Source organism: Saccharothrix sp. (assembly GCF_031180885.1).
GTDB lineage: Bacteria > Actinomycetota > Actinomycetes > Mycobacteriales > Pseudonocardiaceae > Actinosynnema.
Map to the genome: position 1 here is coordinate 1 of NZ_JAPSLK010000049.1, position 57428 is coordinate 57428.

Consider the following 57428-nt stretch of genomic DNA (forward strand, 5'->3'; position numbering starts at 1 on the left):
CGCCAGGACGACCAGCAGCGCGGCCGCGCCGGACCGGAGCCTCCCGCCCACGCCGGCCGGCCCCGCCCCGTCACGCGCCGGTCGCTCGATGCGCCCACCGTACCCCCACCTCGCCGACCGCGGCGCGCGGTAACCGGTGCCCGGTCGGCGAGCCGTGTACCGTTGGGGGCAACCGCGGAAGCCGCTGCCAGACCGGTCGGCACGCCGCTTCCCCGCCTTTTCCGGCCGTCCGGCCCGCCCGAGGTCCGGACGTGCTTCGCGCCGACCCCGGTCCGACCGAGCACCGCTCGCCACCGGGTCGCTCTCCCAGTCAGGTAGTGCCTTTCATGAGTTCATCCACACTCGCCGCACCGAAACCGTTGTTGGCCGAACCCCGTACCCGCACCGAGATGTTCGTCATCCGGGCGTTTCTGGTGATCCCGTTCGCCGCGCTCATCGCCGCCGTCCCGCTGACCTGGGGATGGGGGCTGAGCTGGGTGGACCTCACGCTCGCGGCGGTGTTCTACACCGTGTCCACCCTGGGGGTGACGATCGGCTACCACCGGTACTTCACCCACGGCGCGTTCAAGGCCAAGCGCGCGCTGCGGGTGGCCCTGGCCGTCGCCGGCGGCCTGGCGGCGCAGGGCCCGGTGATCGGCTGGGTGGCCGACCACCGCCGCCACCACGCCTTCTCCGACCGCGAGGGCGACCCCCACTCGCCGTGGCTGTTCGGCACCTCACCGATCGCGCTGGCACGCGGGTTCTGGCACGCGCACATGGGGTGGCTGTTCGGCCGCGACACCACCAACGTCGACCGGTTCGCGCCCGACCTGCTGGCCGACAAGGACATCCGCCTGGTCGACCGCCTGTTCCCGTTGTGGGTCGCGCTGAGCGTGGCCCTCCCGACCGTGCTGGGCGGTGTCATCACGCAGTCGTGGTGGGGCGCGCTCACAGCCTTCCTCTGGGCCGGCCTGGCCCGCATCTCCTTCCAACACCACGTCACCTGGTCGGTCAACTCGATCTGCCACATGATCGGCGACCGCCCGTTCACCGCCCGCGACCGCTCCGCCAACTTCTGGCCGCTGGCGATCCTGTCCATGGGCGAGTCCTGGCACAACTCCCACCACGCCGACCCCACCTGCGCCCGCCACGGCGTCGACCGCGCCCAACTCGACGTGTCCGCCCGCGTCATCTGGGCGTTCGAAAAACTCGGCTGGGCCTGGCAGATCCGCTGGCCCCGCCCCCACCGCCTGGCCGCGCTGCGCGTGGACACCCGATGAGAACCGACCGGTTGGTGCTGCGCGCCTGGCGCACCGACGATGCCGAGGCGGCGCTGGGCATCTACGGCCACGCCGACGTCGCGAGGTGGCTGAGCCCCGCCATGGACCGCGTCCCGGACCTGCCCGCCATGCGCCTGCTGCTCCAGCAGTGGATCGCCGAGGACGCCCGCTTCGCCGAGCCCGGCGGTCGCTGGGCGGTGGAGCGCGCCGCCGACCACGAGGTGATCGGCGGCGCCGTCCTGCTGCCCCTGCCACCGGGCAACGAGGACTGGGAGATCGGCTGGCAACTGCACCCGGACGAGTGGGGACAGGACTACGCGGGCGAGTGCACGTTCGCACTCGCCTCCTGGGCGTTCGCCCACGGTCTGGACGAGGTCTTCACCGTCGTGCGCCCCGACAACACCCGCACCGCCGCCGCGGTGCGCCGCAACGGCATGCACTGGGTGGGCGAGACCCGCAAGTACTTCGACCTGGACCTCCAGGTGTTCCGCCTGCGCGCGGCCGACCTCGACCGCACCGCCCACGAAGGCCACCGCCCACCGAACTACACCTGACCATCCCGCCGGCCCGCGGGCCGGCGCCGCGGTGTCGGGAGCGGCTCCTGGAACAGCGGCTGGTCGTCGCCGCGCGGCGAGGTGGTCCGCGCCGGTCGATGGACGTCGGGGTGGCTGAACAAGCTGTCGCGGGCGTGCTTCACCGGATGGTTTCCGGCAGGTGGTCCAACACGTGCACAACGCGCACCGCGACCTGCCGCGCCGCCTTGCCGTCCAGGTCGGACAGTTCCTGAAGCGTCCTCCGCACGAGGTCGACCCGTGCTTGGTAACGTGAAAGATATTGCACTGTCAGGGTTTCCGTCCTTCTCCGCGTCCTCGCGGCTCAACGCGAACGATGTCGGAGCCGTCTCACGACGCGGGGTGTTCGGGCGACCGCACGGTGGTCTGGCCCGATGAGCACGACGCTCCATCCCGGATCCCCGGTTGACGCCGTTCCGACGCCTTTCGCCCATCGCCGGCATGGCGGTCGTCAGGGGAGGTCACGCCCGGTTTCCCGTTCGCGCGGGCGGGTAGCCCACCCTCGGCAGTGCTCTTCTTGACGGGAGTCGGGATGACGCGAGCGCGGATGACCGCACCTTCCCCGGTGCGCGTGGCGACCCTCGCCGTGAGCGCGGTGTTCCTGGTGGTCGGCGCAGCGGGTTTCGTCCCGTGGGTGGTGACCGACTACGGCGAGCTGCGGTTCGCCGGCATGCACTCGCACGCCCTCCTCCTGGGCGTGTTCGAGGTGTCGATCCTGCACAACCTCGTCCACCTCGCTTTCGGTGTCACCGGTGTGCTCCTGGGCAGGACGGTGCGCAGCGCGACCCTGTTCCTGGTCACCGGCGGCGTGATCTACCTGCTGCTGTGGGTGTACGGGTTGTGGATCGACGAGGACAGCGTCGCGAACGCCCTGCCCGTCAACGAGGCCGACAACTGGCTGCACCTCGTGTTCGGCGTCGGCATGATCGCGCTCGGGTTGAGGCTGGGCAAACCGGCCAAGCCCGCGCGATCTCGTGCCTGACGCCCGCCCACGCCCGACCGGACGATCTCACACCCTCCGCCCTGCCCGTACCCCGAAGACGCTCGGCCGGTGAGGACAACCACCCTGAACGCCACCGCCACGCCCCACGCGGGCGCGTTTCCGCGCACGCTGACCACCGTGTCTCCTCTGCGCGGCACCATCCGGGTTTGACAGGCTCGGTGGACGGGCACTTCCAGGTAGGTCGACCGGCCGTTGGGCAGGTCGGCGACAACAGCTCGGCCACGGTGGCACGTCCGCAGCCGACCAGGGCGTCGCGACCGGCGGAGGGCCTTGGGGACAATCCCGCTCGGGTGTCGGGTTCAGGAGGCGGACATGCTGGTACTCGTGATCATCCTGCTGGTGCTGTGGCTCATCCTCTCGATCGTCGGCTTCGCTCTCGAAGGACTGATGTGGCTGGGGATCATCGGCGTCATCCTCTTCGTGGGAACGGCCGCGGTGGGAGCGATTCGACGCCGGGCCATCCGACGCTAGCCGGCGGCTCGCCCCGCGCCAACCGTCTCCCGATCACCCGCACCGGTCGGAGCAGCCCGGCCGGCCGCCCCCTCGGCACGCGCACCCGTCGCTGGCGACCGACCGGCAGACCGGTGCTCGTCGGCCGGCGGGACCGGCGGAGCCGGCCGCGGGACCTCGGGGTGGCTGAACAACCCGTCCACGGTCACCGGATGCTCTCCGGCAGGTGGTCCAACACGTGCACCACGCGCACCGCGACGTCCTGCGCGGTCTTGGCGTCCAGATCGGACAACTCCTGCAACGTGGTCCGCACGAGATCGACTCGTGCTTCGTACCGTGAAACATACTGCGGTGACATGGGTTTCCGTCCTTCTCCACGCCCTCGGGGCTCAACGCGAACGATGTCGGAGCCGTCTCGCGACGCGGGATGTTCGGGGCGAACTCGACCGAGTCGACCCGATAACGACAAGGCTACACCCCTTCGGACCACTCAACGGCGCTGGGCGCGTCGGTCATGGGCAACCGCGCAGGGCGCGGTCGGCCTCGTGGAGGCACGTTGCCGGGTTGGGGAGGCCGATGCCGCCGCTCTGACCAGGTCGTGGGCCGGTGACCGGCGACCAAGTCGAGCACCTTGCGGCGAAACCCGGTTGGGTACCGCTTGGGCATCGTGGGCTGTCCTCCGGGCTACTGAGATGAGTGATCACCCAGTAACCAGGCTCCGCCGTCGGGAGGGCGTTGCCTTGGCTGGTCCTCGGGCTGGGAGGTCGCGACATCCGAGTCCGCGAAGGGTGAGCCCTCCCGTCGTCGGGAGCGTCACGGCGCAGTGCCGGTGGGCCGGGGCGCGGAGACTCCGGCCCACCGGGGCACCCTACGGGGCTGGATAGTGCGCGATGTACACCGGCACACCGCCCTTGGTCATGTCGGCCGCGTCGCCAACGCCGTTGACGACGTGGTCGATCGTGCCTGCGTTGAGGTTGACGGTCATGATGTGGTGCAGCTTGACGCCGGGGGTCTGGGGAACCTCGAAGCCGTTCTCGGTGTGGATCTGCGGATTGTTCTGGTTGAAGACGTAGACCCCGCCGCCGTGGAGGCTGTGGCTCTTCACGTGGTCGCCGACCTTGTAGCCGGCCCAGCCCTCCACGTCGCCGTTCATCCAGTCGGCCTGGGTCGGCGGGTCGTACGGCAGCTCGTTCTGGTACAGGATCGTGGTGCCGTGGTCGCCGTTCCAGACGGTGTTGTACTGCTGGAAGTGCTCGACGAACAGGCCGGTCGCGGTCACGTGGTCGCCGTTGACGACGACGCCGTTGCGGCCGATGTTGGTGTTCCAGCGCTCGGTGTTGGTGAAGCCCTCGACACCGTGGTCGGCGCGCCACACCCACGTGTGGTCGATGAGCACGTTGTCGCTGTTGACCTCAAGCGCGATGTCGGTGCTGCCGGCGTGCGGTCCGCCCACGCGGAAGTACACATCGGACAGGGTCGTCGGGTTGTCCGCCGAGCTCCGGCGCGGCCCGTGCTTCCCGCCCACTCTCAGCAGGACCGGCGACTTCTCGGGGCCCGCGTCGATGGTCACGCCGGCGACGACGACGCCGGGGACGTCGGCGACGGTGAGCGGGGTCGAGCCGTGGACGGCGGTGAGCGTGGCGTGCCCGAGGCCGAGGACGACCGTGTCCGGGCGCTTGATCTCGATGCTCCGCGCGATGTCGTACACGCCGGGTGTGAGCAGCAGGTGCTTGCCGCGCGCGAGCTGCTTGTTGATGACCTGCGCCGAATCCGAGGGCTTCGCGACGAAGAAGTCGGTGATCGGCAGCGTGCGGCCGGGTGTCATGCCGTTGGCCCATGAGATGCCGCGGGTGTCCTTGCGGGCGGCGGGTACGCGGATCTTGTACCTGCCCTGCGCGTCGGCGTACAGGTAGGGCTTCTCCCGGCTGACGGGAGTGGCGTCGAGGGTCGTGTAGGGCGGACTCGGGAACCCGGCGTCGTCCGGTGCGCCGACGACGCCCGAGAAGACCTGGTTCCACACGCCGTTCGACCAGCCGGCGACCTCGCTGTCGCGGGTCAGCCACTGCTGCTGCGATCCGTTCGTGACGGACGGCAGCCTGGAGTCGGCGATGAAGCCCCCGCTGGCGTACTGCGGGCCGGCGGTGCAGTAGTCCATCAGCGACAGGTTGCCGCCGCTGATGTCGAGGCGGCGCAGGGACACCGCCTGGGAGACGGCCCAGAAGTTCGCCGACGACCTGCAGCCGTCCTGGCCGGTTGCGGTGACGTTGATCGACAGGTTGGACAGGGTGCGCCAGAAGTTGACCAGGGCGAGGCAGTTGGCGGTGCCGCCGGCGGCCAGGCAGCGGTTGTAGACCTCGACCTTGCCGTTGATGACGACGTCGGTGGGCGAGGCGCCCAGGCCGGCGATCTCGGTGTAGTAGCCGACCTTGATCTGGAGCGGCTGCTCCGCGGTGCCGTACGTGCCGGGCTTGAACAGGTAGGCGTGGCGCGCGGTGCCCATCTCGTCGTCGACCCGCGCGGCGTGCGCCGCGTCGAGGGTCGCCTGGATCGCGCCGACCGGCATGCCCGGGTCGAAGACGGTGACGTTCGGCCCGAGATCGGGGATCCCGGGGGCCGGCGATGCGGCGGTGGTGGCGGGCGTTCCCGCCGTCATGACGGCGGTCGCCAGCACGAGACCGAACGTGAACGCCCGGCGGACGCGGGCACGCCTGATGAGACTCCCGTCGCCGGGAGGCTGGTTCTTCATGTGGTTGTCCCTTTCCGCCGCGTGCGCAGCGCTGCATGGGCAGGAGACATCGGGGTGGATGAGGTCTTTGGACGCGCGGCCGGCAACCCGTCGGACGGTGAGAGCGCTCTCGGGTGCCGATGTTTCTAGCGCGTCAACCGCCGGATCACAAGTGCCCGATCCAAGGCGGTGGCGGGCCGGTCCGCGCGGACGTGCGTCCACAAAGGACCGTCTGTTCGGGCCGGAGGGCGTTGGCCCCGTCACGTACCGGTAACGACTGTTGACCTGATCGACACATGGGCATATTGTCTCCGTCAATCGATTAACGTCAATCGTTTAACGGGGAGTCATGGCAGCCACTCTGAAGGACGTCGCTCGTCGCGCCGAGGTGTCGGTCGCGGCTGCGTCGCTGGTGTTGTCCGGCAAGGGCGCGGGCCGGATCGCCGAGGCGACGGCCGAGCGCGTCCGGACGGCGGCGGCGGAGTTGGGCTACCGCGGTAACCGCGCCGCCCGCAGCCTGCGTACGCAGTCGGCTCCGCTGCTGGGGCTGTTGAGCCTGGGCGTGGCCACTCAGCCCTACGCCGGAACGATGCTCGAAGCCGCCCAGTTCGCCGCGCGGGAGCACGACTACGACTTGCTGTTCATCGAGGTCGGCACCCCGGAAGCGATCGCCGAGAACCTGCGCCTGCTGGAGGAGCACCAGGTCGCGGGCATCCTGGTGGCTTCCTACTTCCACCGCGAGTTGGCCCTGCCCTCGCAGCTGCCCGCGCCCACCGTTCTCGTCGACGCGGTGTGCCCGGACCGCGACATCGACTGGGTGGTGCCCGACGAGTACGGCGGCGAGAGCGAGGTCCTGGAGGAGCTCGCCGGTGCGGGCCACCACCACGTCGGGTGGATCTGCGAGAGCCGGCGGTACCCCGCGACCACGTTGCGAACCAAGGCGTTCGAGGACGCCGCCGCGCGCCACGGTTGGGACGACGACCCGCACCGCGTCGTCCTGACCGAGGGCACCAACGCCGCGGACGGCTACGCGGCCATGCTGCGGCTGCTCGAGCAATTCCCGAAGGTGACGGCGGTCGCCACCATGACCGACCGCATGGCCATGGGGGTCTACATGGCCTGTTTCGAGCGGGGCATCCGCGTGCCCCGGGACATGTCGATCGTCGGATTCGACGACCAGGTCCTGGTGTCGGAGGCGCTCCGTCCCGGACTGACCACCGTGGCGCTGCCGCATCGCCAGATGGGCACGTGGGCGGTGGGCCGGCTCATCGAGCGCATCGAGTCGGCGGAGGACCTGGCGGTCAGCCAGGTTCGCATCAACGGCGGCCTCGTCGTCAGGGGCTCGGTCGCCGCTCCGCGCGCCGGTCGGGTCAGGACCAGCGCGCGGAGGTGAGCAATACCCATGCAACGGCGCAGCCGTTGCCTCGCTTGGAGGGCATCATGTCGATACTAGCCCGGAACCTTCGCGTGGCCGCCTTGGGCGTCGCCGGTGCGCTGGTGCTGGCCGCGTGCGGCGGTGGGACGAGCGCGGGGCCGAACGGCTCCGCCGCGGACACGCCCGGTGGCAAGACCAAGGTCACCATGTGGACGCACAACGCCGGCAACGAGGTCGAGCTCAAGCTTGTGCAGCAGGTCACCGACGACTACAACGCATCGCAGGACAAGTACGAGATCACCGTCCAGGCGTTCCCCCAGGCCTCCTACAACGACGCCGTCGTGTCGGCCGCGGCGTCCAAGAGCCTGCCGTGTCTGCTCGACGTCGACGCCCCGATCACGCCGAGCTGGGCGTACGCCGAATACCTCCAGCCGCTGACCGTGGCCGCCGAGCTGACCGACCCGCTGCTGCCGGGGGTCAAGGGGATCTACGAGGACAAGCTGTACTCGGTCGGCTTCTACGACGCCGCTCTCGGCATCCTGGCGCGCAAGTCGGTCCTGGAGGACAACGGCATCCGGATCCCCTCCGTCGACCAGCCGTGGACCTCGGAGGAGTTCGACGCGGCCCTCGCCAGGATCAAGGCTTCCGGCAAGTACGACTACCCCCTTTCCCTGGCCACCGGCTGGCTCGGCGAGTGGTACCCCTACGCCTACTCTCCGCTCCTGCAGTCCTTCGGCGGCGACCTCGTCGACCGCTCCGATTTCTCCACCGCCGAGGGCGTTTTGAACGGCCCGCGGGCGGTCAAGTGGGGCGAGTGGTTCCAGGGCCTGTTCAAGAACGAGTTGGCCAACCCCAAGGAGTCCGTCGACGGCACGGACTTCGTGCAGGGCAAGGCCGCGATGCAGTGGGCGGGCTCGTGGAGCGTCGGGGACGCGATCAAGAAGTACGGCGACGACACCCTCGTCCTGCCGCCGCCCAACCTGGGCAAGCAGCCCTACATCGGCGCGGGCTCCTGGCAGTGGGGGATGTCCGCGACCTGCCGGACCCCCGAGGCGGTCAACGGCTGGATCAGCTTCGCGTTGCAGGACAAGTACCTGTCGGCGTTCAGCGAGCAGCTCGGCAACCTGCCCGCCTCCGCCGGCGCGCAGGCGCTGGGCACGAAGTTCAAGGAAGGCACCAAGGAGAGCGCCTACCTCCAGTTCGCCCGCAAGTACGCGCTGATCCGCCCGCCGACACCCGCCTACCCGTTCATCGCCAAGACCTTCGAGAAGGCCGCGCAGGACATCATCGCCGGCGCCAACGTGCAGGACACGCTGAACACCGCCGTCGACGCCATCGACAAGAACCTGGCCGAGAACAACAACTACCGGTGATCGGCCCGGGTCCGGGGTGTGCCGCCATCCACCCCGGACCCGCCCCACCTGTGAGGTCCACGTGTCCCTGACGCATGCCCGCCGCGAACCGAAGCGATCCGTCACCTACATGCGGGGTCGGCCCAGCCGATGGCCGGGCCGACCAGCCGACCGCCGCAAGACCGAGGCGAGGGTGGGACGGCTGTTCACCGCCCCGGCGATGTTCCTGCTGCTGATCTTCCTCATCATCCCGATAGCCCTGGCCCTCAGCCTCGGCTTCACCGACGCCAAGCTGTCCTCGCCGCAACCCACCCGCTGGGTCGGCCTGTCCAACTTCGAAGAGCTCCTGAGCATCAAGCAGCTCACCCTCGACGAGGCCCGCGTCCGCGAGCTCGCCGGAGCCGACGGCACCGTCCGCACCGCCCTGCGCAACCTGACCAAGAACGGCAGCGGAACCCCCTACGAGGGGATGTCGGTGCTGTCGGACTCCGTCGCCGCCGACGGCAAGAGCGGCAGCTTCTGGCTCGCCGGCGACCCGCTGTTCTGGAAGTCGCTGCGCAACACCGCCGTGTTCGCCCTCGTCGTCGTCCCCCTCCAGGGAGGGCTGGGCCTGTTGCTGGCGCTGCTGGTCAACAGGAAATTCCGGGGACGGGTGTTCTTCCGCACGGTGTTCTTCCTGCCCGTCGTGATGTCGATGGTCGTGGTGTCGATCCTGTGGGCCTTCCTCTACGACAAGGACGGACTGATCAACAACGCGATCAAGGCGGTCCACCCGTCCTGGGATCCGGTCGCCTTCCTCGCCGAACCGTCCACGGCGCTCCCCGCCATCATCGTCATGTCGATCTGGCAGGCCGTCGGCTTCCACATGATCATCTGGTTGGCGGGGCTGCAGACCATCCCGGCCGAGCTGTACGAGGCCGCCAAGATGGACGGCGCGGGCCCCTGGCGCACCTTCACCTCCGTCACCTGGCCGGGTCTGCGGCACACCTTCGTGTTCGTCCTGGTCACCATCACCATCGCCGCTCTCGGGTTGTTCACCCAGATCAACGTCATGACCAAGGGCGGGCCGTTGGACTCCACCTCCACGCTCGTCTACCAGGCCTTCGCCGAGGGCTACGGCAAGCAGCGCATCGGGTACGCCTCGGCCATCTCCTTCGTGTTCTTCGTGCTCGTGCTGTGCGTCGCGCTCATCCAGCGCCGGCTGACCAGGGAGAAGGACGCATGACCACCATCAAGGCCCGCCGGACCCTCGCGCGCACCGTCTTCTACGCCGCTTGCGCGCTGTTCGCGCTCGCCTTCCTGCTGCCCATGATCTTCATGATCGTGTCCAGCTTCAAAGGCAAGGCGCAGATCTTCGAAGACGTCGAGTCCGTCCGGGCGTTCCTGCCGGTGGGCGACGTCGGCACCGACAACTACCAAGGACTGTTCAGCCGGGTCCCGCTCGTCCGCTTCTACGCCAACTCCCTGCTCGTCTCGTTCCTCGTCGTCGGGCTCGGGCTGGTGATCAACAGCCTGGCCGCCTTCGGCATCGCCCGGATGCGCTGGCGCGGGCAGGGCGTCGTCATGGGGGTGCTCATCGCGACCCTCATCGTGCCGTTCGAGACGGTCGCGCTCCCGCTGCTGTACTGGGTGAACAACCTGCCCTACCCCTCCTTCGCCGGCGGGACGCCCGAGCTCACCACCGGCTGGATCAACACCTACGCCGTGCAGATCGTGCCGTTCATCGCCAACGCGTTCTCCATCTTCCTTTTCGTGCAGTTCTTCAAGACCATCCCCCGCGACATCGACGAGGCCGCCTTCATCGACGGCGCGAGCTTCTTCACCGTCTACCGGCGCATCGTCGTCCCGCTGAGCGGCCCGGCCTTCGCCACCAGCGCCATCCTCACCTTCCTGCCCATCTGGAACTCCTACCTGTGGCCCACGATGGTGGTACAGGACGAGAGCCTGCGGCCGCTCCCCGTCGGCCTGGACTACTTCTTCCAGTCCAACACCGTCGAGGGCGTGCCATGGGGCCAGATCATGGGCTACACCACCCTGGTCACCCTGCCGATCATGGTGCTCTTCGTCATCTTCCAACGCAGTTTCGTGGCCAGCGTGGCCAGCAGTGGAATCAAGGGGTAATCAATGTTGCGACTGGCGGACAGCTGGATCTGGGACTCGTGGTACGCCTACGACGGCGCGCTGCACCACGTGTTCTACCTCCGGGCATCCCGCGGCCTCGGCGACCCCGACCGCCGCCACCGCCACCCGAGCGTCGGCCACGCCGTCTCCGCCGACCTGCGGGACTGGACGGTCCTGCCCGACGCCCTGACGGTCTCCGACTCCCCGGCGTTCGACGACTGGACCACCTGGACCGGCAGCGTCGTACGCGACGACGCCGGGCTGTGGTGGATGTTCTACACCGGCACCAGCCGGCAGGACGGCGGCGGCGTCCAGCGCGTCGGCGTCGCCACCTCGGCGGACCTGCTGATCTGGCACAAGCACGCGCCGCAGACCGTCCAGGAGGCCGACTCCCGCTGGTATGAGAAGCACGGCCGGTCCGCCTGGCCCGAAGAAGCCTGGCGGGACCCGTTCGTCTTCCGGGGCGAGGACGGCCAATGGCACATGTACGTCACCGCCCGCGCCGGCCACGGCGATTGGCGAAGCCGTGGTGTCGTCGGGCACTGCACCTCCACGGACCTGGAGCAGTGGCACATCCGGCCGCCGCTGACCGAGCCCGGCGCCGGGTTCGGCCACCTCGAGGTCATCCAGGCCGAGGTCGTCGACGGCACGCCCACCCTGATCTTCTCGTGTGCGCACGCCCACCTCGACGACGACGCCCTCCGTCGTTACGGCACCGGCGGGATTTTCAGCGTCACCGGCCCCAGCCTGCACGGTCCCTTCGACATCTCCACCGCCCGGCTGTTCCCCGACACCTCGCTCTACGCCGGTCGCCTCGTCCAGCACGAAGGCCGCTGGCACCTGATGGCGTTCCGCGACCTCGTCGACGGCCACTTCGTCGGCGAACTCGCCGACCCGGTCCCCGTCACCAGTACGCCGGATTCGGGCATGGTGGCCGCCGACGAGCGCAGCGCGGCCCACCGATAGGTCCTTGCCCCAGGTACGGCGAAGGAGGACGGGTGGCGCCGCTCCCGCACGTCGTCGGGGGGCGTTCGATCGAAGTCCAGCAGCCGCAACGGCCGCCCGCACGAGCACGCCGGGCGGCCCTGCCGGCCGAGTGCGAGAAAGGCACGCGGGACGTCGAGGGCTTGCGCCTCCCGGCAGGGCGAAGAGGAAGACGGTTGGGGAGGTGGGGTTGGGGTGTGTGGAGCTTGTTGTGGGGGACGGGGTAGAGCGTGCCTGTGGGGTTTCAGAAGTCCGCCGGAGCGCGTGCGCACGCCGTTCACGCTGGAGATCAGGAGGGCACCGGCGGCTGACGCACCGCGGCACCGGGCGTGCCGACATCCTTGCACCACAGGGGAATTCCACGTCGACAGGCATGCCGAAGCCGTGACGTCGGCATTCGTTGACACCGCGTCCACGGCGTCGGCATGATGGCGGCCAGTCACGACGGCGGTGTGCGCAGCTTGGGCTGTCGAGATCGACCCGCGCGTCGCTTCCTGGGGTGGAAGGCTGCACAGTGATCGATGACAGACCGGTGGACTCTGCGCTCTACTCGACGCATCGCGACTTCTTCGACGCCACCCGGCCCGAGACGCCGTGTCTGCTCCTCGACCTCGACATCGTCGCCACCCGGTACCGGGAACTGCGCGCCGGTCTGCCGGATGCCGCCGTCTACTACGCCGTGAAGGCCAACGCCGACCCGGACCTGTTGCGGCACTTGGTGGAGCTCGGCTGCGGCTTCGACGTCGCCAGCGTCGGGGAGGTCGACGCGTGCCTGGCCGCGGGCGCCGACCCCGCGTCGATCTCGTTCGGCAACACGGTGAAGAAGGAGTCGGCGATCCGCTACGCGCACGAGCGCGGCGTCCGGCTCTACTCGGTCGACTCGGCCGCGGAGCTGGAGAAGGTCGCGCGGGCCGCGCCCGGCGCGGAGGTCTGCTGCCGCTTCATCGTCCACACGACCGGCGCGCAGTGGCCGATCAGCCGGAAGTTCGGCTGCACCGAGGAGGACGCGGTCGCGCTGCTGCGCGACGCGGTGTCCCTCGGACTCCGGCCGCGCGGCACGACGTTTCACGTCGGGTCGCAGCAGCGCGAGCCGGACAGCTGGGCGAACGGTGTCGCGACCGCCGGGCGCGTCGCGGCCAAGCTGGCCGCCGAGGGGATCGAACTGGACCTGCTCAACCTCGGCGGCGGGCTGCCGGTCCGCTACGAGGCGACCGTACCCCCGCTGAAGACCTACCTCACCGCGATCGAGCGGGCCGTCGCGGAGTCCTTCGCGACCCGACCCGCGCTGATCGTCGAGCCGGGCCGGTACCTGCCCGGCGACGCCGGGATGATCCGGTCCGAGGTCGTGCTGGTGACCGAGCGGGAGCACGGCCTGCGCTGGGTCTACCTCGACGTCGGCCGGTACAACGGCCTGATCGAGACCGACGACGAGGCCATCACGTTCCCCGTCGTGGCGGTCCGCGCCGACGGCCGGTTCGCCGACGAGGCGGCGCCCGTCGTGCTCGCGGGGCCGACGTGCGACAGCACCGACGTCCTGTACGAGCGCACACCGGTGTCGCTGCCCGTCGACCTGCGACCGGGCGACCACGTCGACATCCTCGCGACCGGCGCCTACACGACGCCGTACGCGTCCGTCGGGTTCAACGGCTTCCCGCCGTTGCCCAGCCGCTGCTTCAGGTCCACCGACCACTAAAAACCGGTGCGCCACAACGGAACTCCGCAGGAGAGGAGCCGCTGATGTCCGACGAGTACGCCTGGGCGTTCGACGGGAAGCGTTACCGGATGTACCGCTTCCCGAAGGAAGTCGAGCGGGGCATCAAGGAGCTCAACCGCAGCGACAACTGGCACGCCGCGCTGGCCTGGCTGGAAGACCTCGTCTGGATGGCCTTCTGCGCCTGGCTGTGCCTCGGCGTGTCCTACTGGTTCTACCCGTTGGCGGTGCTGGTGATCGGCGCACGCCAGCGCGGGCTGTCGACCATCCTGCACGACTGCGCGCACGGCATCGGCGCGTCGAACCGCAAGCTGCAGATGTTCATCGGCACCGTGCTCACCGCGTACCCGATCTTCCAGCAGCACTACGCGTACAAGATCTCCCACGTCTTCACGCACCACCCGAAGCTGGGCAACCCCGAGGGCGACCCGGACCTGAGGTTCTTCATCGAGCAGCGGGCCTACGAGATGTCCTCACCGCGCGCGTACGTGCTGCGCACGGTCATCATGCCGTTGTTCGGCACGCAGACGTGGGCCTACCTGAAGTACCTGGTGCGCAACCGCTACCGGCTGCTCAAGCAGGGCCGCGTGCGGTCCGCGGACGCGCCGCAAACCCCGATCGGCAAGCGCAAGCGGGTGCTCGACCGCGTCGGCTTCTGGGTGTTCTGGACGACCGTCGTCGCGGTGTGCGCGTCGCAGGGCTGGACGCTCGAACTGCTGCTGTTCTGGGTGGTGCCCTACTTGACCAGCTTCCAGATCCTGGGCTGGTACATCGAACTGTCCGAGCACACGCCCCTGGTGCGCGACTCCAACGTGGACCTCTACATGACGCGCAACCGCAAGAGCCGCGGGTGGGAGAAGTTCCTCACCGGCATCCACAACGACAACTACCACCTGGAGCACCACCTCGACCCGCGCACACCGTTCTGGAACCTCGGCAAGGCGCGGCTGGTGCGGCTGGCCGACCCGAACTACGCGGCGGTCGACCGGCAGTTGGGCGGCCTGTTCACCAAGGGACCCGAAGGGCAGCAGAGCGCGATCAGCGCCATCGTGGAGTCGATGACCTACAAGCCGGAGCAGCCGCATGTCGCCGCCTGAGCGGGCGAGGTCGGCCGGGAAGGCCTACCGGCGGGTCGAGTCGGGCGTCGTGCACGGCGGCGCCGAGCTGCGGTTGGGCATCACCGACCCGGTGGTGACGCCCATCTTCCAGACCGCGGCGTACGAACTGCCCGACGCGGCCACGGCCGCGGACATCTTCGACCTGCGCGTCGACGGCCACGCCTACACGCGGTTGAACAACCCCACGTGCGACGTGCTCGAAGCCAGGATCGCCGCGGTGGACGACGCGCCGGCCGCCCTGGCCGTCTCCTCGGGGCAGGCGGCGATCACCCTGGCGCTGCTCAACATGTGCCAGGCGGGTGACAACATCGTCAGCTCCAACGAGTTGTACGGCGGCACGTGGAACCTGCTGGCCAACACCTTCGCCCGGTTCGGCATCGAGACCCGGTTCGTCAGCCCGGACAAGCCGCGGAACTTCGCCGACGCCACCGACTCGCGCACCCGGTGCTACTTCGGCGAGACCCTGCCCAACCCGAAGCTGCGGCTGTTCCCGATCGAGGAGGTGGCCGGGATCGGCGAGGAGCTCGGCGTGCCACTGGTGCTGGACAACACCATGTTGCCGCTGGTGTGCCGCCCGCTGGAGTTCGGCGCGCACATCCTGGTCTACTCGGCGACGAAGTACATCGGCGGCCACGGCAGCGCGCTGGGCGGCCTGATAGTCGACTCCAACCGGTTCGACTGGGCGCGGCACGCCGAGCGGCACCCGCTGCTCACCGAGCCGGACCCGGCGCACGGCAACGTGGTGTGGACCGAGGCGGGCGCCAACCTGGACAGCTCGCTCGGGCGGAGCCCGTTCCTGCTCAAGGCCCGCGAGACGCTGCTGCGGGACCTCGGGCCGTGCCTGAGCCCGTTCAACGCGTTCCTGCTGATCCAGGGCATCGAGACGCTCCCGCTGCGGATGCGGGCGCACGGCGGGAACGCCGAAGCGGTGGCGCGGTACCTGGCCGACCAACCGTCGGTGGTCTCGGTCCGGCACCCCGCCCTGGGCGACGCCGGGGAAGTGGCGCGGCTGCGGCGGTACACCGGCGGCAACGGCGGTCCGCTGGTGCAGTTCGAGCTGGCGGGCGGGCTGACCGCGGGCACGCGGTTCATCGAGGCGCTGCGGATGATCTCGCACGTGACCAACATCGGCGACGTGCGTTCGATGGCCACCCACCCCGCGTCCACCACGCACGCCCAGCTGCCCGAGGAGGACCAGCTGGCCGCGGGCGTGTCGCCCGGGTCGATCCGGCTGTCCATCGGCCTTGAGCACGTGGACGACCTCATCGCCGACCTGGCGGGCGCGCTGGCGGTGGCAGGGTGACCGGCAAGCCGCTGGTCGCCCTCGCCGCGGCGGCGGAGCAGGTCGACGGCGTGCCGCACGTGGCGGTGCGCGAGGTGTACGTGCGGGCGATAGAGCAGGTGGCGGGCTGCGACGTCGTGGTGATCGGCGGGCCCGCCCCCGGTCTGGCGCACGTGGTGGACCGGTTCGACGGCGTGGTGTTCGGCGGACACCAGAGCAACGTGCTGCCGCGGTGGTACGGCGGCGAACCTGGTCAGGGGCCCGCCGACCGCGATCGGGACGAGCTGGCGCTGAGCGTCATCCCCGCCGCGCTGCGCGCGGACGTCCCGGTGCTGGGCATCTGCCGGGGCCTGCAGGAGCTCAACGTCGCGCTGGGCGGCACCCTGCGCGACGTCACCGGGCACACCGAGGACCTCTCGCTGCCCCGGGACGAGCAGTACCTGCCCGCGCACCCGGTGCGCCTGACCAAGGGCGGTGTCCTGCGCGGGCTGCTCGGCGAGTCGAGCGTCGAGGTCAACTCCTTGCACCACCAGGCGATCGACCGACTCGCGCCCGGCCTGCGGGTCGAGGCGGTGGCGCCGGACGGCGTGGTGGAGGCGGCCTCTGCCGAGGGTTCGACGTTCTGCCTGGCCGTGCAGTGGCATCCCGAGTGGTACGCGGCGACGGATGTGGTGTCGGTGGCGTTGTTCACCGGGTTCGGCGCCGCCGCCGCGGCCCGCGCGGCGCGGCGGGCGGTGGTCTGACGGACCGTTCGCCGCACGCCGGTGGCCATCATGTCCGCGGCGCACCGCCGTCGACCCCGGCCACGCACAGCAGTCGCGGCGAGAACAGCTCGTAGGGCCGCCCGTCGTAGCCGCCCAGCGTGCGCACCGGGTTCAGCCCGCCTGCCCGCAGCACGGCGAGCAGCTCGTGCAGGCTGTACATCCGGTAGTCCACCACCACGTGCTCCCGCTGCGCGGCGACCGACCGGCACGTCCAGCGCAGTCGGCTCGTGCGCGGGTCGAACACGTTCTGGTGCAGGACGACCTCGCCGTCGATCTCCTCGTAGTCCCGGATGACGAACCCGTCGCCCGACGCGAACTCCGACGGGAAGAAGTTCCGGACGAACCAGTCCCGGTTGACGACGTCGACGAGCAGCCGCCCGCCGGGCCGCAGCACGCGCGCGATGGCGGCTGCCGCGCGGACGTTGTCCTCGTCGCGGTCGAAGTAGCCGAAGCTGGTGTACATGTTCACGGCCGCGTCGAACGACTGGCCCGGCAGAGCGGTGAGGTCGCGCATGTCGGCCCGCACCACGTCCACCGCCACGCCGTGCTCCACCGCGCGCCGCCGGGTGGCGTCCAGGTAGTCCTCGCTCAGGTCCACGCACGTGACCCGGTGCCCGCGCGCCGCGAGCGACACGGCGTGCCGCCCGGTGCCGCACGGGACGTCGAGGACGCGGGAGCCCTCCGCCAGGCCCAGCTCCCGCTCGATCAGCGCCACCTGATCGGCCGTGGCCTCCGCCGCCTGCTCGTGCAGGCGGCGCAGGCCGTGCTCGCTGCCGAACGCCGTCGCCCACCAGCTCGCCACGGCGCGTCAGCCCGCCTCGTCCGCGCTGCGCACGACCGACTGCCGGGCCAGCACCTCCGCGACTGCGCGCAGGTACGACGGGACGTGGAGCAGGAACGCGTCGTGGCCGCCGTCGGTCGTGTGGTCCTGGTGGTGCTCGGCGGGCAGACCGCGGGCGGCGAGGTTCGCCTGGATGTAGCGCGCGTGGTCCGGCCCGTAGAGGCGGTCGGAGTCGAAGCTGAACAGGTGCACCCCCGGTCTGCGCAGGAACGGCGCGCACGGGCGGTCGTCGGCGAACGCGTCGAAGCTGTCCATCGCGTTCATCAGGTACAGGTAGCTGTTCGCGTCGAACCGGTTGACCAGGCTCTCGGCCTGGTGCTCCAGGTAGCCCTCGACGGCGAACGGACCGGTGGTCACCGATGGGCTCGTGCCGTTGGTGGCGCGTCGCTCGCGGCCGAACTTGCGCGCGAGCAGGTCTTCGGACACGTAGGTGAGGTGGCCGACCATGCGCGCCGTGCCGAGACCGGCCGCCGGTCCGCCGCCCGGTGGGTACCGGCCACCGCGGAACTCCGGGTCGGACCGGATCGCGGTCCTGGCGACGGCGTTCCAGGCGAGGTTCTCCGCGGTGTGCCGGGCGGTGCCGGCGACGATCAGGAAGTCCTCGGCGTCGTCCGGCGCGCGCAACAGCCATTCGAGGGCCTGCATGCCGCCCAGCGAACCGCCGATCACGGCACGCAGCCGTTCGATGCCCAACTCGGCCACGAGCGCTCGGTGCACGGTGACCATGTCGGTGATGCCGATCATCGGGAAGTCCGGTCCCCACGGCGTGCCGTCCGGGCCCGGTGAGGTGGGGCCGGTGGTGCCGGAGCAGCCGGCGAGCACGTTGGCGCACACCACGAAGTACCGGTCGGGGTCGACCGGGCAGCCGGGTCCGACCATGTGCCGCCACCACCCGGGCCGGTCGTCCGGGTGGTGGGCGGCCGGGTGCGAGTCGCCGGTCAGCGCGTGGCAGATGAAGATCGCGTTCGACCGGTCGTCGTTCAGCTCGCCGTAGGTCTCGTACGCCACCGTGACCGGTGCGAGCGTCCGACCGGATGCGAGCTCCAGCGGGTGGGCGTCGTCGAACAACACCACCGTCCGCACAGTGCCGTCCGGGCCAGTGCCGTCCGGGCCAGTGCCGTCAGGGACAGTGCCGTCCGCGACGCGCGGGCTCGGCACGGCGCGGGACCTCCGCGCGCCCGCGACCAAGGCGACGAGCAACGCTCCGCTGAGCGCGCCGATGACCAGGAACGACACCCGGCCGGTCAGCTCGTACAGCGCCACGCCCACTAGCGGACCGAGGATGTTGCCGATGTCGGAGACCAGGCCGAACAGCCCGAACGCCTTGCCCTGCCGGGTCATGGCCGACCGCAACTCGACGACGCCCCGGCGCGCGGTCAGGTACAGCGCGGCCTGGCCGACCATCAGCACGACGAAGCACACCGCCACCGGCCACACCTCGGCGCTCGCGTACAGCCCGGCCGTGCCGATGGCCGCGAACGCCAAGCCGATCATGGCCAGTGGCACCAGCCCGAGCTTGCCCGTGTAGCGGCCGAGCAGCCAGCTGACGACCCCGAACGCGGCCAGCCCGGTGGCGAAGACCAGCGAGATGGCACCCCGCGCCGACTCCTGGCCGTCGGCGCTGAGGTAGAGCGGCAGCACGGGTTCCAGCGCCGAGTAGGTGAGGTTGGTGAACAGGTCGAGCGCACCGAGCGCCAACACCCAGGTCCACCACCGGCCGGTCGCCGTGCCGGTCGCGGTGTCCTCCGACTGCTCCTCCTCGACCGGCGGCGGCACGTCGCGCGGCACGGCCCACCGCAGCCCGAACGCGGTCACCGCGGTCACCGCCGCACCGAAGAGGAACAACGCGTCCAGGCCGAACGGCGCCGCGATCCCGGCCGCCAGCGGGCCGAGCAGGAAGCCCGCCACCGCGAACGTCCCGAAGTTCCCCGTCATCCGGCTGGTCGGCAGGTCGTAGCGGCGGCACAGCGCGGTCATGCCCGCGTACAGGGCCGGGGTCACCAGACCTTCACCGATGCCCCAGAGGGCGCGCCCGGCCAGCAGCAGTGCCGGGTCGCGGGCAACCGCCGTGACGACGATGCCCGCCGCGGCGATGAGCAGCGCCACGCACCCGACGTCGCCCGGCCGCCACCGGTCCACCCACATCCCGCCGAACGGCTGGGCCGCCGCTTTCGCGCCCGCGAAGACCGCGAAGGTCAACGCGACGACGGTCGGGTTGGCCCCCGCCCGTTCCTCCAGGTCCGGCACGAACGGGATGAGCAGCGTGTAGGAGGCGTTGACGCTCAGCAGCGCGCCGAACAGCAGTGCGGCGCGGCTTCCGCCGGGGCTCATCCCCGGCCCTCGATGTAGGCCGCCAGCACGCGGTGCATGTCGGCCAGGGCCGTGGCCAGCGCACCGTCCGGCGCCGGCGGTCGGTCCGGCGAGTACACCAGCGCCCACAGGTCGGTCCCGGTCAACCCGTGCCGCTCCTTGAACCGGTAGTTGTCCCGACCCCACTCGATCCGCCGGAACCCGTTGGCGTAACCCCATTCGAGGCAGCGGTACATCAGCGCCACGTACGTGCTCAGCTCGGTGAGGCCCGAGTAGTCGACGCCGCCGCACAGGAACGTCACCTCGGCGTCGTGCCGGAAACCGAAGAACACCCCGGCGATCCGGTCGGCCACCCGCGCGACGGCCACCAGGGCGCCCGGCGTCCGCAGCAGCGCGTGGAGGGTGTCCTCGTCGTACAAGGCGGGCCAGCCGTGCTCGTCGGTGGTGCCGACGACCAGCGGCAGGGCCGACGGCACCAACCCGTGCGCCTCCGGCCCCTCGACCATGTCGATCCGCAGCCCGCGCTCGTCCGCGCGCCTGAGCCGTCGCCGCACGTCCTGGCGGAGCTTCTTGGGCAGCCCGCGGAGGTGGTCGTCGAAGTCGCCGGACAGCTCGCAGCTGTACGTGCGGTCGAGCAGGACCCGCCCGGCCGGTGGTCCGACCGCGTCCTCCCACGTGGCCGCGGCGTCGTCGGTGAGGTTCGGCGCGATCAGCAGGTCCGCGTCGCCCGCGTCGATCCACTCCATCGCGGTGGCGTGTGCGCCGCGGGCCAGCGCTTGCGGGAAGGCGCCGCGCTTGGTGTACATCGAGTAGGTGGAGCCCGCGAAGACGTGGCGGCTCCCGAGCTGGGTCTGTGCGGACTGGGTGACGTACCCGTGCCAGAAGGGCGAACTGGTCAGCGCGTAGAGCGGGAGCACCTGTCCTTCGGCGTGCACGTAACCGTGGCGCACCCGGCGCTCGATGCCTGTCGTCTCCCACATGCCCAGCCATCCGGCCGAGTCGTAGAGGCACCCGGACACGACCCTCTCGGGTAACTCGCCGAGCAGCGACCAGCCTTCGGCGGTCCTCGTGGCCGTCATGTCCGGACCCTCCGCCCGGCCCGCGACAAGCCCACGTCGCTCCGCCATAACGTCAACACACGCAATGTTCCCCCATGCGCCACGTTGTTCGTCCCGTGCACCACGTGCTGAACCGGTCGCGCGGTCGTTCGGTGGACGTGGGCGAGCCGGCTCGCAACCGTCGCAGACTACAGGCGGCGCAACCGGAATGCCCTATGCACGCAACGGAATGGTGCGGTGTGGCACTCCTGGGTCCCGGCCGTCCCACGGGTCGTCGCGGTGGCTCGCGCAGCCGGGAATCGGCTGGATGGCCGCTGCAGTCGCCATGCACGCTGTGCCACGATGATGTCACCGATTGTGTCGGTCGGCGTGATGGGAGCGGTGGGTGCTGGCCGTCCAGGTGCTCGGCCCGATCATGGCCTGGCGCAACGACACCGCGCTCGCCCTCGGTCCCCCCGGCCGCAAGGCCGTGTTCGCGTTGCTGGCCCTCGCGCACGGCAAGCCGGTGACCCGAGCCGAACTGGTCGACGCGCTGTGGGGAGACCGCCCGCCGGCCAGCGCCGCCAACATCATCCACACCCACGTCAAGCACCTGCGGCAACTGCTCGAACCGGCGCGCGGCGCCCGCTCGCCGAGCACGACCATCCCCACCGTGGGCGACGGGTACGCGCTCGACGTGCCCCCGGACGCGGTGGACGCGTTCCGGTTCCGTTCGCTGGTCGCGCGGGCCACCTCACTGGCCCCCGACGAGCTTCGGGAGGCCGCCGACCTCCTGTCCCAGGCCCTGGCGTTGTGGCACGGGCGTCCGCTGGCCGACGTGCCGCTGCTGGCCGCCCATCCCGGCGTCGCCACGTTGGCGGGCGAGCACCGGGCGGCGCTGGCCCGCTACGCCGAACTGATGACCGCCGTCGGCGCGGCGCGCGACGTGCTGCCCGCGCTGGTCGAGCACGTCGCGGCGCACGGGCTCGACGAGGCGGTGCACGCGTTGCTCATCCGCGCGTACACCGCGGCCGGTCAGCGGGACCGGGCGTTCGACACCTACCACGGGATGCGGCGGCGTCTCATGGACGAGCTCGGCGTCGGCCCCGGACCCGATCTCACCGCCGCGTACCTCGATGCGCTCGAAGAGACACCCGTCGCCGGCGCTGCCGCACCGGGGGAGGCACCGCTCGCGTCGTCCGGGGTGAACCAGTTGCCCGGCGACGTGTTCGGCTTCACCGGCAGGCAGGCGGAACTCGCCGAACTCGGTCGGGTGCTGACGTCCGAGCGGACCGGGGTGCCCATCGTCGTCGTGTGCGGCACCGCGGGCGTGGGCAAGACCGCGCTCGCGCTGCACTGGGCCCACCGGGTCCGATCCGACTTCCCCGACGGGCAGTTGTACGTCGACCTGCACGGCTACGACTCGCGTTCGCCGATGGCGGCGGAAGACGCCCTGGGCCGCCTGCTCGACGGCCTCGGCGTCACCGGCACGGACGTGCCGGTCGACCCCGATCAACGCGCCGCGCGGTACCGCGCCGAGCTCGCCGACCGGCGGGTGCTGGTCGTGCTGGACAACGCGTCGGCGGTCGACCAGGTGCGGTCGCTGCTGCCCGGCGCGTCGAGCTGCCTGGTCCTGGTGACCAGCCGCAGCAGCCTGGCCGGTCTGGTCGCGCTGCACGGCGCCCACCGGCTCGACGTGGACCAGTTGCCGGAGCCGGACTCGCTGGCCCTGCTGCACACGCTGATCGGCGAGCGGGTGCGCCGGGAACCCGAAGCCGCGGCGGAGTTGGTCGCGCGCTGCGGCCGGTTGCCGCTCGCGCTGCGGATCGTCGCCGAGTTGGCCGCGTCCCGGCCGGCCTCCACGCTGGCCGAGCTGGCCGGCGAGCTGGCCGACCGGCGACACCGGCTGCGCGTGCTCGACACGGGTGACGACGCCCGTGCCGCCGTGCGGACCGTGTTCTCCTGGTCGTACGAGCAGCTGCCGCCCGAGGTCGCCCGGGCGTTCCGGCGGCTGGGCCTGCACCCCGGCCCGGACGTGACGCCGTTCGCGCTCGCCGCCCTCACCGGCACCGACCCGGACCAGGCCCGCCTGTCCCTGGAGGTGTTGGCGCGCAACAGCCTCGTGCGGCGCGTGCCCGGCGGCCGGTTCGTCGTGCACGACCTCCTGCTCGCCTACGCCGAGGAGCTGGCGGGCGAGCACGACCCGGCGCCGGAGCGGTCCGCCGCCGTCGACCGGCTGCTCGCCGACCACCTGGCCACCGCCTCGGCGGCGATGGACCTGCTCTACCCGGTCGACCGCCCGCACCGACCCGACCTCACCGTGACGCCATCGCCCGCGTTCACCACCGCCGACGCCGCACGCGCCTGGCTGGACGCGGAGCGGTCGACGCTCGTCGCCCTGTGCCGTGCCGCCGAGCGCGACGACCGGCCGGGCTACGTGGTCGACCTGGCCGACACCCTGTACCGGTACTTGGAAAGCGGCCACTACGCGGACGCGTCGACCATCTACGGGTGCGCGTCGCGCGCCGCCCGGCGGGCCGGCGAGGACGCCTTGCTCGCCGTGGCGCTGACCAACCTGGGCGCGCTGCGCCGGATCCTCGGCGACTACGAGCGGGCGGCCGGGCACCTGCGGGAGGCGATCCGGCTGCATCGGCGGACCGGTGAGCGGCGTGGCCTGCCGCGCGCGTTGTCGAATCTCGGCGTCGTCCAGGAACGGCTCGGCGAGTACGAGGAGGCGGTGTCGCTCCAGCAGGAGGCGCTGGACGCGCACCGGCGTGCGGGCAACCGGCACGGGGAGGCGGCGGCGCTGCTCAACCTGGGCAACGCGTACAGCCGCCCCGGTCACCACCACCGCGCCGCCGAACACCTGGAGCGCGCGCTGGACCTGTTCCGCCGCCTCGACGACGCGGGTGGCCAGGCCAGCGCGCTGGCCAACCTCGGCGACGTGTGCGCGACCCTGCGGCGCTACCCGGACGCCGTCCGGCACCTGTCCCGGGCACGGGAAGTGTTCCAGCACATCGATCACCGCTACGGCGTGGCGGTGACGCTGAGCAACCTGGGCAACGTGCACGTCAGGCTCGGTGACTGGGCCCAGGCGCACCGCTGCTTCACCTCCGCCATCCAGACGTTCCGGGACATCGGCCACCGGTACGGGGAGGCGAGCGCCCTCAACGGCCTCGGTGAGGCCCTGCGGGCGGCCGGTCGGTCGGACGAGGCCCTCGCCGCGCACGCCGACGCGCTGCGGATCGCCACCGAGACCGGCGACCAGGACGAGCAGGACCGCGCCCGAACCGCCCTGGGCAGCGCCCGCAGGCAGGCGTGAGCACGCGATCGCGGAATCCTGCCAGGCACGGCGGGTCGGGGCGTGGCGGAGAGTCGTCGCGCGGTGCTCGTGCCAGACGCCGGGACCTGGCGGTGGTCGCGTCGTCCACTCGCCGTCCAGACCTGGTCCAGAGCCGTTGTCGAGACTTCCGTTGGTCGAGACGTGACGGCCGGGCCCGGATGTCCGCGGTTGCCGTCACCCGCCGTCCACCTCGGGGGGAGAGCCATGTCAGTTCGGCTGGGCCGTGTCGCACACGACTGGTGCGCGGTCGAGTCAGGCAGGATAACCGCGCTGCTCGAACGACGTGGACAGGATGCCGGGCCGGTGGTGTTCGGCGCCGGTTTCGGCCCGTCGGGCATCCCGCACATCGGCACGGTCAGCGAGGTCGTCCGCACGTCGTTCGTGCGGCAGTCGTTCGAGGAGACGACCGGTCGGGGCACGCGGTTCGTCGTGGTTGCCGACGACATGGACGCCCTGCGCAAAGTGCCGGACAACGTCCCTGCGCGAAGCACGTTGGCGGCCTACCTCGGCATGCCGTTGCACCGGGTGCCGGACCCGTGGGGCCAGGCGTCCAGCCTCGCCGAGGGCATGGTGGACCGGCTGCGCCGGGTGCTCGACCTGATGGAGGTCGACTGCGAGGTCGTCCGCAGCTCCGACCTCTACCGGGCGGGCCACCACGATTCGACCATCCGCGCCTTCCTCGCGGACTTCGCCGAGGTCAACGCCCTCGTCGGCCGTTCGGTGGGAGCTTTGAGGCGCAGGTCGTACAGCATTGTGATGCCGCTGTCGCCGACCACCGGCCGGGTGATCGAGCACACGCGGGTGCTCGCCGTCGATCCCGGGCGAGGCACCCTCACCTACGAGATTCCGAAGGACGTGGTCATCCAGCGCCCGGGGTTGGACTACGGCCTCGAACCGCACGAGTACTACGCGGGCGAGCCGATCGGCGAGCCCGTGACCGTGTCCGCGCTGGGCGGCGGGTGCAAGTTCCAGTGGAAGGCCGACTGGGCGCTGCGCCTGCTCAGCGGTGACATCGCCTACGAGATGCACGGACAGGACCTGACGGACTCGGCCCGGGTCGTCCGACAGGTGTTCGGACGGCTGCGCCGCGAACCCCCGGTGCTGTTCGAGTACGGGCTGTTCGTCGACGAACGGGGCCGGAAGATCTCGAAGAGCGCGGGCAACGGCTTCGCCCTCGACGACGCGGTCGACTGCCTCACCCGCGACGGTCTGCGGCTGCTGCTCTACCGCGGGCCCCGCCGACCACGCCGGTTCGACCTGGCGTCCGTGCCGCGCGTCGACGACGCGGTGCGCCACGAGGCGCGTCTCGCCCGCGAACCACGCCGTGGCGCGGGTGCCCGGTTGCGGCTGCGGCGGATCGGCGCGACGACACCGCCGAGCGGACCGCGGTTCGCCTCCCTGGTGCGGGTCCTGGCCGCGTGCGCACCGGTCGACCACGCCGGCGCGGTGGCGTTCGTCGAGCGGGTCTTCCCGCCGGACCGCCGTCCGGACCCGGAACTGGTGGCGCGGGCGTGGCGCTTCCACGTCCGCGCCCGACCCGCACCCGAGCCGGTCGTCCTCGACACGGCCGCGACCACCGTGCTGCGCCGACTGGCGGACGCGCTGGCGTCGGCGCCGCACGCCGATCCCGGCGCCCTGCTGCACAAGGCGCTCGAAGGCAATCCCCACGCGTACCGGGTGCTGTACCTGGCCCTGCTGGGCCGGCCACGGGGCCCGCGGCTGGCCACCTGGCTGCGGATCACCGGGGCGCGGCGCTCGCTCGCCCTGGTCCGGGACGCGCTGTCCCGCCCCGTTTCCCCGTCCGTCCATCCCGAAGGTGGTACGCCGTGACCCGCTCCGCAGTCCGCTCGGCCCTGGTCGACTTCCCCGCTGTGCAGGACCGAGCGCGTGCCTTCGCCGCGACCTTGCGTGAGCGCACCGCGGAGATCGTGCGCAGCCTGTCCGGCTACCAGTGCGCGAACGTGGCGATCGACGAGATCGAGCGGTCCGTCGACCTGCTGCACAACCTGCACCTCAACCGGGAGCACTTCCGCGAGAAAGTGGGCGCGGTGACCACGTTCCTGCCGTTGAACCAGCCCCTGTACGCCACGGTGTGCTTCGGCGTCGTGCCGTCGTTCATGGCCGAGGACACCGCGCTGCGTCCGCCAACGGCGATGCACCCGCACTACCGGGCGTTGGCCGACGTGCTCGACCTGCCGGCGCACTTCCCGGAACTCCACGTGTCCTACGACGACAAGGAGGAGTTCGTCGCGCAACGGGCGCACCGCACGGACGCGGTCGTGTTCACCGGCACGCCGGAGAACGCGGCGAAGGTCCGCCGGTCGTTCCCGCGGCGAACCCTGTTCATCCTCAACGGTTCCGGCCACAACCCGCTCGTGGTCACCGAGACCGCCGACGTCGAACTCGCCGTCGCCTCCGCGCTGCGGGTCGTGCTGTACAACCAGGGGCAGGACTGCGCCGGTCCGAACGCGATCCTGGTCCACCGACACCGCCTCGTGGAGTTCCGCGAGACCCTGTTGGCGCGGTTGCGGGACGTGGAGCCCCGCGTCGGCCCGTACGCCGACCCCGCCAACGTGGTGGGGCCGAACACCGACCCCGACCACGCGGTGAAGATGGTCCGCAGGTTCCGCGACGACCGCGGGTTCTGGGTCTACGGCGGCGAGGTCAACCCGGCCAGCGGGATGATCAGACCCACCGTGTTCGAGAAGGAGCTGGCGCTGGGCGGGAACTTCCGCGAGTTCTTCGCCCCGGTGTTCTTCCTCCAGCCCTACGACGACGACGCCGGGCTGCGCCGCTACTTCGAGGACCAGCGGTACGCCGCCAACGCCATGTACGTCTCGGTGTTCGGCGACAGCCCCTACGTGAAGTCCCTGCTCGACACGCCGTCACACGACGCGGACTCGATCCTGTGGGACACCGACCTGCATCTGACGGAGCGGGGGTACCTCCCGTACGGCGGACAAGGGCCGGCCGCGTCCTGCCTGTACGTGGACGGCGTCCGGGTGCCGGGCGCGACGCTGCCGCAGCGCGACATCCACCGGCACCTGGTCGCGCGGCGGGACAGTCCGTGCTGAGCGGACGCTGGGAGCCCGTCGCCGCGATCTGCACCGTCGCGGTGGTCGGTCTGGTCACCGGCCTGACCGTACCGCTCGTGTCGTTGCGGCTCAGCGGCGCAGGCGCGACGGCCGCCCTGATCGGGACGGCCGCCGCGCTGCCCGCGGTGGGCATGCTCGCCGCGGTGCTGTGTCTCGGCCCGCTGACGTGGCGGTGGCGGATCAAGCCCCTGCTGGTGGTCGGGATGACCGGTTCGGCGGTGAGCACGGGGCTGCTCGCGGTGACCGACGGCGTCCCGGTGTTGCTGGTGCTCCGGTTCGCCGTGGGGGTGTTCGCCGGGCTGCTGCTCGTGCTGGGTGAGACCTGGATCAACGCCATCACGGCAGAGGCCACGCGGGGGCGCTGGATCGCCGTCTACACCTCGGTGTTCACGCTGTGCCAGGTGTCCGGCCCGGGGTTGCTGGCGCTGTTCGGCTCGGCCACGGGGTGGTCGGTGCTGGTCGCCGTGCTGACCCACGTGCCCGGGATCGTCCTGCTGGCCGTCAGCTCGTGCGAGATCGACGGGTTCAAGGCCGGGAAGCCGGCCGCGTCCCTGAGGTTCGCGCGGTCGGCGCCGACCATCGCGCTCGCGGTGCTGATGTTCTCCTTCTTCGACGGCGCGGTGCTGGCGCTGCTGCCGCTGTACGGCATCGCACACGGGCACACCGAGGCGATCGCCGTGCTCATGGTCGCCGCGGTGTTCGCCGGTGACGCCCTGCTGCAGGTGCCGTTGGGCTGGTGGGCCGACCACGTCGACCGCCGCCGACTGCACCTCGGGTGCGCGGTGGTCGTGCTGGTGCTGGCCTTGGGCATGCCCGTGCTGCTGGACGTGTCGTTGCTGATGTGGCCCGCCTTGGTGGTGCTGGGCGGCGCGGCGGGCGGCGTCTACACGCTCGGGTTGGTGCGCATCGGCCAAGACTTCACCGACGACGAACTGGTCGACGCCAACGCCGGCGCCACCGTGCTGTGGGCACTGGGCAGCCTCATCGGCCCACTGATCGGCAGCGCCGCGCTGAACCTGCTGCCGCCGGACGGCCTGATGCTCGCCCTGGCCGCCGTCACCATCCTGTTCCTGACCGCCGCCATCGCGGACTTCCGCGTGCGGGCGCGGGCGCAGATGTCGCGCTGAGCGGTTTCGCCGGAATGCGGTGACCGTCCCGGCCGGGTCGCCGGGAAAGTCGACCCGCCGCGCGTCACCCCTGTCGTGCCGCTTACATGTCCCATGTGCCGCTCGAAAGTCATCGCTACCGACCCGCGGGGCATATCGACGCACCGACTCGCAGAATCCTTTGCCTGCGCCGGCCCCTCCGGCGGCCGACCCGCCCCGCAGCGCCCGAGCGTCGGCACCGGCAAACCACGTTCCACGTCGCCCTCCGCACCGCCCGCTCGCGAGACGCATCCCGCGCAGGAGGAGCCGACTACCCGCCGCCGAGCGAACACGGCCATGACCGCGGTCGACAAGTCGTGGGACGACGAGCCGGACGCCACCCACTGTCCTGCCCCCGCGCCGGCAGGCATCCTACGAGCAGCGATCACCAAGTAGGCTTGAAGTGGCACCAGGAAACACTCTGCCCCACGGGCATCCCAGCGCCTTGAGCGAATCGCCAGAATTTCGAGTAGGCAAGCCTTGATGACTGACCAAGCGTCACGCTCACCGTCCATTAGTGCTCATCACCACCCTTCATCTGCAGTTTATGTACGAGGTGGGCGTAGTCGAGCGGTGTGCGTGCCCGGCGATTTCACCGTTCAGCCCGACCTCCACCTACCCTCGCCATCCGGGCGTCGCCGAGACGCGTCAGAGGTCGAGCACCTCGTTGGACGCGTCGGCTGCCGTTGCTCAGCTCCGGTGGGTATTGGCAGCTCAAACACGGGAGCCGGACAAGGGGCGATGGCTGTGACCACAGCACGGCGTCTGGATGGCTACACGCTGGACGATTGGGAGAGCCTTGAGCCTGCCGAGGGACATCGGGTGGAACTGGTCGACGGGCGTTTCGTCGTGAACGCCGCGCCCTCGGTCCGGCGCCGGCGGGTGGCGGACCGGCTCTGCCGGCTGCTGGACGACGCGGTGGCACCGGAGGGCATGGAGGCCCTGACGGCGGTCGGTGTGCGCATCCGAGAGGGGTTGGCCTACATCCCTGACGTGGTGGTGGCGACCGAGCGGGTCGAAACCACCTCGGTGGATGTCGACACTGTCGCGCTCGTCGCCGAGGTCGTCAGCCCGTCGACCAAGAAGACCGACCGGCTCGAGAAGCCCGCGGCGTTCGCGGCGGCCGGGGTACCGGCGTGCGGGACGATCGTCGAGCAGTTCTTCGACGAGGAGTACTCGCGGCTGCGATCGGGGGAGGGACAAGCGGCCGGCGTCCGCCAAGTTGTCAGCGGCGTTGGCCGGTCCTGACCGTCGGATCGACGCCATCGTGCTCGGCGAGTTCGGGCGTGGGTTCGCGGGCCGTCAGATCTGGCAACTCGCGAAGGTGCTCAAGAAGCGTGGCGCGCAACTGTGGTTGCCGGAGACCGACGGGCCGGTCGAGGTCGACGACCCGGAGCACCGCAACCTGATGCGGATGTTGGCCGCGCAGTCCGAGCGCGAAGCCCTGCGCAGCCGGAACCGGTCGCTGGAGGCGATGCGGGCGCAGACGTGCGAACAGGGACGCTGCTGGGCGATGATGCCGGACGAGGTGTCGCCGCAGCCGTAGGAGGCGGTGTTGCGCAGATTCAGCCTTGCGTCGGTGATGGTCTTTCCCTCTAACGCCGAGGTGTCGAAGGCCAAGTAGGCGCGCTTCCTGGCATTCCACTCCTCGGCGATGTAAGCGCCGGCCCAGAGCTGATCGCCCGTCGGCTGGGTGTACCCCCTCATCGTCGATCCAGGTGTCCGCCGAAACGGCAACGGTGGCGGTGCGTCCGGTGGGTGGTGTCTGCGGCTCGGCGACCACGGTGACGTAGCGCCAGTGCGACCAGTCCGAACTGTCCGCGCCTGCAGTCTGCTGGTGGTGCTGGACAACGCTCGTGACACCGACCAGATCCTGCCGCTCCTGCCCGGTAGCAGCACGTGCACCGTGCTGTTGGTAACCCCGGATATCGGGACCTGTGGAGTCCGGGTGCTTGGTACGTGTTCCGGGTGTCTGAGGTCAGCCCGGGGCGGGTGGTTCTTTGATCGCGCGACGAGGCTTTGTGGTCGTGGTCCGGACCGGTGGTGTTGCAGTGCCGTGGCGCCACGTGGTGACGAGCAGGGCAAGTCGTTGTGGGCGGTCAGCGTCGGCGAGGATCCAGCAGATCGCGATGATCGGCACCACGATGGCGATGATCAGCAGGGCTGCGCCGACCCAGCCTGCCGTCAGCGCGGCGGCCACTGCGCCGCCGGTGCCGCCCGTCATGCCGATGGTTTTGACGGTCCTGGGTGATGGCCGTTTCATCGGTCCCCCGCTCGGCGTGCGTCGACTCTCAGTGTCACCGCGAGCCTGGGGGCAGCGATCAGGACGAGGGTGAGCAGTTCGATCCACCTCTGGATGCGAGGCGTTCGGTCGGCGCGCAGGTCCGACATCCATGCGGCCCACTCTTCGCGGTATTGGTCCCGTACGTGGGCAGGGAGTAACCAGCCGGCACCGGTGACAGCACGAGAGAACCGCAGGGAACGCCTTGCGTGGGAGGCTGCATTCCCCTGAGCTTTGACGACTTCGGCAGCGACGACTTGGGCAGCACGGGCGGCGAGGCGATTGACTCCGCCGCCACCGCTGCCGGCGACGACGGAACCGATTGGTCGCGTGTTGTTGTTCACGGTCCGTGTCTCCCGTCAGTGTCCGGGTTGGGGGCGCAGCGTCGGGAGACTGCCGGTCGCGGTGGCGTCGGCTCGCGCGACGGCCTGGTAGGCGAGGGTGGCTCCGTGTCCGGCGAAGCGGTAGTAGCGTCGCCGGGGGCGGCCCTTGTCCTCGTGGTCGGCGGGGTCTTCCCAGAAGCTCTCGATCAGGCCGGCCTGCTGGAGACGGTTGAGGATCGGGTGCAGGGTGCCGGTCTTGAGTCCGGTCTGCCGGGCGATGTCCAGTCCGTAGCGCGGCGTCGCCGGGTTCTCCAGCAGTACGCGAAGCACGGCGATCGTCTGCGGTGTCATCCGTGGCCCAGCCATGACTGGAAGTCTACCTAGCTAGTGTTCGTGATGGCTACCTAGGTAGACGAGCGCGTGACCAGGTCTTATGTCGCACCTCGTCATAAACTTGACCGTTGCTCGCACCAGACGCGATTGCGCGATCTTCGACGAAGCCGGTGGGATTCACGCGGCTGCGGAGATCGGCGGTCTCCGCAGCCGCAGGCAACTGAGCCGGATCGAGCCGAATGGCCCGTTCCTGCGGCCACCGCAGAGCCGGCGGCCACCGGCATGTGGTCTGCGAACGCGCACCGACCTGGCCACTCGTCGAGCCGGGCGACCCGACCGACGCCGTCGCCGTCGCCGTCGCCGAGCCACGGGGGACCGGCCCTGGAGGAACGCGGCGACGCCGAGATCCAGATCGCCGAGGCCGGCGGCGACGCCATCGCCGCCGAGTTCGAGCGCTACCTCCGCCGCAGGGGCCGCGGGCCAGGGCCCACCGGCATGTGAATTCCGCATTTTTGCCGAATTCGCGCGGCTGATTAGCCAATCGGGTGACACTCGGCGATGCGGCTTTTTCGATCATGCGCCATTGCTACCGTCGACCTCACCGTGATCGCGAACACCGGTGAGGCGAAGGGTGGGGCGCGTGGACGACGGCACTGGGCGGTCGACCGCCGACGAGGTCAAGCGGGTCTGGGGTGACCGGCTCCGGCCGGTGCCGCCGGACCTGGTCAGCACGCGGCTCTCGGCTGCGACCAGGGGGTTCCTCACCACCGTGGGACTGCCCGCCGGTAGAACGCGCGACATCGTGTTCGCCCACGACGAGCGTCTCCACACGCCCATTCGACAGGGCGGGCGCGAATACGTCGTCATCGGCGACAGCGACGAGCCCGGATGCCGCTTCGGCGTCGAGGTGGACACGGATCGCGTTTACTACCTCGACGACCTCCCGCAGTACAACCGCCTGATCAATTCCGACGTCGCGCTCTTCGTCCTGTTCGTCGGCCTGTTCCAGAAAGTCGTCGTCGAGCTGCCCGAGGGCGGGTCGCTCGACGACGCCATCGCGAGGGTCTGGGGCGAGCTGAAGGCCCGCGACCCCGAGGCGACCAACGACGGCGACCTGTGGGGGGTGCTCCTCGATGACATCGCGGCCGAATAGCACAGTTCCGAATAGCAAGATCGCGGGCCGGAAACTCCTGGCCCTGCTCGCGGCGCTGGTCGCGCTGCTGGCCATGGCGCCGGTCACCGGACCGGCGCACGCGCAGCCGCCTATCGGTTACGACCTCGTCCCCGCCGGACCGGGCGACCCGCTCCAGATCCCCGTCCTGATCTACCGGCACCGGCACACGATCCTGACGCCGAGCGGCGAGGACTCCGTCAGCTGGGCGCGCAACGTGGCCGGGTTCGAGTGGGCGGAGCAGCAGGTCACGTGGATCGCCGTGGCGGCCAACGTCAGCGGTCGGCCCAACAACAGCAGCATCGTGCACGTCGACCTGTTCCAACGGGACCAGACCGGCGCCCTGCGCCTGGTCGACACCGCCGGCAACCCCCTCCTCGAACCCGGCGGCACGCCGGTCGACTGGCGGGCGTCGCCGACGTCGACGCTCCGGTGGGACCTGTCCACCGAGCCGGACCCCGAGGTGCAGGCCGACTTCCGGGGCGGTCGGATGCACTCGGAGCGGGTGGCGTACTGGTTCCTCAAGAAGCACCGGCCCGCCGCCGTCGACCAGGTCGAGCGCGGCTTCTCCGAGAAGATCCCCTGCAACACCCTGCCCAGCAGGTGCCAGCAGAACCTGAAGAGCAAGTGGTTCTCCGGGCTGACGGTCATGAAGTTCCAGACCGACCTGGAGAGCGAGGCCAAGCTGAAGCGCCTGGGGACCGCGCAGGCGAAGGTCCAGCTCGGCAACGGCGAGCACTCGGACGCGGTCATCAAAAAGGCGTTCGAGCAGTGGCGGGACAAAGGCATGCCGGCCGGACCGGACGCCGGGGCGCGGTTGGGCGCCCGCCTGTTCAACGCGCCGGGCACACCCGCGCCGGAGGGCGTGGGCGCCGCCATCCTCAACGAGGGCGCCGACCCGGGCGGCATCGACTTCTCCACGCTGGAGCTGCGCTACCTGTCCGAGGACGACGACGGCCGGCTGAGCTACGCGTTCAACGCGATGCCCGGCGGGACCGGGCAGGCCGCCGACGGGCAGATCGCGGCGGCGCAGATGTCCGACTCGTTCTTCGTGTGGCTGGCCCTGCCGCCGTCGAGCTTCTGGGTCAACCTCAACCCCAACGAGCCCGATCGCATCATCGACCCGGAGCTGGGCAAGACCGACGCCGGGCGCATCCTGCTGGAGGCCGACCTGCGGATGAAGACGGTCATCGGCCGGCTGCTGCACCCTGACACGGACACCGGCAGGCGGTTCTGGGACCCGGAAGGCCTGCATCCGCCGGCCTGCCTGAACATGCGCCAGTGGATCGTGCCCAAGCCCGCGTCGGTCCGCGAGGAGGGCGGCGGCCTGCACATCGTCGAGGCGCCGCTGGAAGTGAAGATGGAGACTGACTACCTGCCGGGTCAGGGCGACACCTCCTGCGCGACGCCGGACAAGCGCATGGAGACGGTGTTCCGCGAGGTGATCCTGCCCGGAGTGGAGAAGGCCGTGAACGAGGGTCCCGAGTTCGCGGACCTGCGCCGGGTGTACCTGAGCCGCGTGGCGGCGGAGTGGTACCGGCACCGCGGTTCGGGCTCGCTGAAAGACCTGGTGGACAGCGGTGACGCGAGCCGGTGGCCCGCGCTCCAGCAGTGGACGCCGCGTGAGGTCTTCGACCGCTACGTGGAGTCGCTCAAGCGCAAGGAGTTCGACATCAAGCGGCCGGAGACCATCAACGGACAGCAGTACGAGATGACCTACTCCTACGGCGGCGTGGACATGGCCGAGGTGCCGCTCGACACGATCGACGAGTCGGCGTTCGAGCAGTCCCACGCCGACCTGCCGGACGTCGTCCGCGACTCCTTCCAGGGCGTGACGACGGACCAGCGTGGCCGGATGTGGCTCGGGTCCGCCAGCAAGCCCGCGGCACGGGCGATCGACTACGACGGCGGCAACGAGCCCGAGGACTACCCCGAGGGCGCTCTGCCGGGCGAGTCGTCCACCTCGACGGCGGGCCTTGTCACCATGGTGCTGTTGGCGCTCGGCCTGCTGGCCGTCGTGGGAGTGATCATCGTGCGGCACCTCAGGGCCACGCGGCGACCCCTGGTGTGATCGTCGCCCGTCCCACCCCTGGGAGACTCGTCCCCTCATGGGAGGAGCAGGGGTGGGGCGCCTGGCCGTCGCGGGGTTGTTCGCCGGGGGTTTCCTCGGGCCGTTCGGCGGGGCGGTGACGGCGTCCGTCCTGCCGGAGGTCGGAGGTGATTTCGGGCTGTCGGCCGGGGTTAGCGAGGTGCCTGAGCGCGGCGGTTCGACCCGCCGACACCCACAAGCTCGACTTCCGGGGCGCGCGGCTGCACGCGGCCCGGCTGTGGCGCGATGTGCGCCGTCGTCCACGCTCCGGCCCCGGCTCAGCCGGGTTCGCCCGACCGGGTGGTGTTCGGCTTGCACGGCTGTCCCACCGGGACGGGGCGCGGGACAGTCGTAGACATCGTGCGTCGCGACCGTCCCAGGCCGGGGCGCTCTACTCTGCCCCGCCCCCCCGCGTGATCATGGGACCACCGGTATAGCCGCTGTCCGACAAGGGCTCGCGCGGTCAACGGTTCCCGAGGCACGCTGTGCGCGTGATCACCCGCAGCCGCCCGGCGGCCTGCTGGTCGGCCTGGTTGGCCTGGTTGGCCGCAGTGAGCGCCGCCGACACCATCAGCGAGGCGCAGTTCACCGCCCACTTGCGCAGGTCTGTCGGTGTTGCCGGTGACCACGCCGGCTTCGCTGACGCCCAGGCAGTACCGGCTCGCGAACTCCAGCGCGTCCCCGAGTGCGCTTTGCGCGGCCTCGACGGACTGAGCCAGCGCGCTGTAGGGGGACATCAGTCCTTCCAGGACGGTCGCGGCGGCTTCGTCGTTGTCCGCGTGCCGGGTGAACGACAGGGTCGCGTCCGCGCACGGCCGTAGAGCCGCCCGACGATCTCCGTGCGCCGCGTCCGGTTGTCGATCTGTCGGGCGGCGGTCTTGCTGTGGTCGAACGACAGCCCCAGTTCACGGGCGATGCCGGTCACGGTCGACGACGAGCGGCCCGATCGCGCGGGCGATGTCGTTGCGGGTCTTGCCCTCGGCGTGCAGCTCCCGCACGCGGGCGCGGTCGGCGTCGGTGACCAGGTTGCGAGGCACGTCGACCACCTCGCCCCGTGCTGACGCGCGACAGCCCCGAGACCAGGGCGGCAGGGTGCGGGCGACTTCGGCAGCGGTGGCGAGCTGGGCGTGACGGCGTCGAGCAGCGCGGCCCGCAGGCTCTCGACGTCGTGCCGCGACTCGCACTCACGGCAGCCGACCGTCACCCGGTCAGGGCGTGCGTACAGGTCGGCACCGCAGTCCGGACACGGCCCGCAGTACAGCCGCGCCGGCGGGGGAAGGTCGACGGCCCGGCGGGCGCGCTCGACGGCGTCGGTGATCTCCTTGACCAGTCGACAACGCGTTGCGCAGGTCGTCGCGTGCCTCGGCCGCGCCGGCGTTGAACGGCAGGCCGATCTCGGCCGCACCCGAGCCGATTCGCTGCCCGCTCCGGGTGCGCCGGGGGACCGTGTCGTCGAGGTCGTCGACCAACTCGTCGACCGCGACCAGGTCGCCGAGCAGGCGGCCGGAGGCACAACCCGCAGACCTCACCGCCAGAGGTCGGGTTGCCTCGGCGTCGGCGGCGGTGGTGGCCGCGTACGGCACCGACCACGAGCCGGGTACCCGGCTCGGAAGATCGCGCGGACCGGCGCCGGCAACCGCAATCAATGTGACATCACCATTTTTGGGGTCATGTGCTGCGTGCTTTCCGTACCACCTGGCACAGTGGCGATCGTTCACGATCACGGAAGAGGTGAGGTGGCTGTACGACTGATGGGGAAATCGCGTCGGGATCGACCGTGCGAGAGCACCCCGGCCGGACCACTCTCCACTTTGCCGTTGATTCACACATCTATCGCGGACTCGATTACGGCTTCCATGGCGGGCCGCCCGGGGCTGGACCGTCTTTGAAGTCGGTGATCGCCGAGCGCGAAGCACGAGGGAGTAAGACGCGAATGCGCAATCTCAGAAAACTGTTCGTGGTGCTCGGGGCAGCGACCGCTGTCCTGACGGGCCCGCTCGTCGCACACGCCGACGTGAGCGGCGAAGTGGAGAGATCCCATGAGGCGCGTGACCACGAGTCGCAGCGACTGGTAGGCGACTTCAACGGAGACGGCCGGGCCGACGTCGCCGTGTGGCGGCCGAGCAACGGCACGTGGTACGTGCGCGGACAGTTCACCGTGCAGTGGGGCATCGCGGGCGACGTGCCGGTGGCCGCCGACTTCAACGGCGACGGCAGGACCGACATCGCTGTCTGGCGGCCGAGCAACGGCACGTGGTACGTGCGCGGGCAGTTCATCGTGCAGTGGGGTGTCGGCGGTGACGTGCCGGTGGCCGCCGACTACAACGGGGACGGCCGGGCCGACGTGGCCGTGTGGCGGCCGAGCAACGGTACGTGGTACGTGCGCGGGCAGTTCATCGTGCAGTGGGGTGTCGGCGGTGACGTGCCGGTACCCGCCGACTACAACGGCGACGGCCGGGCCGACATCGCCGTGTGGCGACCCAGCAACGGCACGTGGTACGGGCGCGGACAGTTCACCATCCAATGGGGCATCGGCGGCGACGTGCCGGTACCCGCCGACTACAACGGCGACGGCCGGGCCGACATCGCTGTCTGGCGGCCGAGCAACGGCACGTGGTACGTGCGCGGGCAGTTCATCGTGCAGTGGGGTGTCGGCGGTGACGTGCCGGTGGCCGCCGACTACAACGGCGACGGCCGGGCCGACGTGGCCGTGTGGCGGCCGAGCAACGGTACGTGGTACGTGCGCGGGCAGTTCATCATCCAATGGGGCATCGGCGGCGACATTCCCGTGTAACGGGGCACGACCGTCCGGCCACACTTGAATGAGGCGTTGCGCGGGATCACGATGGTCGTGGTCCCGCGCAACCGTTCGCACCGCGCGGGAATGTCCCCGGCGCCGTCGGACGACACGGTGCCACGGCGATCGGGCGACGGCGACCAGGAGTGTGGCCGGTGACGACCGGTGCCGCTTGGCCCGCGTCGGTCGTGAAGTCGACGTCCACCCAATAGTTTGTTGCGCCGTAATGGTTCGTCGGGAATCCGGCGCACACCGCGTACCGGGGCACGGGCTGCTCGGCGGCGACGTCACGAGCGGCGGGCAGAGCCTCGCGCCGGTACTCCGACGAGGCCGGCACCCACTTCTCAAGCTCGTTAACAGCCGTCTTGAGCCACATGGACTCTTCCCACGTCTGCCACGGCGAGTCATCGCCGGTGGCGCCACGGGCGACCGCCTCTTGCAGGGCAGGACGTTGACGACAGGCAGGTCAGTGCGATAGTCGGCCTCGCGTCGAGGCTGTTACTTCGCGGCCAGGCCGCGTAGCGCGAGATCTACCTGGTGCCCGATCGTGTTCGGTTCGGTGTCGGGGATCAGCTGTGCGATGCGGATGAGTCCGAGAAGTTGGTAGGCGATGTCGTGAGCGGTCACATCGGTGGCGAGGGTGTGATCGGTACGGGAGCGGTCGACGGCCTCCTGGCCGATCTTGGTGAGGTGCGAGAGGCATCGTGCGAGGTCTGCATCCGACGGTGATCCGGCGGCGAGCAGATCGACCATCGCCTTGTTGCCGGTGAGGTGGGTCATCGTCGCGGTGAAGAACCGGCGAAGACCGGCGATCGCGGACACTCCTCCGGGAAGGGCTGCCCCGGCGAGTTCGGCGAGGTCGGTCCCCGTCACGGCATGCACGAGGTGCTCGCGGGTGGGGAAGTGCCGGTAGAGGGTGCCGACGCCCACACCGGCCGCTGCGGCGATGGCGCGCATGTCCACGGCCATGCCGCTGTCCCGGAAGGCCTGTGCCGCAGCCGCCAGGATCCGCTCCCTGTTGGCGACGGCGTCTCGCCGCTGCTTCCGATCCTCTCCCATCCCCTCACTCTAGCGATTCGGAACATCGGTTCCGCTTGGTGTAACCTGTTCCGGAACATAGGTTCCGGAACAGGGGGGCGGGGTCGGTGAGGACGATCGTGATCACCGGAGGTACCGACGGCATGGGAGCGGCACTGGCGCGTCACTTCCTGGGAGCGGGTGACCGCGTCGTGGTGATCGGGCGAAGCCGCGCCAAGTTCGACGCGCTGCTCGCGACCGTGACGGGCGACGACCGGTCGGCGGCGTCGCGGGCGGAGTTCGTCGCGGCCGATCTGTCGTTGGTCGCCGACAGCCGCCGCGTGGTCGAGCACGTGCAGGCGAACCACGAACGAATCGACGCACTGGTTCTCGCGGCCTCGTTCATCCGGCAACGCCGACACACCACCGCCGAGGGACATGAGGCGTCCTGGGCGCTGTTCTTCATCTCCAAGTACCTGTTCGTCACGGGGCTCGCCGCGCTCCTGCGTGCGGCCGAGCGGCCGGTCGTCGTGAACACGGCCGTCCCCGGCGCGCGAGCCGACGCGATCGACTTCGACGACCTCGAGATGGGCGAGGGGTTCACCTTCGCCAGGTCCAACGCGCAGCAGCGTCGAGCCAACGAACTGCTCGGCATCCTCGCCACCAACGACAACCTGAACCTTGCCTACGTGACCTGGGGCCCGGCTCGGCTTGTCCGTTCCAGTTTCGCCGGCGAAGTCGGGAAGGGCATGAAAGTCGCTGCCGCAGTTCTCGGAACGCTGTGGGGCCAACGTCCGGATGCTGCGGTCCGCCCGATCATCGACATCATCGACGCCCCGGCCCCGGGAAGGGCCGCCTATCGCGGCGTCAAGAAGCGCACGCTCACCGTCGGCGACCACGACGACGAGGACGCCGCGCGTCTGGCAGCGGCGGTCGGGCACGAACTCTCATGACACACCCCAACGCTCCGCTGTCCTACGAAGGACGCCTCCGGTTGGTGGAACGCTGCCGATCCAGGCCGATCGCTCACGTCGCCGCAGTGACCAGACACGCGCTGTCGACCGTGCCAAGGCCGCAGGAGCGAAAGCCGGGTCTACGTCTACCCGCACTCCATCGGGACGGGTTCTCGCGGCCGGCCTACACCGAGCCGCTGCCCGACGAGAACGGCGCCACCGCAGCCGGGTTCCTCGCCCGGTCAAAGGTGTGGTTCGCCGCCCACGGCATCACCCATACCCACCGCATCGTCACCGACAACGGCGCTTGCTACCGATCGAACGACTTCGCCCGGATCGTAGGCAACGAAACCCGGCACCAGAAGACCAAGCCCCACACGCCCCGCCACAACGCGAAAGTCGAGCGCTACCAGCGCATCCTCGCCGAAGAACTCCTCTACACCCGCGAATGCCGATCCGAGGAAGAACGCTCAGCCGCGATCGCCGTCTGGAACATCCACTACATCTACCACCGGCCCCACAGCGCATCCGGCGGACCGCCGGCATCGCGGCTCAGGAGCGGCGTCACCAACGTCCAACCCTCCTACAACCAGGTCTTAACCGGGACGTCCTCAAGGCGGTACGGTGATCGGGTGGCGGCCTAACCCGCTCCGCAACACTGCCGGATCAGCTCCGGTGTGAGCGGACCTCCCTGAGGGTGCGTGACGATCAGTCGGAGCCCTTCACTCTTCGCCGTTTCCTGGAGTTCCTCGGGAAAGCACTCCGAACGCCACGGTGGGTAGCGGATGCCGTGCACGGCTGCGGGATTGCGCTGGAGGTGGTCCGCGATGCTCGGATAGCAGACCCGCAGGATGCTCCACAGCGCCAGCGTGTCGGCGTCGACGGTGATCGCTTCCAGCGTTCGAACGGCGCGGAGCATGCTGTAGGTGTTGAGAAACAGCTTGGTACTGCGAGGGTTCGGTGTGAGCAACGGCGCGAACTTCAGCAGTTGGTGTTCGGTGGCCTGCCTGGTCTTTACCTCGTCGACCGCCAACGCGGCGTGGGCTGCCACCGCTTCCCGGACGCTGGGATCCTCGATGTCGGCCAACGTCTCGAGAATCTGGGCCTCGCTTCCCTTCGCGTCGTCCAGCTTGGCTTTCGCGGCAGCGACCGCGTCCGAGGCCGCCGGTTCGGCCAAATCCAGCAGCCGTCCGAGGAAACCGTGCTGAGCACTGGTGCTCAACGCGGGCATCGGGACGCTGAGTTGGAAAAGCTTGTCCAGGAACTGGTACCCGATCGAGTTGTGCGCCTTGTCGCCGTCGGCAAACGCACCGTACGCGCAGGCGAAGCTCTTGCGCAGCCACACACCGTCCGCCGAGACGACGAAGTAGGCCTGTTTTTGCCGGGTGTCCCTGACGAGGGTCTGCACGGTCTCGAGCAGTTCGACCACGTAGTCGTCCTTGCACCTGTCCAGGTCGTCGATGAAGAACACGACCGGTCTCCTCGACTGGCCCAGCAGCCAGCCGAAGTGCCTGGTGACGCGGTGCAGCGGGTTCGAGTCCGACTGCTCGAAGAGGCGCGCGCCCCTGGCCGAGTTCCACAGCAGCACGCGGCTCGCCACTTTCGCGCCTGTCCAGACCACCAGGACAGCGGTGGTGACCGGACCGATCACCCTCAACACGTCGATCTTCGGTGTCGAACCGAACAGAAGCTGGACGATGGCGCCAATGCCCACTGCGCCGACGAGCAGCAGGACCAGCGCCAAGATGAAGGGCGCCCCCGACTGCCGGGCACGTTCGCAGGTCTCCTTGAGACGCAACCAGTGTCGGGCCCACCAGCTTCGGTCGTCGACGATCGCCTGACGGGTGGTGGTGAGCAGCGCCCACCACGGAGGGGAAAGGCGAGACTGCTGCCAGGCGTCGAACCGCACCACCAAAAAGTCGTTCTTCAGGCACTTGTCCAGCAGGTTCAGCAGGCTGCTCTTGCCTGATCCCCACACTCCATCGAGATGCACGAGCAATGAGGTGTCTTCATGCCGCTGCCGTGTCTCGCCGATCCGATCGGCGAGCACCTTGGCCAACGCGTCTCGCTTGAGGAGATCCACCTGGGCTGGAGCATCGGTCGACCAGGCCACGTCGGTGCCGACGGCAGGCGTGGAGTCGGCGCGGACGAGGTACGGGCCGATGTCAGCGGCGGCACGTTCACTGACGTCGTCCAGCGCGATCACGGCGTAGGCGCCGACCGTGCTGAGCAGGCTGCCCAGTTGTACGAGGTGTGACCCGGCTATGGGCTCCCAAGCGGTGACTTGGTCGAACAGGTAACCCTGATCCGGTTCGAACTCGGCGGTGATGAGGAGCTCATGGAGACCGTAGGCATCGTGCAGATCGAGCCGGTGCACCCCCTCCGTGAACTGAGACAGTGCATGGAGGGCGGTGGATCGACGACCTGTTCCGGGTCGCCCGACGAGCACCACGATGCGGTGTCGTGCCAGCGCATCCGTCAGCCTGGCCATCACCTCGTCGAAACCAGCTGCCGACCGTCCCGCGACGACAAGTTCCTCTGCGGAGACACGGACACCTCGGGCTTGGGGCAAGTCCAGCACCGAAACGACTTCGGACCGCGAGACCGGGAGGCTGGATTCGGGCAGCCACAGCCACGCGGGTTCCAGGAAGCTGTCGTCCGACGCGTCGATTCGGCGGTAGGGCCTGGAGGCAGTACCGGGATTCTGGCGAATCACCTCGGAGTAGAAGTGGTCTGAGGCGATCATGGCCACGGCGCCGTCAGTCCGCCACAACGCCAGCCCCGCCTCCTGGACGTCCAGGAGGCGGGAGGCCAGGTCGACCGGTTGGCCGGCCCAGCCGGACCCGTTCTTCCGGATCTCGCCCGCGTGCACGGCGACCCGCAACTTGATCCTCTCCCCGCCCGACCTGGTCGCGTCGTACCTCAGGACCTCCACGACCAGCTGGTCGGGCAGCTTGTCCGCGAGCGTGCTCTTGGGGACGGTGGGCGGCAGCACCAGGATCAACGCGCCGTCACCTCGGTCTTCGATCTCACCGTCGCCGAGATCGACGCCAATCCTGCTGAACGCCCGCTGCAACAGGTAGTGGAGACTGTCGTGCAGATCGGGTAACCGGCGAAGTTGCTCGCGTGGAACTTCGGGATCCACGGCATCCACGGCCATGATGGTTCGATGCTCCGTCGGCGCAACTGGCACGAGCCCTCCCACGACATCAGCCCGGCACGGTCGGCCTGGCGGCGCTGTGTCGATTATCGGAGTACCGGTGGCCGAATGTCCCCGCCACACGACGTTCGCAAGGCCACCGAACGGTGATCCCGCGAACGTCCGATCACCTCTGCCCATGTCTTGAGATCAGTACCAGGCCCACCCCTTGCCGTCCGGCCGGTGCCACAGACCGTCGCCGTTGGTGTAGCTGCCGTCCGTCGCCTCCTCGCGGTTGGGGTTCGAGCCGCCGGAGTGGACCCCGCCGTTACCGCCGTTGCGCTTGCCTCGTCCGCCGGGCTTGTCGCCGCGGGTGCCGAGGCCGACCCGGCTCGTGGGTCTTGCGCCACTGGCACAGGAATTGTCTTCCAACGCACTCCCATGCCGCTGATCGAGCACGAGGACGAACGTCCGCTTCTGCCGACGAGCGGATGCTCAGGAGCTGCTGCCCGCCTGCCTGGTGACGATCGAGCGCGAGCAGTGTCGGGTCGATCTCGCGACGTCGAGGTTCGACCTGATCACTTTGGTCGTCGGATGGTCAGGACCCAGCACCCGCTCGCCGCCGCCCGGCGGCGTGCCGGCGCCCGCACCACGGTGGAGTCCACGCTGACGGTTCACCCCACCGCGCCCACGTCGTCGCGGACCTGCGGCGACCGGGGTTGCCCAGCTGTATTGACCGCGAGCGTTGTCGACAGTGGGCGCGGTGGTTCTGTCTTTTGCTTCGGGCTGTGACCCGGCTCTTGTGTGGTCAGCCGACGGTGACAGCCTCAGCGGGGTCTGTCTCGTCCGCGATCACGGAGGGGGTGTTCTTGGGGCCGAGGAGGGCGATGTAGGCGAGTAGGGCGCCCATGATGGCGGCGCCTGCCCACATCGCCTGCTGCCAGCCGTCGACGAAGGATTGGTGGGCTGCGCGGAGCAGGTCCTGTGCGTGCGGGCCGGTGCTGCCCGCCGCCTCGACGGCGTTGGCGACACCTTGCCTGGCGGTGTCCGCGGCGCCTTGGGGGATGCCGTGCAGCTTGTCCTCGATGGAGTTGCGGTAGCCGGCGGACACGAGTGCGCCGAGCAGGGCGACGCCGAGTGCGGTGCCGAATTCGCGGGTGACGTCGTTGAGGGCGGAAGCGACACCCTGCTTCTCGCGCGGCAGGGAGGCGGTGATGGCCTCCGTGGACGGGGTCATCGACAAACCCATGCCGACGCCCATGGCGAGCAGGCCGGGCAGGACGGAGAGGTAGCCGCCGCCGGCGGAGACGAACAGTGCCATGAGCGCCATGCCGACGCCGGCCAGTGCGATGCCCACGACCATGGTCGAGCGTGCGCCGATGCCTGCGGCCAGCTTGAGGGCCAGGCCGGAGGCCGTCATCATCGCGAGGGCCATGGGCATCATCGCGACCGTGGACAGCAGGCCCGACCAGCCGAGTACGGCCTGGAAGAACGGGAAGAGGACCACGCCGATGCCCGCTTGGACACCGAAGACCACCAGCAGAGCGAGCGAGCCGCCCGACAGTCCGCGCTCCCGGAACAGGCTCACGTCCAGCAGCGAGGCGTCGCGGCGGTGCAGCTCCCAGGCCACGAAGCCGAGGGCGGCGACGAGGCCGACGGTCAGGCTGATCAGTGTCGCGGGCGCGGTCCAGCCGCGTTCGGGGCCTTCCTGCAAGACGAAGATGAGGCCGGTCACGGCGATCACGGAGACAAGGGCGCCGAGGCCGGTAGCCACCAGGACCCGGCGCGCGGTCGCGCTTCGGCCGTCGGCCAGGGTGATGGTGAACCGCAGATCCCCGTCCGTCGACGGGGCGGCGGTCTCGGCCGCGGCCACCCCGCCGAAGATGACGCGCCCTTCGTTATGGCGCACGTGCTCCCGGCCCACCGCAGGATCTCTGGGGGCGGTGTGCCGTCCAAAACGATGAAGTCGTGCATGGCCTCCGCCGGCGCGTTGCGCGGGGAACCGCTGTCGATTACGACGACCGAGCGGGGGGAGCGGGCGAGCATCAGCGCACCATTCAGCCCCGCGGCGCTCCCACCGATCACCACCACGTCGATTCCCACCGGGCAGTGCGTCACTCGGGTACGGAGATGTCGTCACAGCCATGGCCTCCTGCCTTTCTCGTGCACTGGTCCCAGACGTTGCGGACCATGTGCACACGACGCTAAGCCCGGCTTGCCGCTAAGGCATACGATGTTGCCTATGACGCAAGAAGATGGGGACCTGGACAGCGCCACGTAGTGGCCATAGCCACCTCCGAAGCTTTGACCTTGGACTGAAAACCCTTGTGAGGTCACGGATCCGATGGTCATGACGGTGACGAAGGCCGCCACGCCGGTATCCACTCACCAACGCGCGACGGCGAGCGCGGACCCGAGCCACCGGCCCCGTCGCGGACGAGGACCACCGGTGAACCCCAGCCCACCGACTACTGGCTGTCCACCCTGCGCACCGACATCCGGCTACGCGACCTGGTCGAGATCGCCAAGATCCGCTGGCGCATCGAACACGACTACCGCGAACTCACAGACGGCCTCAACCTGGACCACTTCGAAGGCCGCTCCTGGACCGGCTGGCACCGCCACGTCACCCTCGCCTCCGTCGCCCAGGCCATCTGCACCAAGCTGCGCCGCATTCCAAAAGTCCCTGCGCGGGACTGACCCTCTACGCCGTCCTGCGCGAACTCCGACACCTACTCGCGGCCTGGACCGGCCGCTGCCACACCTGCCGACAACCAGTCCAGGCCACGACCCAACCCACCGAAACCCCAGGTCAACAGCACCTGACAAAGCCCTACTAGAACGTCGCCGGAAGTGACGCCCCCTCCGGCGGGCAACGGGATCACCGGTATGCGCGAGCGCGCCGCCGCACTGGGCGGCTGGGCGACTGCCGGATCGTCACCCGACGGCGGGCGGCGGGTCCACGCCCGCCTGCCCTTCGGTGCGGCCGCCGACCACCCGACTGCGAGCGACTTGGAGCCCATCCCGTGATCCGAGTGGTGCTCGCCGACGACCAGGCCTTGGTTCGCGCGAGCTTCCGGGCGCTGCTGGACGCCGAGCCGGACATCGAGGTCGTCGGTGAGGCGGGCGACGGCGCGCACGCGGTCCGGTTGGCGAGGCAGATTCGCCCGGACGTGATCCTGGTGGACATCCGGATGCCCGGTGTGGACGGTCTGGCCGCCACCCGGCAGATCGCCGGCGACCCGACGCCGTCCGGGGTTCGGATCGTCGTGCTCACCACGTTCGAGCTGGACGAGTACGTCGGCGAGGCCCTGCGCGGCGGTGCTGCCGGTTTCCTGGTGAAGAACACCCGTGCCCGCCGAACTCGTCCGCGCTGTCCGGGTGGTGGCAGCCGGTGAGGGCCTGCTCTCACCGAGCGTCACGCGCGGGGTGATCGAGCAGTTCGCGGCCCGGACCGCCGTCCCCGCGGTCCCGCGGCTGCCGGCCGAACTCGTCAACCGGGAACGGGACGTGGTCGCGCCGGCCGCCACGGGCCTGTCCGACGACGAGATCGCCGCACGCTTGGTGGTGAGCCCCGCCACGGCCAAGACCCACGTATCACGCGCGATGGTCGAACTCGGCGCCAGGGACCGCGCCCAGGTGGTGGTGTTCGCCTACGAGGCCGGCCTGGTCCGCCCGGGCTGGCTACCTTGACGGTTCACGCCGCCGCCCAACCCATCGCGGACGTCCCGAACTGCGTGCGCCGGCGCAGCGAGCCGCCGATCAACGCCGCGCCGGACGTCGTCGCCCGCACCGCCATGAACTCGCGCGTCCCACCGGCGAGACGGCACCGACGTCAGACCGCGGTCGGAGGCTCCTGATTGTCGCCCGCCGCGCCGAACGTCTGTCGCGGCGCGGCGGGCGACGTGATCGGGGCGGGGATCAGGCGCGGGGATCCAGTACGTCGATGACGCGGGAGTCGTCGCGGGAGCCGTGGCCGGCGCGCTTGCCCAGCAGGTAGAGCTGTTCGGCCGCACCCGCGACGGGGGTGGCGACCCCGGCTTCGCGGGCCACGTCGGTGACGATGCCCATGTCCTTGACGAAGATGTCGAGCCTGCTGCGCACCGGTGGTTCGTCGGCCAGCATCCGGGGTCCGCGGTCGGCCAGCATGAACGACGCGGCGGCGCCCTTGCCCAGCACGTCCAACGCCGCTTGCGGATCCACTCCCAGCGCCTTGGCGAGGGTGAGGGCTTCCGCGGCTGCCGCGATGTGCACGCCGCACAGCAACTGGTTCACGACCTTCATGGCCTGTCCGTCGCCGGGGCGCGGTCCGACGTGGGCCACCGACGACGCGAGGCGGTCGAGCACGGGGCGGCAGCGGTCCAGGACCGCGGTCTCCGCGCCCACCATGACGACCAGGTCGCCCTTGCCGGCACGGACCGGCCCGCCGCTGACGGGGGCGTCCAGCACGGCGACGTCCAGCGCGGCGAGGCGCGAAGCGGTGTCCCGCACGACGGCGGGTCCGACGGTGCTGGTGAGGATCACCACCGCGCCTGGCGACAGCACCGGCGCGACGCCGTCCGGGCCGAACAACGACGCCTGGAGCTGGGCGGCGTCGCGGACGGCGAGCACGACCGCGTCGGCGCCCTTCGCGGCGTCCGCGGGCGAGGCGCCGACCGCCGCACCGGCTTCGCGCAGTTCCACCACGCGGTCGGCGGCGACATCGAACACCGTGACGTCGTGGAACGGCAGCAGTCGTCGGCACATGGGGGCGCCCATCGCGCCGAGCCCGAGGAACGCGACGGAACGGACGGGGGAGAGGGTAGGGGTGGTCATCGGTGCCTCACTTCAGCGACGAGGACGGGGCGGGACTGGTGGGGGCGAGTTCGAGCGCGGTGCGGTGCGCCACCCGTTCGACGGCACGACGGCCGGCGGCCAGGACGCCCGCGAGGTCGTGGCCGTCATCGGGCAACGCCTCTTCGACCGCCGCGAGGAACGCCTGCCGAAGTTCGGTGTTGACGTTGACCTTCGCCACGCCGCGGTCGAGTGCCGCCTCTCGGTCGGCCGGCGGGAGCCCGCTCGCGCCGTGCAGCACCAGCGGAACCGGGCAGGACGCGTGGATCTCCGCCAAGCGGTCGAAGTCCAGCCGGACCGGAGTCGACGTGAACCCGTGGACGTTCCCGACCGCGACCGCGAGCGCGTCCACCCCGGTCTCCTCGACGAACCGGGCGGCCTCGCGCGGGTCGGTGAACGCGCCCGAGCGAGCATCGGTCGATCGGTCCTCATCGCCCGCCAGCGCGCCGAGCTCGCCCTCCACCCACGCGCCGGCCGCGTGCGCGAGCTCGGCGGCCTCGCGGGTCAGCTCGACGTTCTCCCGGAACGGCAGGTGGGAGCCGTCCACCATCACAGACGTGTAGCCGAGGTCCAGGCACGCCCGGATCTCCTCCAGGTCCCGGCTGTGGTCGAGGTGGACGCCGATCCGCGCCGACGAATCCGCTGCGGCGGCCAGGGCGAGGTGCGCCAACGCCCACCCGCCGTGCCGGAACCCGCTCGCCCCCGCCTGGAGGATCACCGGTGCGCCTGTGGCCTCGGCGGCGGCACGGATAGCCTGGACCGTTTCCAGGTTGTACGCCGTGAACCCGGCGACCGCCGTCCGCCCGCGAGCGGCCTCGGTCAACACTCCTGCTCCGCGCAGCAGCATCAGCGGTCTTCCCGCAGCGTGCGCACCACACGGGCGAGGGAGTCGTCGTCGCCGACGTTGCCCGCGAACACGACGTACGGGATGCCGGTGGCGACGCCGCCGACCGGTGACCACAACGACACGATGCCCGGCAGGAGCGTGCCGCGAACCCACGCCCGCCGCATTCCGAGCCCGTCCGTCGCCACGTCGCTGGAGGTGATGCCGCCCTTGGCGACCACGAACCGCGGCGTGCGCCGACCGGCAACGGCGGCCACCACGTCGACGAGCGCCTTGGACACGTGCCGCGCGATGGCGAGGCTCTCCGCCGGGTCGGCGCCGGTCACCAGCCGACGGGACGTGCGCACGACGGCGTCGGCGCGGTCCAAACAGGCCACGGCCTCTTCCGCGACGGTGGCCACGTGGGCGTCACGACGTTCGGGCGCGAGCAGTTCCGCCACGTCGAGCTCGATCTCCCGGATGCCGCCCTCCGACCGCAGGCGGTCGAGCTGGCGGGTGGTCAGCGAGACGTGGGAGCCGATGACCACCAAGCCGTGACGGCTCGCACCCGGACGGTCGACGGCGACCTGGGTGAGCGGTGGCCGCGCGGTCTGACCCGTCATGGCGCGGACGAACGAGGGGCCGGTCCGGTACAGCAGCACCTTCCCCGACCGCTCGGCCGCGAGCGCGCCGAGGGCGACCACGCGCAGGTCGTCGTCGCAGACCGCGTTGACCACCGCGGGCCTGCCACCGTCGAGCGCGGACAGCAGGTCCGCCACGCGCCCCGGTCCGCCGACGCGGATGTCGGTCAGGCCGATGCTGACCACCTCGTCCGCCCGCCACCGGCCGTTCGACCGTTCCTCGACGAACTCCCGCAGGTCGGAGCTGCGGTAGCCGAACGTGGCGTCCTTGGCGAACTCGCCGGCGGCGACCGGGAGCATCCCGTCGGCGGTGCGCATCCAGTGGACGTCGTCCACGGTGATCCGCCCGGCGTCCACGTACGCCGGGCACAGCACGAGGCCGTCCGGTGCGTGGCAGCCGTGGTCCACCAGCGACCGGGCCAGCACGTCGGTCTCCAGCGGGAAGTGACCGCGCAACGTGGAGTCACCGCGGCTGAGCAGCGCGAACGGCCGCCCTTCGGCGCGTGCGACGGCGACCAGCGCGTCCACGACCTCGCGGTTGCGGGCCGCGGCGCTCTCCGGGGCGAGGCTGCGGGTGTTGGTCAGCACGTAGAACGCCGGGGTGTTCTGGCGCAACGCCCATCGCAGGTCGTCGGCCGACCAGCTGGTGAGCACCGGCAGGTCGCTGATGGTCTGCGTACCGGTGGGATCGTCGTCGAGCACGACGAGCGCGCGCTGCGACGCACCCGCCAGCCGGGCCACCTCGGCGGGTTCGACGGCGCGAACCGGGGGAAGTGGCCAGAGCAGACCGCTTTCTGGGACCGCGTGCGTCGGCGCGGTGGACGTGGGCATCATCGTGATCCGCCTTCGGAGGTGATCTGACGTCTGACCAATGTAGCCCTCTGGTCACCCCTGCGAAACCCTCGCGACGTCGGAAACATGCCGGAAACCGGGTCTGGACAGGGTGTTAACCCGGTGGCATAGTACCGCCCAATCAAATCAGACGTCTGATGACCAATCCCGCCGCTCCACCAGGAGACGACCCATGTCAGACCTCACCGCGCAGGACACCGAGTTCGGGCGGAGGGTGGTCGCCAAAACCGCCCGGCGCCTCATCCCCCTGATGGCACTGCTGTACTTCATCAACTACGTCGACCGCGTCAACGTCGGCTTCGCCGCGCTCACGATGAACGCGGACCTCGGTCTCACCGCCACCGTCTTCGGCCTCGGTGCGGGCCTGTTCTTCCTGGGGTACTTCGTGTTCGAGGTGCCGAGCAACCTCGCGTTGCACCGCTTCGGCGCGCGGCTGTGGATCACCCGGATCGTCGTGTCCTGGGGCCTGGTGGCGGCGGCGATGGGCTTCGTGCAGGGGCCGACCAGCTTCTTCGTGGTGCGCGTGATCCTGGGCATCGCGGAGGCGGGTTTCTTCCCGGGCATGATCCTGTACTTGACCTACTGGTTCCCGCGTCGCGACCGCGCTCGCATGACGTCGCTGTTCTACGCGGCCCTGCCGCTGTCGACGGTGCTCGGAGCCCCGCTGTCGACGCTGCTCATCCGGTACGGCGACGGCGTGTTCGGGCTCGCCGGCTGGCGGTTCATGTACATCGTCGAAGGTCTGGCCGCGGTCGCGCTCGGCTTCCTGGCGTACAAGTTCCTCACCGACCGGCCCGAGAAGGCGCGCTGGCTGAGTGAGGAGGAGCGGGCGTGGCTGACCCGGACCATCGCGGCCGAGGACGACGCGGCAGCCAGTGGCCACAAGGTCGGTGCCCTGCGCGCACTGATACACCCGAGGGTCCTGCTGCTCTCGCTGATCTACTTCGGCATCGTGTTCGGTCTCTACGTGGTCGGCTTCTTCCTGCCGCAGATCGTCCAGGGCTTCCAGACGGCCGCCGGGACGAAGTTCGGCCTGGTCGAGGTCGGTCTGATCACCGCGGTGCCCTATGCCGTGGCGACGGTGGCGATGCTGCTGTGGAGCAGGCACTCCGACCGCACCGGTGAACGGATCTGGCACGTCGCGCTGCCGGCGTTCGTCGGCGCGACCGCCGTGGCCGTGTCCCTGCACCTCGGATCGCCGCTGACGACGATGATTGCGATCACCGTGACGGCCGTCGGCATCTTCTGCGCTGTTCCGGTGCTGTGGCAGCTGCCCTCGACGTTCCTGGTCGGCACGGCCGCGGCGGCGGGCATCGGGTTCATCAACTCGATCGGCAACCTGTCCGGCTTCGCCGGTCCCTACCTGGTCGGCTGGCTGAAAGACACCACCGGCTCGTTCCAGGCCGGGATGCTGGTGGTTGCCGGCTTCATGGCGCTGTCCGGTGTGCTCGTGCTGTCCCTGCGCGGGCGTGCCCCGGCCATCCCGGCGCGGCCCGCGCTGGTCACGGACTGAGGCAGCCGGGCTCGCCCGCCGCGGAGCGCGTGGCATACGATCTCCGCAAGGACATCTGATGTCCGCCACCGGAGGTTCCATGCCACGCGCCCCGCTCGCCGACGACCTGGCCGACCAGCTCCTCGACCAGATCGTCGACGGCCGCTACCCACCGGGTTCCGCACTGCCGAGCGAGACCGAACTCGCCGAGAGCGCGAACGTGAGCAGGCTGACCGTGCGCGAGGCGATCAAGGCCTTGCGCGCCCGCAACGTGGTCCGGGTGGAACGTGGCCGCGGCACCTACGTGAACCCGCCGGACCGCTGGATGGCGCTGGACGCGGTGCTGCGCGCGGCCCGCTCGCTGCCAGGGGCCACCGCCGAGGGCATCCCGTACCGGCTGCTCGAAGCGAGGCGGATCATCGAGGTCAGCGTCGCGGAACTGGCGGCGGCCCGGCGCACCGACCACGACCTCGCCGAGATGCAGAAAGCCATCCAGGACATGGTGGACACGGCGCGCGCCGGTGACGTGGACGGTTTCGTGACCGCCGACATAGCGTTCCACCAGGCGGTGCTCGACGCCGCGGCGAACCCGTTCATCTCGGTGCTGTTCGATCCGCTGGGCCAACTCCTGGTGCAGGCCCGCAAGCAGACCTCGTCGCACGCCGAGATCCGTGAGCACGCCATCGAACACCACCGCAACGTGCTCCAGGCGATCCGCGCCCAGGACCCCGAGCAGGCCCGCTGGGCGATGCACGGCCACCTGCGCCAGACGGAGAACGACCTCGGGACGTACGTCTTCGACCGCAACCCCGACCGGACCTAGCCGCACGCCGAGCCGACCCGCACCGCCGCGCGGCACTCACCGAGGACTCGCCTTTCGCCATACCCGCGTTCCCGGCGTGCTGTCACCCCGGCTCACCGGGCTGATGCTGCCCTCCCTGCTGGCCGGCGGCGCCACCGTCTACCTGGCGTGCCCGCGGCAGCTGTCCCCGATTCCCCAGTCCGTGCTCGACGCGAGACGGGAGAACACGACCGCGGCCGCGCAGGCCGACGACTTCCTCGACCTTGACGACGAGACCGAACGACTTCCTTCGTTTCAGGACCGATACGGCCGCACGGCTCAACCCTTCGATCGGACCTTCACACGCGACGACCTGCTGTCGTGACGCGTCACGCGCAGCGCGGACGTCTGGCGTTCGTCGTCCGGTCGTGCAACGGCCCTGCTGTGTGCGTGAGTCGCAGGCCCGCGCGGTCCGTCTGGAGAGCGATGATCTCCGCGGCGATGGACACCGCGGTCTCTTCCGGGGTGCGTGCTCCCAGGTCGAGCCCGATCGGGGAGGAGAGGGTGGCCAGCTCGTCCTCGGTGAGTCCAGCGGCGCGCAGCCGGGTCAGCCGGTCGTTGTGGGTGCGGCGCGAACCCATCGCGCCCACGTAGCCGAGATCGGCCCGCAGGGCGATTTCCAGTACGGGAACGTCGAACTTCGCGTCGTGGGTCAGGACGGCCACGACGGTGCGGGCGTCCACCCTGCCCGCTGCGAGCTCGGCGGCCAGGTAGCGGTGCGGCCAGTCGACGACGACTTCGTCGGCCTCCGGGAACCGGGCGGTGGTGGCGAACAACGGCCGAGCGTCGCACACCGTCACGCGGTAGCCGAGGAACGCGCCGAGCCGTGCGGTCGCGCGGGCGAAGTCGATCGCGCCGAACACCAGCATCCGCGGGGGCGGCTGGAAGGTGTGGACGAACTCCCTCGCCGCGGTGGCGGCCTGGAATTCCGTTGTGTCGGGCCAGATCACGCGATGAGTTCCCACCTGCGCGGCGTCGGGGTGCTCGATGACGGTGGCCAGGGCGACGGACCGGTTGTCGTGCACGGCCTCGACCAGGGCTCCGAACTCGGGCACGCTGATACGTGAGATCCGGCTGACGAAGACTTCGATGGTCCCGCCGCAGGTCAGGCCCACGGCGAAGGCGTCGGAGTCGGCGATGCCGAAACGTTGCCGCACAGGCACTCCCTCGACCAGCACGTGCTGGGCCAGTTCGTACACGGCCGCCTCGACGCAACCGCCCGAGATGCTGCCGGAGACTGTTCCGTCCGCGGCGACGATCATCGTGGTGCCCGGTGGGCGGGGAGCCGAGTACGAGGTGGCGATCACGGTCGCGACACCGACCTCCTCGCCTCGGCTCCACCGTTCGTACAGGTCGTCGAGAACGTCACGCATAGCTGCTCAACTCGCGGGCGACCACGCGGTTGCGGAGCTCGCCGAGGCCGCTCACCTCGGTGACCACCTCGTCGCCCGGCTGGAGGAACACCTGGGGCTCACGGGCGTTGCCGATGCCGCTCGGGGTACCGGTGAGGATCACGTCGCCGGCCCGCAGGGTCATGCCCCAGCTCAGTTCGGCGATGATCCGCTCGAACCGGAACGCGACCTGGGCGGTCGACGCCTCCTGGAGTTGCTCGCCGTTCACCAGGCACCGCACGGTGAGTGCGTACGGGTCGTCGATCTCGTCCGTGGTGGTGATCCACGGGCCGAGGGGCATGGTCGCGTCGATGCTCTTGCCCTTGAGCCACTGGCCGCCGTGCCTGCGTTGGAGGTCGCGCTGGGACACGTCGTTGGCGACGCAGAAGCCGAACACGTGCTCCCAGGCCCGTTCCTCGGGGATGGACCGGCCGTCCTTGCCGATGACGAGCGCGACCTCGGCCTCGTAGTCCCACTTCGCGGAGATGGCCGGATCGAAGGCGATGGGGTCGTGCGGGCCGATGACGGTGTCGGGGCCCTTGGTGAAGAACGTGGGGTGCCGGGGCCGGTCCGCCGGGTCCTGGCCTTCGCGCTTGCCGCTGGACTCCTCGAAGTGGTCCCAGTAGTTCCAGCCGGTGCACAGGATGTCGCGGCGGAACCCGCGCAACGGCGCCACGAGCTGCACAGAGCTCAGCGGGACGACGTCGCCGAGGTCGTGCCGGATCGCGGCGAGTGCTTCGGGACCGCCGCGGACGACGTCGTCCAGCGTCGGGGCCGATGCAGGAAGGACCGCGACACCGTGGTCGTACACCGCTGCGAGGTGCTCCTTGCCGTCCACCAGGACGGTGGCGAGCCTCACCGCTGCACGTCCTCGGGCAGCACGGCGATGGCGTTGATCTCGATCAGGTAGTCCTTGTTCACGAACTTGGAGACCTCGACCATGGTGGAGGCCGGTGCCACGCCGGTGAAGTACTGTCTGCGCACCGCGTGGATCGCGTCGAAGTCCTCCATGTTGCGCACGTACACGTCGACGCGTGTGATGTCGTCGAGCGTGCCGCCCGCAGCCTTCACCGCTGCCTCGAGGTTCCGGCACACCTGGTGGGTCTGCGCGGTGATGTCACCGACACCGGTGACGCCGCCGGCGGCGTTGCGGGCGGTCATGCCGGAGATGAACAGCAGACGGCCCTGCGCCGGAGCGACGGTGGCCTGCGCGAAGTGTCCGTTCGGGACGGCGAGGTCGGGTGAGATGACTTCCTGCTTGGGCATGGAGGGCTCCTTCAGCGGGCGTCCGCCGGGTCGCTGTACCAGTCGGGCTGGGTGGGGTAGTGCGGTCCGTCGTAGATCTCGAGCAGCACGGAGTCCTCTTCGGCGACGGTCGGGCCGTGCGCGGCTCCCTTGGGGTTCCAGTAGAAGGCGCCCTCGGTGAGCGTGATGCCGGTCGGCACGTAGGTGTAGCGGCCGCTCAGGCAGTACATGAACTGGTTCGAGGCGTGGGCGTGCCGGGACGGGATGCCCGATCCCCGCTGGAAGCGCACGAGTGCGATGGACGCGCCGGTTTCGTCGTCACGCCACAACATCTTGTGCGACAGACCGGCGAGAGTCTTGTCGACCCACCCGAGGTCGCCGGTCTGCAGCAGGATTTCCCGGAAGCGGCTGAGCGCGCCTTCTTCCTGCGGCACGCGGGCGCGGTCGGCGGCTTCTCCGGAGTACGCCGCGGGCGCCGAGAGGTGCGTCGTCATCGGTTCTCTCCCAGGTATTTCAGTTCGATCAGGCGACTGCGGTAGCGGGTGCTTCCCGTGTTGACGAGCTGCTCGACGTCACCGGGCTCGCCGTAGTGCACGGAGCCGGCCTCGTCGCCGTCGAGCGTGATGACCACGTGCGGGTTGCGGCGCTGGTGGCGGGGGAACGACGCGCCGGGGTCGAGCACGATCTCCCACGCGCGCACCAGGTCCGTCTCGAACACGACGTGGTGGCCGGCCGGGTCCCCGCCCGCGGGGGCGGGTTTCGGGACGAGCGCGGGTACCACGTCGCCGACCGCATGCTCGCCGATGTCGAGCAGCTCGACGAGGCGGTTGCGGTACTGCGTCGGACCGACGTTGGTGAGCATGTGCACCGGTGAGGTCGGCCGGAAGATCACGCCACCGACGTACTCGTTCACGTATCGAGGTGGTGCGCCGTCGAGCCAGTCCATCCGGCCGGGGGAGGCCTCGAGGTTCACCACGAGGTACGGGTTGTGGTGCAGGTGCCACGGCTGGGACTCCCCGGGTGCGAGCGCCACCTCCCACACCCGTACCCGGTCGTTGGCCAGCAGCTCGGTCTGGCCGATGTCGGCGAGCACGACCGGTGTCCCGTCCGGGGCGTGCACGGTGGTTCCCGCTGTCACGTCAGCACTCCTTCCACCGGCGCCCGGCCGGTGATCCGCGTGTACGCCTCGCCGACCGGGTCGTGACCGGCGTCGGCGGGGTCGAAGGGCACGATCGCCGCGACGTGTCCGTCCGGGCGGACCAGCACGGCGGTGTTCGGTACGACACCGAGCCGTCGGGTCGCCGGCTCGCCGGGATCGAACAACGCCCGGTCACGCAGACCGGAATCCATAGGGGCGTCCCAGCGGCTGACCAGGTGGCGCCGCAGCGCGGGGGAGCCCGCGGGCAGCCGCGGGGTGCGGCGTGCGTCGGCGAAGTACAGCGCCACGAACGCGTCGGCGCACAGGTCGTGGACGTGCACGGCGCCGTCCGGGCCGAAGAGCCGCACGTCCGGCAGCCGGTCGCCGGCCCGAACCTGGCCGGGTGAGTCACCGGTGGCGATCATCGACCAGTCGTCCGTGCCGTCGACGTCGAGCCGGACACCCAGCAACGAGCGGGTCATCGCGACGCCCCAGCCGCCACCGGCCATCGCGGACACGCCGTCGTGCCTGCGGTCCATGTAGGCGCGGGCGGCCTCGGCCATCTCGCCGGAACCCCGGATCGCGACCGGGGACTGCTCCCGCTCGTATCCGTCCAAAATGGACTCGTCGGCCCAGCCTCTCAGCACCCACGCCAGGCGCCACGGCAGGTTCGACGCGTCGAGCACGCCGGTGTTGAGTCCCAGCGCCCACATCGGGGTGATTAGGTGAGCGGCGTCGCCCAGCAGGAACACCCGGCCGTCGCGCCAGCGATCAGCCACGCGGTGGTGCACCGGGTAGATGTTGGTGCCCAGGACGCGCAGACCGTCGACGTCGCCGATGAACCGCTTCGCCTTCGCCACGAGCTCGGCGCGGTCCGGTTCCGGTTTGCCGGGTTCGAGCGGGTAGAGGAACCGCCAGCAGTGCGGCTGCCGCACCAGGATCATCCATTCGGCGGGGTCGCCGAAGTAGGCCAGGTACGGGTAGTCGCGCGGGTTGGCGACGTCGAGATCCACTTCGAGGTCGACCAACATGTACCGCTGGTCGAGCGTGTGCCCCTCGACCGTGATGCCGAGCATTTCGCGTGTCCGGGACCGGCCGCCGTCGCAGGCCAGCAGGTACTGCGCGGCGAACCGCCGTTCCCCGTCCGGTGTGTCGAGGCGGAGCTCGACGTGGTCGGCGTGCTGCTCGAAACCTGTCATCCGGTGTTGCATGTGGACGATGCCGGGCGCCAGCTCCTCCAACCTGCGTCGCAGCACGGGCTCCAGGTGGTGCTGCGGGATGTTGACCACGAAGGGAAAGCGGGTGTCCCCGGCCAGCAAGCCGGTGCGCACGCTCTCCCGCGCTTGACCGGTCGCGCGATCGAGGTCGCCGATCTCGTCGATGCGCAGCGATTCACGCAGCACCGCGTCGACGGCGTCGTACCGGTGGAGCACCTCCAGCGTGCGGGTGAGCACGGTGCCGGCTTTGGTGTCCAGCGAGAGCGTTTCGTCGTCTTCGAACACCACGACCGGGATTCCGTGGTGCACCAGGCCGAGTGCGGTGATGAGGCCGACGGGACCACCGCCGACCACGGCGACGGGCA

50 protein-coding genes and 4 pseudogenes (1 of these 54 running past the window's edge) are annotated in these 57428 nt (G+C 70.3%); 31 read left to right on the forward strand and 23 right to left on the reverse strand.

Annotated features, from left to right (window positions below):
• Positions 1-326 precede the first annotated feature (326 nt).
• A complete protein-coding gene (locus tag RIN75_RS34260) occupies positions 327-1259 on the forward strand; it encodes an acyl-CoA desaturase (RefSeq protein WP_309116233.1) in 933 nt (310 codons plus the stop codon).
• The gene (locus tag RIN75_RS34265) at positions 1256-1813 is read left to right on the forward strand and encodes a GNAT family N-acetyltransferase (protein WP_309116234.1); all 558 of its coding nucleotides are present in this window, start codon (positions 1256-1258) and stop codon (positions 1811-1813) included. Before RIN75_RS34260 ends, RIN75_RS34265 begins: the two co-directional genes overlap by 4 nt.
• Before the next feature lie 139 nt (positions 1814-1952).
• Here the strand turns inward: RIN75_RS34265 and RIN75_RS34270 are convergent, their stop codons facing one another.
• On the reverse strand, positions 1953-2099 hold the full coding sequence (locus RIN75_RS34270) for a DUF6307 family protein (RefSeq protein WP_309116235.1): 147 nt from the start codon (positions 2097-2099) through the stop codon (positions 1953-1955).
• A gap of 279 nt (positions 2100-2378) precedes the next feature.
• Here RIN75_RS34270 and RIN75_RS34275 point away from each other — a divergent pair, with 279 nt between their 5' ends.
• Together RIN75_RS34275 and RIN75_RS34280 are read left to right on the forward strand one after the other, a co-directional pair.
• Positions 2379-2813, forward strand: coding sequence for a DUF4383 domain-containing protein (locus RIN75_RS34275; protein WP_309116236.1), 435 nt, complete (start codon positions 2379-2381; stop codon positions 2811-2813).
• Positions 2814-3146: 333 nt separating this feature from the next.
• Positions 3147-3305: a hypothetical protein gene (locus RIN75_RS34280; RefSeq protein ID WP_309116237.1), complete on the forward strand. Its 159-nt coding sequence runs from the start codon at positions 3147-3149 to the stop codon at positions 3303-3305.
• A gap of 184 nt (positions 3306-3489) precedes the next feature.
• Here the strand turns inward: RIN75_RS34280 and RIN75_RS34285 are convergent, their stop codons facing one another.
• The gene (locus tag RIN75_RS34285) at positions 3490-3642 is read right to left on the reverse strand and encodes a DUF6307 family protein (protein WP_309116238.1); all 153 of its coding nucleotides are present in this window, start codon (positions 3640-3642) and stop codon (positions 3490-3492) included.
• A 510-nt stretch (positions 3643-4152) separates the two neighbouring features.
• Complete coding sequence (locus RIN75_RS34290; protein ID WP_309116239.1) at positions 4153-6030, reverse strand: hypothetical protein; 1878 nt, start codon at positions 6028-6030, stop codon at positions 4153-4155.
• A 328-nt stretch (positions 6031-6358) separates the two neighbouring features.
• Here RIN75_RS34290 and RIN75_RS34295 point away from each other — a divergent pair, with 328 nt between their 5' ends.
• From RIN75_RS34295 to RIN75_RS34335, 9 genes are all read left to right on the forward strand, one after another.
• Entirely contained in the window at positions 6359-7402 is a 1044-nt protein-coding gene (locus RIN75_RS34295; RefSeq protein WP_309116240.1) for a LacI family DNA-binding transcriptional regulator, read from the forward strand.
• 47 nt (positions 7403-7449) lie between these two features.
• Positions 7450-8757: an extracellular solute-binding protein gene (locus tag RIN75_RS34300; protein ID WP_309116241.1), complete on the forward strand. Its 1308-nt coding sequence runs from the start codon at positions 7450-7452 to the stop codon at positions 8755-8757.
• A 172-nt stretch (positions 8758-8929) separates the two neighbouring features.
• Positions 8930-9961 (forward strand): sugar ABC transporter permease, encoded by a 1032-nt coding sequence (locus tag RIN75_RS34305; RefSeq protein ID WP_309116242.1) that lies wholly within the window; start codon positions 8930-8932, stop codon positions 9959-9961.
• Positions 9958-10857 (forward strand): carbohydrate ABC transporter permease, encoded by a 900-nt coding sequence (locus tag RIN75_RS34310; RefSeq protein ID WP_309116243.1) that lies wholly within the window; start codon positions 9958-9960, stop codon positions 10855-10857. Before RIN75_RS34305 ends, RIN75_RS34310 begins: the two co-directional genes overlap by 4 nt.
• Before the next feature lie 3 nt (positions 10858-10860).
• The gene (locus tag RIN75_RS34315) at positions 10861-11823 is read left to right on the forward strand and encodes a glycosyl hydrolase family 32 (RefSeq protein ID WP_309116244.1); all 963 of its coding nucleotides are present in this window, start codon (positions 10861-10863) and stop codon (positions 11821-11823) included.
• A 550-nt stretch (positions 11824-12373) separates the two neighbouring features.
• Positions 12374-13534: a type III PLP-dependent enzyme gene (locus RIN75_RS34320; RefSeq protein ID WP_309116245.1), complete on the forward strand. Its 1161-nt coding sequence runs from the start codon at positions 12374-12376 to the stop codon at positions 13532-13534.
• A 44-nt stretch (positions 13535-13578) separates the two neighbouring features.
• A complete protein-coding gene (locus tag RIN75_RS34325; protein WP_309116246.1) occupies positions 13579-14649 on the forward strand; it encodes a fatty acid desaturase family protein in 1071 nt (356 codons plus the stop codon).
• Complete coding sequence (locus RIN75_RS34330; protein ID WP_309116247.1) at positions 14636-15973, forward strand: PLP-dependent transferase; 1338 nt, start codon at positions 14636-14638, stop codon at positions 15971-15973. The genes RIN75_RS34325 and RIN75_RS34330 overlap by 14 nt, the downstream gene beginning before the upstream one ends.
• Positions 15970-16695: a gamma-glutamyl-gamma-aminobutyrate hydrolase family protein gene (locus RIN75_RS34335; protein ID WP_309116248.1), complete on the forward strand. Its 726-nt coding sequence runs from the start codon at positions 15970-15972 to the stop codon at positions 16693-16695. The genes RIN75_RS34330 and RIN75_RS34335 overlap by 4 nt, the downstream gene beginning before the upstream one ends.
• A gap of 28 nt (positions 16696-16723) precedes the next feature.
• Here RIN75_RS34335 and RIN75_RS34340 read toward each other — a convergent pair whose 3' ends face one another.
• From RIN75_RS34340 to RIN75_RS34350, 3 genes are read right to left on the reverse strand one after another with little or no spacing between them, the layout of a single operon-like run.
• On the reverse strand, positions 16724-17518 hold the full coding sequence (locus RIN75_RS34340; RefSeq protein ID WP_309116249.1) for a methyltransferase domain-containing protein: 795 nt from the start codon (positions 17516-17518) through the stop codon (positions 16724-16726).
• 6 nt (positions 17519-17524) lie between these two features.
• A complete protein-coding gene (locus tag RIN75_RS34345) occupies positions 17525-19888 on the reverse strand; it encodes a homoserine O-acetyltransferase (protein WP_309116250.1) in 2364 nt (787 codons plus the stop codon).
• Complete coding sequence (locus RIN75_RS34350) at positions 19885-20946, reverse strand: GNAT family N-acetyltransferase (RefSeq protein ID WP_309116251.1); 1062 nt, start codon at positions 20944-20946, stop codon at positions 19885-19887. The genes RIN75_RS34345 and RIN75_RS34350 overlap by 4 nt, the downstream gene beginning before the upstream one ends.
• Before the next feature lie 364 nt (positions 20947-21310).
• On the opposite strand from RIN75_RS34350, the gene RIN75_RS34355 reads away from it, so the two are divergent.
• From RIN75_RS34355 to RIN75_RS34380, 6 genes are all read left to right on the forward strand, one after another.
• Positions 21311-24226 (forward strand): tetratricopeptide repeat protein, encoded by a 2916-nt coding sequence (locus tag RIN75_RS34355; RefSeq protein ID WP_309116252.1) that lies wholly within the window; start codon positions 21311-21313, stop codon positions 24224-24226.
• A 225-nt stretch (positions 24227-24451) separates the two neighbouring features.
• Positions 24452-26077: a hypothetical protein gene (locus RIN75_RS34360; protein ID WP_309116253.1), complete on the forward strand. Its 1626-nt coding sequence runs from the start codon at positions 24452-24454 to the stop codon at positions 26075-26077.
• Positions 26074-27321: an aldehyde dehydrogenase family protein gene (locus RIN75_RS34365; RefSeq protein WP_309116254.1), complete on the forward strand. Its 1248-nt coding sequence runs from the start codon at positions 26074-26076 to the stop codon at positions 27319-27321. The genes RIN75_RS34360 and RIN75_RS34365 overlap by 4 nt, the downstream gene beginning before the upstream one ends.
• Complete coding sequence (locus tag RIN75_RS34370; RefSeq protein ID WP_309116255.1) at positions 27315-28469, forward strand: MFS transporter; 1155 nt, start codon at positions 27315-27317, stop codon at positions 28467-28469. The genes RIN75_RS34365 and RIN75_RS34370 overlap by 7 nt, the downstream gene beginning before the upstream one ends.
• A gap of 765 nt (positions 28470-29234) precedes the next feature.
• Complete coding sequence (locus RIN75_RS34375) at positions 29235-29735, forward strand: Uma2 family endonuclease (RefSeq protein WP_309116256.1); 501 nt, start codon at positions 29235-29237, stop codon at positions 29733-29735.
• Complete coding sequence (locus tag RIN75_RS34380; RefSeq protein WP_309116257.1) at positions 29722-30033, forward strand: hypothetical protein; 312 nt, start codon at positions 29722-29724, stop codon at positions 30031-30033. Before RIN75_RS34375 ends, RIN75_RS34380 begins: the two co-directional genes overlap by 14 nt.
• Before the next feature lie 432 nt (positions 30034-30465).
• On the opposite strand, the gene RIN75_RS34385 is transcribed toward RIN75_RS34380, so the two are convergent.
• Together RIN75_RS34385 and RIN75_RS34390 are read right to left on the reverse strand one after the other, a co-directional pair.
• A complete protein-coding gene (locus RIN75_RS34385; RefSeq protein ID WP_309116258.1) occupies positions 30466-30711 on the reverse strand; it encodes a hypothetical protein in 246 nt (81 codons plus the stop codon).
• A gap of 416 nt (positions 30712-31127) precedes the next feature.
• Positions 31128-31457, reverse strand: coding sequence for a PadR family transcriptional regulator (locus tag RIN75_RS34390; protein ID WP_309116259.1), 330 nt, complete (start codon positions 31455-31457; stop codon positions 31128-31130).
• A gap of 345 nt (positions 31458-31802) precedes the next feature.
• Between RIN75_RS34390 and RIN75_RS34395 the strand changes: the two are divergent.
• The 3 genes and pseudogenes from RIN75_RS34395 to RIN75_RS34405 all read left to right on the forward strand — a co-directional run.
• Positions 31803-31925, forward strand: a pseudogene (locus RIN75_RS34395) (PAC2 family protein); the annotation flags it as partial.
• Positions 31926-32064: 139 nt separating this feature from the next.
• Positions 32065-32577: an SUKH-4 family immunity protein gene (locus RIN75_RS34400; RefSeq protein ID WP_309116260.1), complete on the forward strand. Its 513-nt coding sequence runs from the start codon at positions 32065-32067 to the stop codon at positions 32575-32577.
• The gene (locus RIN75_RS34405; protein ID WP_309116261.1) at positions 32558-34666 is read left to right on the forward strand and encodes a hypothetical protein; all 2109 of its coding nucleotides are present in this window, start codon (positions 32558-32560) and stop codon (positions 34664-34666) included. The genes RIN75_RS34400 and RIN75_RS34405 overlap by 20 nt, the downstream gene beginning before the upstream one ends.
• Positions 34667-35589: 923 nt before the next feature.
• On the opposite strand, the gene RIN75_RS34410 is transcribed toward RIN75_RS34405, so the two are convergent.
• Together RIN75_RS34410 and RIN75_RS34415 are read right to left on the reverse strand one after the other, a co-directional pair.
• A complete protein-coding gene (locus tag RIN75_RS34410; RefSeq protein WP_309116262.1) occupies positions 35590-35721 on the reverse strand; it encodes a hypothetical protein in 132 nt (43 codons plus the stop codon).
• A gap of 171 nt (positions 35722-35892) precedes the next feature.
• Positions 35893-36213 carry a hypothetical protein gene (locus RIN75_RS34415; RefSeq protein ID WP_309116263.1) on the reverse strand — a complete coding sequence of 107 codons (321 nt, stop codon included), beginning with the start codon at positions 36211-36213 and terminating at the stop codon, positions 35893-35895.
• Positions 36214-36710: 497 nt separating this feature from the next.
• Here RIN75_RS34415 and RIN75_RS34420 point away from each other — a divergent pair, with 497 nt between their 5' ends.
• Complete coding sequence (locus tag RIN75_RS34420) at positions 36711-37478, forward strand: VCBS repeat-containing protein (RefSeq protein ID WP_309116264.1); 768 nt, start codon at positions 36711-36713, stop codon at positions 37476-37478.
• Positions 37479-37979: 501 nt separating this feature from the next.
• On the opposite strand, the gene RIN75_RS34425 is transcribed toward RIN75_RS34420, so the two are convergent.
• Positions 37980-38450 carry a TetR/AcrR family transcriptional regulator gene (locus RIN75_RS34425; RefSeq protein WP_375296058.1) on the reverse strand — a complete coding sequence of 157 codons (471 nt, stop codon included), beginning with the start codon at positions 38448-38450 and terminating at the stop codon, positions 37980-37982.
• Between the two features lie 176 nt (positions 38451-38626).
• On the opposite strand from RIN75_RS34425, the gene RIN75_RS34430 reads away from it, so the two are divergent.
• Both RIN75_RS34430 and RIN75_RS34435 read left to right on the forward strand, forming a co-directional pair.
• A complete protein-coding gene (locus tag RIN75_RS34430; RefSeq protein WP_309116266.1) occupies positions 38627-39451 on the forward strand; it encodes an SDR family NAD(P)-dependent oxidoreductase in 825 nt (274 codons plus the stop codon).
• A gap of 85 nt (positions 39452-39536) precedes the next feature.
• Positions 39537-40095, forward strand: a pseudogene (locus RIN75_RS34435) (integrase core domain-containing protein); the annotation flags it as partial.
• Here the strand turns inward: RIN75_RS34435 and RIN75_RS34440 are convergent.
• From RIN75_RS34440 to RIN75_RS34450, 3 genes are all read right to left on the reverse strand, one after another.
• Positions 40092-42605, reverse strand: a complete 2514-nt coding sequence (locus RIN75_RS34440) for a P-loop NTPase fold protein (protein WP_309116267.1) — start codon at positions 42603-42605, stop codon at positions 40092-40094. The pseudogene RIN75_RS34435 and the gene RIN75_RS34440 overlap by 4 nt on opposite strands.
• Positions 42606-42800: 195 nt before the next feature.
• Positions 42801-43022, reverse strand: coding sequence for a hypothetical protein (locus RIN75_RS34445; protein ID WP_309116268.1), 222 nt, complete (start codon positions 43020-43022; stop codon positions 42801-42803).
• Positions 43023-43398: 376 nt separating this feature from the next.
• Positions 43399-44499, reverse strand: coding sequence for an MFS transporter (locus RIN75_RS34450; protein ID WP_309116269.1), 1101 nt, complete (start codon positions 44497-44499; stop codon positions 43399-43401).
• A gap of 539 nt (positions 44500-45038) precedes the next feature.
• Between RIN75_RS34450 and RIN75_RS34455 the strand changes: the two are divergent.
• From RIN75_RS34455 to RIN75_RS34465, 3 genes and pseudogenes are all read left to right on the forward strand, one after another.
• Positions 45039-45290, forward strand: a pseudogene (locus tag RIN75_RS34455) (transposase); the annotation flags it as partial.
• A 153-nt stretch (positions 45291-45443) separates the two neighbouring features.
• Entirely contained in the window at positions 45444-45620 is a 177-nt protein-coding gene (locus RIN75_RS34460) for a hypothetical protein (protein ID WP_309116270.1), read from the forward strand.
• Positions 45617-46283 (forward strand): annotated as a pseudogene (locus tag RIN75_RS34465) (response regulator). Before RIN75_RS34460 ends, RIN75_RS34465 begins: the two are co-directional and overlap by 4 nt.
• Before the next feature lie 228 nt (positions 46284-46511).
• Here RIN75_RS34465 and RIN75_RS34470 read toward each other — a convergent pair.
• The 3 genes from RIN75_RS34470 to RIN75_RS34480 are packed head-to-tail and all read right to left on the reverse strand — an operon-like array spanning position 46512 to position 49718.
• Positions 46512-47405, reverse strand: coding sequence for an NAD(P)-dependent oxidoreductase (locus tag RIN75_RS34470; protein WP_309116271.1), 894 nt, complete (start codon positions 47403-47405; stop codon positions 46512-46514).
• Positions 47406-47412: 7 nt separating this feature from the next.
• Positions 47413-48246: a class II fructose-bisphosphate aldolase gene (locus RIN75_RS34475; RefSeq protein WP_309116272.1), complete on the reverse strand. Its 834-nt coding sequence runs from the start codon at positions 48244-48246 to the stop codon at positions 47413-47415.
• Between the two features lie 23 nt (positions 48247-48269).
• Positions 48270-49718, reverse strand: a complete 1449-nt coding sequence (locus RIN75_RS34480; RefSeq protein WP_309116273.1) for a four-carbon acid sugar kinase family protein — start codon at positions 49716-49718, stop codon at positions 48270-48272.
• 193 nt (positions 49719-49911) lie between these two features.
• Here RIN75_RS34480 and RIN75_RS34485 point away from each other — a divergent pair, with 193 nt between their 5' ends.
• The 3 genes from RIN75_RS34485 (at position 49912) to RIN75_RS34495 (ending at position 52397) form a co-directional block, all read left to right on the forward strand.
• Positions 49912-51252 (forward strand): MFS transporter, encoded by a 1341-nt coding sequence (locus RIN75_RS34485; protein WP_309116274.1) that lies wholly within the window; start codon positions 49912-49914, stop codon positions 51250-51252.
• A gap of 58 nt (positions 51253-51310) precedes the next feature.
• Entirely contained in the window at positions 51311-52054 is a 744-nt protein-coding gene (locus RIN75_RS34490) for a FadR/GntR family transcriptional regulator (protein WP_309116275.1), read from the forward strand.
• A 76-nt stretch (positions 52055-52130) separates the two neighbouring features.
• The gene (locus RIN75_RS34495; protein ID WP_309116276.1) at positions 52131-52397 is read left to right on the forward strand and encodes a hypothetical protein; all 267 of its coding nucleotides are present in this window, start codon (positions 52131-52133) and stop codon (positions 52395-52397) included.
• Between the two features lie 4 nt (positions 52398-52401).
• On the opposite strand, the gene RIN75_RS34500 is transcribed toward RIN75_RS34495, so the two are convergent.
• The 6 genes in view from RIN75_RS34500 to RIN75_RS34525 are tightly spaced (at most 11 nt apart) and all read right to left on the reverse strand, a layout consistent with a single transcriptional unit that may run on beyond the window.
• Positions 52402-53445, reverse strand: a complete 1044-nt coding sequence (locus RIN75_RS34500) for an XdhC family protein (protein ID WP_309116277.1) — start codon at positions 53443-53445, stop codon at positions 52402-52404.
• The gene (locus RIN75_RS34505) at positions 53438-54322 is read right to left on the reverse strand and encodes a fumarylacetoacetate hydrolase family protein (RefSeq protein ID WP_309116278.1); all 885 of its coding nucleotides are present in this window, start codon (positions 54320-54322) and stop codon (positions 53438-53440) included. The genes RIN75_RS34500 and RIN75_RS34505 overlap by 8 nt, the downstream gene beginning before the upstream one ends.
• Positions 54319-54729: a RidA family protein gene (locus RIN75_RS34510; protein ID WP_309116279.1), complete on the reverse strand. Its 411-nt coding sequence runs from the start codon at positions 54727-54729 to the stop codon at positions 54319-54321. Before RIN75_RS34510 ends, RIN75_RS34505 begins: the two co-directional genes overlap by 4 nt.
• An 11-nt stretch (positions 54730-54740) precedes the next feature.
• A complete protein-coding gene (locus RIN75_RS34515) occupies positions 54741-55202 on the reverse strand; it encodes a cupin domain-containing protein (protein WP_309116280.1) in 462 nt (153 codons plus the stop codon).
• Positions 55199-55846 (reverse strand): hypothetical protein, encoded by a 648-nt coding sequence (locus tag RIN75_RS34520; RefSeq protein ID WP_309116281.1) that lies wholly within the window; start codon positions 55844-55846, stop codon positions 55199-55201. The genes RIN75_RS34515 and RIN75_RS34520 overlap by 4 nt, the downstream gene beginning before the upstream one ends.
• Positions 55843-57428 carry the 3' portion of an FAD-dependent monooxygenase gene (locus tag RIN75_RS34525; protein ID WP_309116282.1) on the reverse strand. 7 nt of this gene lie beyond the right edge of the window, so only the last 1586 of its 1593 coding nucleotides appear in the window; the start codon falls outside the window, past its right edge; it ends in the stop codon at positions 55843-55845. The genes RIN75_RS34520 and RIN75_RS34525 overlap by 4 nt, the downstream gene beginning before the upstream one ends.

Excerpts from the sequence above, each read along its gene's own strand:
- RIN75_RS34490 (WP_309116275.1), top strand. The coding sequence starts at position 51,311 with ATGTCCGCCACCGGAGGTTCCATGCCACGCGCCCCGCTCGCCGACGAC.
- RIN75_RS34470 (WP_309116271.1), bottom strand. The coding sequence starts at position 47,405 with ATGACCACCCCTACCCTCTCCCCCGTCCGTTCCGTCGCGTTCCTCGGG.
- RIN75_RS34405 (WP_309116261.1), top strand. The coding sequence starts at position 32,558 with ATGACATCGCGGCCGAATAGCACAGTTCCGAATAGCAAGATCGCGGGC.
- RIN75_RS34350 (WP_309116251.1), bottom strand. The coding sequence starts at position 20,946 with ATGACGGCCACGAGGACCGCCGAAGGCTGGTCGCTGCTCGGCGAGTTA.
- RIN75_RS34295 (WP_309116240.1), top strand. The coding sequence starts at position 6,359 with ATGGCAGCCACTCTGAAGGACGTCGCTCGTCGCGCCGAGGTGTCGGTC.
- RIN75_RS34390 (WP_309116259.1), bottom strand. The coding sequence starts at position 31,457 with ATGGCTGGGCCACGGATGACACCGCAGACGATCGCCGTGCTTCGCGTA.
- RIN75_RS34345 (WP_309116250.1), bottom strand. The coding sequence starts at position 19,888 with ATGAGCCCCGGCGGAAGCCGCGCCGCACTGCTGTTCGGCGCGCTGCTG.
- RIN75_RS34500 (WP_309116277.1), bottom strand. The coding sequence starts at position 53,445 with ATGCGTGACGTTCTCGACGACCTGTACGAACGGTGGAGCCGAGGCGAG.
- RIN75_RS34480 (WP_309116273.1), bottom strand. The coding sequence starts at position 49,718 with ATGCCCACGTCCACCGCGCCGACGCACGCGGTCCCAGAAAGCGGTCTG.
- RIN75_RS34300 (WP_309116241.1), top strand. The coding sequence starts at position 7,450 with ATGTCGATACTAGCCCGGAACCTTCGCGTGGCCGCCTTGGGCGTCGCC.
- RIN75_RS34290 (WP_309116239.1), bottom strand. The coding sequence starts at position 6,030 with ATGAAGAACCAGCCTCCCGGCGACGGGAGTCTCATCAGGCGTGCCCGC.
- RIN75_RS34425 (WP_375296058.1), bottom strand. The coding sequence starts at position 38,450 with ATGGCCGTGGACATGCGCGCCATCGCCGCAGCGGCCGGTGTGGGCGTC.
- RIN75_RS34265 (WP_309116234.1), top strand. The coding sequence starts at position 1,256 with ATGAGAACCGACCGGTTGGTGCTGCGCGCCTGGCGCACCGACGATGCC.
- RIN75_RS34330 (WP_309116247.1), top strand. The coding sequence starts at position 14,636 with ATGTCGCCGCCTGAGCGGGCGAGGTCGGCCGGGAAGGCCTACCGGCGG.
- RIN75_RS34280 (WP_309116237.1), top strand. The coding sequence starts at position 3,147 with ATGCTGGTACTCGTGATCATCCTGCTGGTGCTGTGGCTCATCCTCTCG.
- RIN75_RS34260 (WP_309116233.1), top strand. The coding sequence starts at position 327 with ATGAGTTCATCCACACTCGCCGCACCGAAACCGTTGTTGGCCGAACCC.
- RIN75_RS34485 (WP_309116274.1), top strand. The coding sequence starts at position 49,912 with ATGTCAGACCTCACCGCGCAGGACACCGAGTTCGGGCGGAGGGTGGTC.
- RIN75_RS34510 (WP_309116279.1), bottom strand. The coding sequence starts at position 54,729 with ATGCCCAAGCAGGAAGTCATCTCACCCGACCTCGCCGTCCCGAACGGA.
- RIN75_RS34515 (WP_309116280.1), bottom strand. The coding sequence starts at position 55,202 with ATGACGACGCACCTCTCGGCGCCCGCGGCGTACTCCGGAGAAGCCGCC.
- RIN75_RS34360 (WP_309116253.1), top strand. The coding sequence starts at position 24,452 with ATGTCAGTTCGGCTGGGCCGTGTCGCACACGACTGGTGCGCGGTCGAG.
- RIN75_RS34285 (WP_309116238.1), bottom strand. The coding sequence starts at position 3,642 with ATGTCACCGCAGTATGTTTCACGGTACGAAGCACGAGTCGATCTCGTG.
- RIN75_RS34310 (WP_309116243.1), top strand. The coding sequence starts at position 9,958 with ATGACCACCATCAAGGCCCGCCGGACCCTCGCGCGCACCGTCTTCTAC.
- RIN75_RS34385 (WP_309116258.1), bottom strand. The coding sequence starts at position 30,711 with ATGACGGGCGGCACCGGCGGCGCAGTGGCCGCCGCGCTGACGGCAGGC.
- RIN75_RS34315 (WP_309116244.1), top strand. The coding sequence starts at position 10,861 with ATGTTGCGACTGGCGGACAGCTGGATCTGGGACTCGTGGTACGCCTAC.
- RIN75_RS34325 (WP_309116246.1), top strand. The coding sequence starts at position 13,579 with ATGTCCGACGAGTACGCCTGGGCGTTCGACGGGAAGCGTTACCGGATG.
- RIN75_RS34275 (WP_309116236.1), top strand. The coding sequence starts at position 2,379 with ATGACCGCACCTTCCCCGGTGCGCGTGGCGACCCTCGCCGTGAGCGCG.